The 57,671-nt window shown below is 72.6% G+C and carries 43 protein-coding genes and 7 tRNA genes (1 of these 50 running past the window's edge); 12 read left to right on the top strand and 38 right to left on the bottom strand.

The genetic code is table 11. From position 1 onward, the window contains the following. Positions 1–805: the 3' portion of a phosphoribosylaminoimidazolesuccinocarboxamide synthase gene (locus PJ985_RS00250; RefSeq protein WP_271681413.1), read on the top strand. Its footprint begins 110 nt before the window's first position; the window shows 805 of its 915 coding nt (coding positions 111–915); the start codon falls outside the window, past its left edge; its stop codon occupies positions 803–805. Positions 806–853: 48 nt separating this feature from the next. Here the strand turns inward: PJ985_RS00250 and PJ985_RS00245 are convergent. The 9 genes from PJ985_RS00245 to PJ985_RS00205 form a co-directional block, all read right to left on the bottom strand. Next, positions 854–929: transfer RNA gene (locus PJ985_RS00245), tRNA-Gly, on the bottom strand. A gap of 66 nt (positions 930–995) precedes the next feature. Beyond that, the gene (locus PJ985_RS00240) at positions 996–2,357 is read right to left on the bottom strand and encodes an FAD-dependent oxidoreductase (RefSeq protein WP_271681412.1); all 1,362 of its coding nucleotides are present in this window, start codon (positions 2,355–2,357) and stop codon (positions 996–998) included. A 220-nt stretch (positions 2,358–2,577) separates the two neighbouring features. Beyond that, positions 2,578–3,198 carry a response regulator transcription factor gene (locus tag PJ985_RS00235; RefSeq protein WP_271681411.1) on the bottom strand — a complete coding sequence of 207 codons (621 nt, stop codon included), beginning with the start codon at positions 3,196–3,198 and terminating at the stop codon, positions 2,578–2,580. After that, positions 3,195–4,493: a sensor histidine kinase gene (locus PJ985_RS00230; RefSeq protein WP_271681410.1), complete on the bottom strand. Its 1,299-nt coding sequence runs from the start codon at positions 4,491–4,493 to the stop codon at positions 3,195–3,197. The genes PJ985_RS00235 and PJ985_RS00230 overlap by 4 nt, the downstream gene beginning before the upstream one ends. 28 nt (positions 4,494–4,521) lie before the next feature. Further along, complete coding sequence (locus PJ985_RS00225) at positions 4,522–5,322, bottom strand: ABC transporter permease (RefSeq protein WP_271681409.1); 801 nt, start codon at positions 5,320–5,322, stop codon at positions 4,522–4,524. Then, the gene (locus PJ985_RS00220; protein WP_271681408.1) at positions 5,319–6,269 is read right to left on the bottom strand and encodes an ABC transporter ATP-binding protein; all 951 of its coding nucleotides are present in this window, start codon (positions 6,267–6,269) and stop codon (positions 5,319–5,321) included. The genes PJ985_RS00225 and PJ985_RS00220 overlap by 4 nt, the downstream gene beginning before the upstream one ends. 208 nt (positions 6,270–6,477) lie before the next feature. After that, positions 6,478–6,553 (bottom strand) — tRNA-Gly (locus tag PJ985_RS00215). Between the two features lie 64 nt (positions 6,554–6,617). Then, a tRNA-Gly gene (locus PJ985_RS00210) sits at positions 6,618–6,692 on the bottom strand. Between the two features lie 111 nt (positions 6,693–6,803). Beyond that, complete coding sequence (locus PJ985_RS00205; protein ID WP_271681407.1) at positions 6,804–7,121, bottom strand: histone-like nucleoid-structuring protein Lsr2; 318 nt, start codon at positions 7,119–7,121, stop codon at positions 6,804–6,806. Positions 7,122–7,449: 328 nt separating this feature from the next. Between PJ985_RS00205 and purS the strand changes: the two genes are divergently transcribed. From purS to purL, 3 genes are all read left to right on the top strand, one after another. Next, positions 7,450–7,746, top strand: coding sequence for a phosphoribosylformylglycinamidine synthase subunit PurS (purS, locus tag PJ985_RS00200; RefSeq protein WP_271681406.1), 297 nt, complete (start codon positions 7,450–7,452; stop codon positions 7,744–7,746). Further along, complete coding sequence (purQ, locus tag PJ985_RS00195; protein WP_271681405.1) at positions 7,743–8,420, top strand: phosphoribosylformylglycinamidine synthase subunit PurQ; 678 nt, start codon at positions 7,743–7,745, stop codon at positions 8,418–8,420. Before purS ends, purQ begins: the two co-directional genes overlap by 4 nt. Before the next feature lie 85 nt (positions 8,421–8,505). Next, positions 8,506–10,755 (top strand): phosphoribosylformylglycinamidine synthase subunit PurL, encoded by a 2,250-nt coding sequence (gene purL, locus PJ985_RS00190; RefSeq protein WP_271681404.1) that lies wholly within the window; start codon positions 8,506–8,508, stop codon positions 10,753–10,755. Positions 10,756–10,868: 113 nt separating this feature from the next. On the opposite strand, the gene PJ985_RS00185 is transcribed toward purL, so the two are convergent. After that, positions 10,869–11,387 (bottom strand): PH domain-containing protein, encoded by a 519-nt coding sequence (locus PJ985_RS00185; protein WP_271681403.1) that lies wholly within the window; start codon positions 11,385–11,387, stop codon positions 10,869–10,871. 134 nt (positions 11,388–11,521) lie between these two features. Between PJ985_RS00185 and PJ985_RS00180 the strand changes: the two genes are divergently transcribed. The 3 genes from PJ985_RS00180 (at position 11,522) to purM (ending at position 15,188) form a co-directional block, all read left to right on the top strand. After that, positions 11,522–12,328: a maleylpyruvate isomerase family mycothiol-dependent enzyme gene (locus PJ985_RS00180; RefSeq protein ID WP_271681402.1), complete on the top strand. Its 807-nt coding sequence runs from the start codon at positions 11,522–11,524 to the stop codon at positions 12,326–12,328. Between the two features lie 95 nt (positions 12,329–12,423). After that, entirely contained in the window at positions 12,424–13,995 is a 1,572-nt protein-coding gene (gene purF, locus PJ985_RS00175) for an amidophosphoribosyltransferase (RefSeq protein ID WP_271681401.1), read from the top strand. 104 nt (positions 13,996–14,099) lie between these two features. Next, positions 14,100–15,188: a phosphoribosylformylglycinamidine cyclo-ligase gene (gene purM / locus PJ985_RS00170; protein ID WP_271681400.1), complete on the top strand. Its 1,089-nt coding sequence runs from the start codon at positions 14,100–14,102 to the stop codon at positions 15,186–15,188. 168 nt (positions 15,189–15,356) lie between these two features. Here purM and PJ985_RS00165 read toward each other — a convergent pair whose 3' ends face one another. Together PJ985_RS00165 and PJ985_RS00160 are read right to left on the bottom strand one after the other, a co-directional pair. Then, positions 15,357–15,623 (bottom strand): DUF3073 domain-containing protein, encoded by a 267-nt coding sequence (locus PJ985_RS00165; RefSeq protein WP_271682037.1) that lies wholly within the window; start codon positions 15,621–15,623, stop codon positions 15,357–15,359. 307 nt (positions 15,624–15,930) lie between these two features. Then, entirely contained in the window at positions 15,931–17,049 is a 1,119-nt protein-coding gene (locus PJ985_RS00160) for a Leu/Phe/Val dehydrogenase (RefSeq protein ID WP_271681399.1), read from the bottom strand. 172 nt (positions 17,050–17,221) lie between these two features. Between PJ985_RS00160 and PJ985_RS00155 the strand changes: the two genes are divergently transcribed. Together PJ985_RS00155 and bldC are read left to right on the top strand one after the other, a co-directional pair. Beyond that, positions 17,222–18,058, top strand: coding sequence for a hypothetical protein (locus tag PJ985_RS00155; protein ID WP_271681398.1), 837 nt, complete (start codon positions 17,222–17,224; stop codon positions 18,056–18,058). Between the two features lie 485 nt (positions 18,059–18,543). Then, positions 18,544–18,750, top strand: coding sequence for a developmental transcriptional regulator BldC (gene bldC / locus PJ985_RS00150; protein ID WP_019431930.1), 207 nt, complete (start codon positions 18,544–18,546; stop codon positions 18,748–18,750). Positions 18,751–19,307: 557 nt separating this feature from the next. Here bldC and PJ985_RS00145 read toward each other — a convergent pair. The 7 genes from PJ985_RS00145 to PJ985_RS00115 all read right to left on the bottom strand — a co-directional run bounded on the left by PJ985_RS00145 (position 19,308) and on the right by PJ985_RS00115 (position 26,012). Continuing rightward, positions 19,308–19,382, bottom strand: a tRNA-Asp gene (locus PJ985_RS00145). Positions 19,383–19,450: 68 nt separating this feature from the next. Then, positions 19,451–23,515 carry an ATP-dependent RNA helicase HrpA gene (hrpA, locus tag PJ985_RS00140; protein WP_271681397.1) on the bottom strand — a complete coding sequence of 1,355 codons (4,065 nt, stop codon included), beginning with the start codon at positions 23,513–23,515 and terminating at the stop codon, positions 19,451–19,453. Positions 23,516–23,591: 76 nt separating this feature from the next. Beyond that, positions 23,592–24,356 (bottom strand): ABC transporter permease, encoded by a 765-nt coding sequence (locus tag PJ985_RS00135; RefSeq protein ID WP_271681396.1) that lies wholly within the window; start codon positions 24,354–24,356, stop codon positions 23,592–23,594. Beyond that, on the bottom strand, positions 24,353–25,366 hold the full coding sequence (locus PJ985_RS00130) for an ABC transporter ATP-binding protein (RefSeq protein ID WP_271681395.1): 1,014 nt from the start codon (positions 25,364–25,366) through the stop codon (positions 24,353–24,355). The genes PJ985_RS00135 and PJ985_RS00130 overlap by 4 nt, the downstream gene beginning before the upstream one ends. A 377-nt stretch (positions 25,367–25,743) precedes the next feature. Next, positions 25,744–25,817: transfer RNA gene (locus PJ985_RS00125), tRNA-Phe, on the bottom strand. Between the two features lie 4 nt (positions 25,818–25,821). Then, positions 25,822–25,896: transfer RNA gene (locus tag PJ985_RS00120), tRNA-Asp, on the bottom strand. Between the two features lie 43 nt (positions 25,897–25,939). Continuing rightward, a tRNA-Glu gene (locus PJ985_RS00115) sits at positions 25,940–26,012 on the bottom strand. Positions 26,013–26,139: 127 nt separating this feature from the next. On the opposite strand from PJ985_RS00115, the gene PJ985_RS00110 reads away from it, so the two are divergent. The 3 genes from PJ985_RS00110 (at position 26,140) to PJ985_RS00100 (ending at position 29,167) form a co-directional block, all read left to right on the top strand. After that, positions 26,140–26,502, top strand: coding sequence for a metallopeptidase family protein (locus PJ985_RS00110; protein WP_271681394.1), 363 nt, complete (start codon positions 26,140–26,142; stop codon positions 26,500–26,502). 109 nt (positions 26,503–26,611) lie between these two features. Further along, on the top strand, positions 26,612–27,217 hold the full coding sequence (locus tag PJ985_RS00105; RefSeq protein ID WP_271681393.1) for a hypothetical protein: 606 nt from the start codon (positions 26,612–26,614) through the stop codon (positions 27,215–27,217). A gap of 201 nt (positions 27,218–27,418) precedes the next feature. Then, positions 27,419–29,167, top strand: coding sequence for a DEAD/DEAH box helicase (locus PJ985_RS00100; protein WP_271681392.1), 1,749 nt, complete (start codon positions 27,419–27,421; stop codon positions 29,165–29,167). Between the two features lie 168 nt (positions 29,168–29,335). On the opposite strand, the gene PJ985_RS00095 is transcribed toward PJ985_RS00100, so the two are convergent. The 19 genes from PJ985_RS00095 to PJ985_RS00005 all read right to left on the bottom strand — a co-directional run bounded on the left by PJ985_RS00095 (position 29,336) and on the right by PJ985_RS00005 (position 57,484). Continuing rightward, on the bottom strand, positions 29,336–30,718 hold the full coding sequence (locus tag PJ985_RS00095) for an MFS transporter (RefSeq protein ID WP_271681391.1): 1,383 nt from the start codon (positions 30,716–30,718) through the stop codon (positions 29,336–29,338). 39 nt (positions 30,719–30,757) lie between these two features. Then, entirely contained in the window at positions 30,758–31,168 is a 411-nt protein-coding gene (locus PJ985_RS00090) for a hypothetical protein (protein WP_271681390.1), read from the bottom strand. Further along, a complete protein-coding gene (locus tag PJ985_RS00085; protein WP_271681389.1) occupies positions 31,165–31,956 on the bottom strand; it encodes a 4'-phosphopantetheinyl transferase family protein in 792 nt (263 codons plus the stop codon). Before PJ985_RS00085 ends, PJ985_RS00090 begins: the two co-directional genes overlap by 4 nt. A 1-nt stretch (position 31,957) precedes the next feature. After that, positions 31,958–33,115 (bottom strand): acyl-CoA dehydrogenase family protein, encoded by a 1,158-nt coding sequence (locus PJ985_RS00080; RefSeq protein WP_271681388.1) that lies wholly within the window; start codon positions 33,113–33,115, stop codon positions 31,958–31,960. After that, on the bottom strand, positions 33,112–33,870 hold the full coding sequence (locus tag PJ985_RS00075; protein ID WP_271681387.1) for a hypothetical protein: 759 nt from the start codon (positions 33,868–33,870) through the stop codon (positions 33,112–33,114). The genes PJ985_RS00080 and PJ985_RS00075 overlap by 4 nt, the downstream gene beginning before the upstream one ends. Then, on the bottom strand, positions 33,867–34,799 hold the full coding sequence (locus PJ985_RS00070) for a hypothetical protein (RefSeq protein WP_271681386.1): 933 nt from the start codon (positions 34,797–34,799) through the stop codon (positions 33,867–33,869). The genes PJ985_RS00075 and PJ985_RS00070 overlap by 4 nt, the downstream gene beginning before the upstream one ends. A 4-nt stretch (positions 34,800–34,803) precedes the next feature. Continuing rightward, positions 34,804–35,073, bottom strand: coding sequence for an acyl carrier protein (locus PJ985_RS00065; protein ID WP_271681385.1), 270 nt, complete (start codon positions 35,071–35,073; stop codon positions 34,804–34,806). A 149-nt stretch (positions 35,074–35,222) separates the two neighbouring features. Further along, on the bottom strand, positions 35,223–36,512 hold the full coding sequence (locus PJ985_RS00060; RefSeq protein WP_271681384.1) for an alanine racemase: 1,290 nt from the start codon (positions 36,510–36,512) through the stop codon (positions 35,223–35,225). After that, positions 36,505–37,914 carry an ATP-grasp domain-containing protein gene (locus PJ985_RS00055; RefSeq protein ID WP_271681383.1) on the bottom strand — a complete coding sequence of 470 codons (1,410 nt, stop codon included), beginning with the start codon at positions 37,912–37,914 and terminating at the stop codon, positions 36,505–36,507. The genes PJ985_RS00060 and PJ985_RS00055 overlap by 8 nt, the downstream gene beginning before the upstream one ends. A 59-nt stretch (positions 37,915–37,973) precedes the next feature. After that, on the bottom strand, positions 37,974–38,903 hold the full coding sequence (locus tag PJ985_RS00050; RefSeq protein WP_271681382.1) for a 3-oxoacyl-[acyl-carrier-protein] synthase III C-terminal domain-containing protein: 930 nt from the start codon (positions 38,901–38,903) through the stop codon (positions 37,974–37,976). After that, complete coding sequence (locus tag PJ985_RS00045) at positions 38,900–40,243, bottom strand: glutamate synthase-related protein (RefSeq protein ID WP_271681381.1); 1,344 nt, start codon at positions 40,241–40,243, stop codon at positions 38,900–38,902. Before PJ985_RS00045 ends, PJ985_RS00050 begins: the two co-directional genes overlap by 4 nt. After that, complete coding sequence (locus tag PJ985_RS00040) at positions 40,240–42,696, bottom strand: amino acid--tRNA ligase-related protein (RefSeq protein WP_271681380.1); 2,457 nt, start codon at positions 42,694–42,696, stop codon at positions 40,240–40,242. The genes PJ985_RS00045 and PJ985_RS00040 overlap by 4 nt, the downstream gene beginning before the upstream one ends. Further along, positions 42,693–43,151 carry a cobalamin B12-binding domain-containing protein gene (locus PJ985_RS00035; RefSeq protein WP_271681379.1) on the bottom strand — a complete coding sequence of 153 codons (459 nt, stop codon included), beginning with the start codon at positions 43,149–43,151 and terminating at the stop codon, positions 42,693–42,695. The genes PJ985_RS00040 and PJ985_RS00035 overlap by 4 nt, the downstream gene beginning before the upstream one ends. 230 nt (positions 43,152–43,381) lie before the next feature. Beyond that, positions 43,382–43,588 (bottom strand): MbtH family protein, encoded by a 207-nt coding sequence (locus PJ985_RS00030; RefSeq protein WP_271681378.1) that lies wholly within the window; start codon positions 43,586–43,588, stop codon positions 43,382–43,384. A gap of 1 nt (position 43,589) precedes the next feature. After that, positions 43,590–49,376 (bottom strand): non-ribosomal peptide synthetase, encoded by a 5,787-nt coding sequence (locus PJ985_RS00025; protein ID WP_271681377.1) that lies wholly within the window; start codon positions 49,374–49,376, stop codon positions 43,590–43,592. Positions 49,377–49,671: 295 nt separating this feature from the next. Then, on the bottom strand, positions 49,672–53,664 hold the full coding sequence (locus PJ985_RS00020) for a condensation domain-containing protein (protein WP_271681376.1): 3,993 nt from the start codon (positions 53,662–53,664) through the stop codon (positions 49,672–49,674). A 92-nt stretch (positions 53,665–53,756) separates the two neighbouring features. Further along, positions 53,757–55,601: a non-ribosomal peptide synthetase gene (locus PJ985_RS00015; RefSeq protein ID WP_271681375.1), complete on the bottom strand. Its 1,845-nt coding sequence runs from the start codon at positions 55,599–55,601 to the stop codon at positions 53,757–53,759. 6 nt (positions 55,602–55,607) lie between these two features. Then, positions 55,608–56,651: a TauD/TfdA family dioxygenase gene (locus PJ985_RS00010; RefSeq protein ID WP_271681374.1), complete on the bottom strand. Its 1,044-nt coding sequence runs from the start codon at positions 56,649–56,651 to the stop codon at positions 55,608–55,610. A 41-nt stretch (positions 56,652–56,692) separates the two neighbouring features. Beyond that, the gene (locus PJ985_RS00005; protein ID WP_271681373.1) at positions 56,693–57,484 is read right to left on the bottom strand and encodes a thioesterase II family protein; all 792 of its coding nucleotides are present in this window, start codon (positions 57,482–57,484) and stop codon (positions 56,693–56,695) included. Positions 57,485–57,671: the final 187 nt, after the last annotated feature.

Genomic DNA, 57,671 nt, shown 5'->3' with positions numbered 1-57,671 from the left:
GGTCGCCAGCGACCGGGTCTCCGCCTACGACTGGGTGCTGCCCACCGGGATCCCGGACAAGGGCCGCATCCTCACCCGGTTGTCGCTGTGGTGGTTCGACCTGCTCTCCGACCTGATCCCCCATCATGTCCTCTCCTCCGACGTCCCGCCCGGCGCCCCCGCCGACTGGAAGGGCCGGGTGACGGTCTGCCGTTCCCTGCGGATGATTCCGGTGGAGTGCGTGGCCCGCGGCTACCTCACCGGCTCGGGCCTGGAGGAGTACCGCCGGGACCGCACGGTGTGCGGACTGGCACTTCCCGAAGGGCTCTCCGACGGGTCCGAGCTTCCCGCCGCGATCTTTACCCCGGCGACGAAGGCGGAGGTCGGCGAGCACGACGAGAACGTCGCTTACGAGGAGATCGCCCGCCGGGTCGGCGCCGAGACGGCGGCCCGCCTGCGGCAGGCCACCCTGGCCGTCTACAGCCGGGCCCGGGACGTCGCCAAGGAGCGGGGCCTCATCCTGGCGGACACCAAGTTCGAGTTCGGCCGGTCCGGTGGCGGCGGTGACGAGGATGCCCTGGTCCTGGCGGACGAGGTGCTGACCCCGGACTCGTCACGCTTCTGGCGCCGCGACGAGTGGGAGCCCGGCCGTCCGCAGAAGCCCTACGACAAGCAGCACATCCGCGACTGGCTGGCCTCCCCCGAGTCCGGCTGGGACCGCCACGGCAACACCCCGCCGCCCGAGCTGCCGGAGCACGTCGTGGAGCAGACCCGTGCCCGCTACATCGAGGCGTACGAGAGGCTCACCGGCACCTCCTGGTCCTGATCAGCCCAGAAACAAGGCCCCGGTCGGATGACCGGGGCCTTGTTTTTCTGGAGCGGACGACCGGGTTCGAACCGGCGACCTCAACCTTGGCAAGGTTGCGCTCTACCAGCTGAGCTACGTCCGCGTGCCGCGCGACCGAGTATAACCACCCCGGCGGGTTCCCGGGACCCACCGGGGTGCCGGGCCGGTGTCAGCAGCCCCCGGCCCGGACCGGGGTTCCGGCCGGAGCCGAGCAGCAGCCGTCCTCCTCGGCGGCGGCGGAACTGTCCTGGCCGCCGGCGGACTCAGCTGTGAGGCCGCCTCCGCTGCACACGCCCGTCTCGGGCAGTGTCAGCTCCACCCGGGCGGCGTCCTCGTGGTCGCCGGCCAGCGCGGCGGCGACGGACCGGACCTGCTCGTACCCGGTCAGGGCCAGGAACGTGGTGGCGCGCCCGTAGCTCTTCATGCCGACGATGTAGACGTTCTGCTCCGGGTGGGCCAGCTCCTTCGCGCCGTGCGGGTACACGGTGCCGCAGGAGTGGATGTTCGGGTCGATGAGCGGGGCGAGCGCGACGGGGGCCTGGAGGCGCTCGTCGAGGCCGAGGCGGAGCTCGGACAGCACGGAGAGCTCGGGGCGCAGCCCGGTGAGGGCGACGACCTCGTCCACCGGCTCGAGCCGGCGCCCGTCCTCGGCCACCAGCGTGAGCTGCCCGTCCGCGGTTTCCACGGCGGCCGTCCGGAATCCGGTGACGGCCTCGGCGTGGCCGTCGGTGACCGCCTGCCGGGCCCGCAGTCCCAGGGCGCCGCGGGCAGGCAGCTGGTCGGCCTCGCCGCCGCCGAAGGTGTCCGCGCCGAGGCCGCGCCGCAGGATCCACACGGCCTTGGTACCGGGCACCTCCCGGGCCAGTTCGGCGAGCAGCGCCAAAGTGGTGAACGCCGAGGCCCCGGATCCGGCCACCGCGGTCCGCCGGCCGGCGTACCGCTTCCGGACCGCGGGGTCGCGCAGATCGGGGATCCGGTAGGAGATGCGGGCGGCTGCCGACGGCTCGCCCACGGCCGGCAGGCCGTCCCCGCCCAGCGGTCCGGGGGTGGACCAGGTGCCGGAGGCGTCGATGACCGCACGGGCGGTGATCCGGCCCTCGGCGCCGTCCGCCGTCCGGGTGTGCACGGTGAACGGCTGATCCGTGCGGTCGGCGTCGACGAGCCGGTCACGTCCGGCGCGGGCCACGCCGGTCACTTCGGTCCGCAGGCGGACGCGGTCGCCGAGTACCTCGGCAAGCGGCTGCAGGTAGTCGGTGGCCCACTCCTCGCCGGTCGGGTAGCGGGTGCCCTCCGGTTGCTGCCAGCCGGTGGGGGCGAGGAGCTTGGCCGCTGCCGGGTCGACGACCTCCGACCAGGCGGAGAACAGCCGTACGTGCCCCCACGCGCGCACTGCCGTCCCGGCGGCCGGACCGGCCTCCAGTACCAGTGGCTTCAGCCCGCGCTCCAGCAGCCGGGCGGCTGCGGCCAGTCCGACCGGTCCTGCCCCCACGACGACGACGGGCAGGGCAGCGGCGCTCTTGGAACTCACCATGACTCCCTCTGATTCGATGGATGCCTAAGTAGTGACGTGAGTCAGCTTGGCCGCTGAATCGACTCCCGTCAACATAGACATCCATTAAATTAGTCCGCCCGGGCAGGCCGTGTGCGGAGGGACGCGCAAGCCGGGGACCCGCCCGCCGAAATCCCCCGCAGTGGCCCGGACCGGGCCCGGTCCCCCCATCGGCCCGGCCCGCACCCGCTTCACCGGCCGGTCAGATCCAGCCGCGGTCGCGGGCGAGGCGGACGGCGGCGTGCCGGTTCTCGGCGTGCAGCTTCGCCGCCGCCGCCGAGAGGTAGTTGCGTACGGTGCCCGGTGCGAGGGCGGCGCGCTCGGCGATCTCGGCGATCGGGGCGCCGTCCGAGGCCAGCTCCAGCAACTCCGCCTCCCGGGCCGTCAGCGGGGAATCACCGGAGCTGATGGCGTCGGCCGCAAGGTCGGGATCGACGTAGCGGTTCCCGTCCCGCACGGTGCGGATGATTTCGGCGAGCCGCTGTGCCGACACCGTCTTGGGGACGAACCCCCGCACCCCGGCGGCCAGCGCCCGCTTCAGGTGCCCCGGCCTTCCGTGCCCTGTCACGATCATGGTCCGGCAGGCGGGCAGCTCGGCCCGCAGCCGGGTGGCCACCGTCACGCCGTCCGCCCCCGGCATCTGCAGATCCAGCACCGCGACATCCGGCCGGTGGGCCCGCGCCATGGCCACGGCCTCCGGGCCGCTCGCCGCCTCGGCGACGACGGTCAGGTCGTCCTCCAGCCCGAGGAGTGCCGCGAGCGCTCCCCTGATGAGGTGCTCGTCGTCGGCCAGCAGTACCCGGATCCTCGCCCCGTCGGTCATTCCCCACCTCGCACTGGTACCTCGGCCGTCAGCCGGAAGCTGCCGTTCCCGGGCCGGGCGGAGGTCAGCGTTCCGCCGACCTCCGCCAGCCGCTCCCGCAGCCCGTCGAGCCCGGAGCCGTCCCCGGCCCCGGGGCGGGTGTCCCGGGCGCCGTCGTTCTCCATCAGCAGCACGACCCGGTCGCCGCCGGGCGCGTGCAGGCGGATGGTGCAGTGCGCGGCGTCGGCGTGGCGCAGCACGTTCGTCGTGCCCTCGCGGACCACCCAGCCGAGTGCCGAGCGCACCGGCTCCGACAGCTCCGGCGCAGCGCCGCCCGCGCCCGTCCCGGCCGTGTTCACGCCCGGCCCGGCACCGTCGGCGGCGTCGATCCGGCAGTCGATGCCCGCCGCGGTCAGTACCCCGCGGGCGCCGGCCAGCTCGGCCTGCAGATCCGCCTCCCGGTAGCCGCGGACCACCGCCCGCATCTCCTGCTGCGAGGACCGCGCTATCCGCTGCACCTCCGTCATCTGGTCCACCGCGGCGGGGGAGCCGCGCTGGGCGAGTTGCACCGCCAGCTCGCTCTTCAGCGCGATCACCGACAGGTTGCGGCCGAGGACATCGTGCAGGTCCCGGCCGAAGCGCAGACGTTCCTCCGCCACGGCGAGCCGTGCCTGCGTCTCCCGGGTGGCGTCCAGCTCGTCCACCACGCGCAGTGTCCAACCGGAACAGCGGAAGGTGAAGCCGAAGAAGCCCGCACCGGCCACCACGGCCAGCAGGAACGGGAGCAGAGGCTGCCCGACCGCCACGGTGCCCGCCACCGCCGCCGCGGCCGGTACCGCCGCCAGCGCGGTGGCCTGCCGGACGGTGAGTGCCAGGGCGACCGGGCCGGCGAAGAAGATCGGGAAGTAGACCATCACGAGCGTGCCTTCCTCGGGCAGCGCGCCGGTTCCCACCAGGCCGCCCACCACCGCGAGGGCACCGAGCGTGCCGACGGTGAACACGCAGAGCAGCAGGTCCGGCCGTCCGGACGTGCCGGTGTAGTGCGCCAGCGCGGCCCGGGACAGCAGGCCGTTCAGCACCGTGTGCGACCCGCCGGCCACCAGGACCGTGACCTGAGCCCAGAGTCCGGCCGTCTCCCGGGTGCTCAGCAGCCAGATGACGAGCAGCACCGCTTCCAGCGCGGTGAAGCTGTAGATCATGTACCGGGTGTACTGGTGGAACCGGACCCGGCCGCTCGCAGCCAGGAATCGGTCCAGCGGGGCCAGCGCGCGCTTCAGGCCGGCGCTCCGCTCCGCAGCCGTCGCGTATGCCCTCACCGCACCCCGCCGTTCCGTTCCCGTCCGGTCACTGCCGCGGCTCCCAGCGGAACCACCGGCGTACAGCAAACACCGCCAGCGCTGTCCAGGCCACCGCCAGCCCCAGGGCCCGCAGCGTCTCCGTGCCGTCCAGGCCGCCCAGCCACCCGTAGCGGACCAGCTCCATCACCGGCGAGAGCGGCAGCAGCCGGAGGACGGCGGCCGTCTGATCGGGCAGCAGCTCGAACGGTACGAAGAGCCCGGATCCGACAGCGGAGACCATCAGCAGCGGCAGCGCGGTGATCTGTGCGGCTTCCACGGTCCGGGTGAACGCCGTGGTCGCGACCGCAAGCAGCACCATCATCACCACGCCGAGGACCACACCCGCGAGCAGCAGACCTGGCCGTTGCGGTGCGGTCAGGTCCAGCAGCACAGCCCCGGCCAGCACCAGCAGGACACACTGGGTCAGGGCGAGCGCCACCGAGGGCAGTGCGGTGCCGGCCAGGATCTCGCGGTCCGGCACCTCACCGGTGCGCAGCCGCTTGAGCACCCGCTCTTCCCGCCGGGCCACGAAGGCGGCGACCAGGTTGGCGTACACCACCAGGAGCAGCACCATGCCGATGCCGCCGGTCATCACCATCCCGCCGGCGGTCAGGCCGGTGTCCGCCAGGTTCACCCGGTCCATCGAGGACCAGATCGCCGCCACCATGAACGGCGGCATGGCCAGCGCCATGAACAGCGTGGTGCGATTGCGCATCAGCAGGGTCAGCTCCGCGCGGGCCAGGGACCGCAGCCGGCCCGCCGGCGTGGAGGCCGTCCGTGCCCGGGCGGCGGTTGTGGTGCTGCTCATCGGGTGCTCACCTCCGTGACTCGCCTCTCGGCGTCGGCGTCCTCGCGGGCGATGTCCAGGAACGCCTCCTCCAGGGAGGCGGAACGGGCGTCGAGCCCGGTCAGCGGAACCGCTTCCGCGCGTGCCCAGAGCAGGAGGTCGGTGAGGTCCTCCTTGAGCTGCTCGGTCCGCACTTCGACCCGCGGGCCGTCCGCCGAGACATGCAGGGACGGTGGCAAGCTGTCCGCCGTCATGCCGTCCGGGAGCGTGAAACGGATCCGGGAGGGCCGGGAGGCGGTGACCTCCGCGGGGGTTCCGGAGAGGACGATCCGGCCCTCCCGCATGATGGCCAGCCGGTCGGCCAGGCTCTCCGCCTCCTCCAGGTAGTGCGTGGTCAGCACCACGGTGGTGCCCTGGTCCCGGAGCTCGCGGACCAGCTGCCAGGTCCGGTGCCGGGCCTCCGCGTCCAGCCCGGTCGTCGGCTCGTCCAGGAAGAGCACCTCGGGCCGGCCGAGCAGCGCGAGCGCCAGGTCGAGCCGGCGCCGCTCACCGCCGGACAGCTGCTTGACGCGGACGTTCGCCCGCTCGCCGAGCCCGACCAGGTCCAGTGCCTCCGGAACCGGCCGGGCCCCGCTGGTGCAGCCCGCCCACATGCGGGCGGTCTCGACTGCTGTCAGGTCGGACGGGAAGCCGCCCTCCTGCAGCATGATGCCGATCCGCGGCCGGACCGCGGCCCGCTCCCGGAAGGGGTCGTGGCCGAGTACCCGGACCCGGCCCCCGGTCGGCGGGGCCAGCCCTTCCAGCACCTCCAGGGTGGAGGTCTTCCCCGCCCCGTTCGTCCCCAGCAGCGCGAAAACTTCTCCCCGGAGCACCGAGAAGTCGAGTCCGCGCACCGCCTCGAACCCCGCGTCGCCGGACGGTCCGTACCGTCGGCGCAGCCCGGCCACTTCGATCACTTGCTCAGTCATGCCTTCAGCTTCGCGTCCCGGTGCGTCCCGGTGCAGTGCCCGCTGTCATCGGACGGCATGACAAATGTCAGAGCGGTGCGGGGGCGGCGCTCCGTCCCCGTCGCCGCCGTGGTGGGGGCGGGAGCCACGGCCGGCCCCGGGACCGGCGGAGGAAGGCGGCAGCGGCAAGCCAAGAGGGCCCCGGTCGTGATGACCGGGGCCCTCTGTGTGGAGCGGACGACCGGGTTCGAACCGGCGACCTCAACCTTGGCAAGGTTGCGCTCTACCAGCTGAGCTACGTCCGCAGCGCATCCGGCTGACGAGCCGGAGCAACGCTCGCTGTACCGGCCCGAGGACCGGTACAGCAGCTGGAGCGGGTGACAGGAATTGCACACTGCGCCTCCCCCTTGGAAAGGGGGTGTTCTACTACTGAACTACACCCGCGCGACTCCGGGAACTTGGCCTTTCGGCCCGGCCCCTCGGCGCGCTCCAGACTCTAGCGGATCACCCGGGGTGCTGTGCAAGTCGGCGGCGCACCCCGTTCGGTGCGGAGGTTCAGTGGGCTCCGTTGAACGCTTCGTAGACCTTCTTCGGGATGCGTCCGCGGGCCGGCACCTCGAAGCCGTTGGACTCCGCCCAGGCGCGCACCGCCCGCGGGTCGGGGGCCACGGCGGTGCGGTGGTAGGCCTTGCCGGACCTGGACTGCTTCCGCGCGGATCCGACGAACGGAGCAAGCGCGTTGCGCAGCTTCTCCGCGTTGTCCTCATTGAGGTCGATCTCGTACGACTTCCCGTCGAGTCCGAAGGTGACTGTCTCCGAGGCTTCTCCGCCGTCGAGGTCGTCGGAGAGCGTGACCACTACTTGCTGAGCCACGAATATCGGTCCTTTCGGGATGATCGCCGTTGTCGAAGGCGTCGGGTGTGCGGAGGGGCTTGCCGCATGACCCGGGGCGCCGGCGATCCGTTGGATTGGGGGCAGTGAATCTTCATTTGTACTCGAGTGAGTATTGCATTGTGCGGGGGTTCAATTATCCCGCGGTGCAGCATCACACAATGGGAGCCTACGTTTTTCCCGCCCGGCCTCGAAGAGGTTTCCTGCTCCGATACCTTAACGTGACCGTATGATGTTCGTCTACTCGCGTAGAATTTTGTGCCGGGTACGCTTGCGGGTGCAGCGTCAAGCACCAACACCGGGAGTACCTGTGGCTCGCGTCGTAGTCGACGTCATGCTCAAGCCGGAGATCCTCGACCCCCAGGGGCAAGCGGTGCAGCGTGCACTGCCGCGCCTGGGATACGAGGGCATCACCGATGTCCGTCAGGGCAAGCGGTTCGAACTGGAGGTTGAGGGCCCGGTCGACGAGGCCGCGCTCGCCCGCATCCACGAGCTGGCGGAAACGTTCCTCGCCAACACCGTGATCGAGGACTTCCGAGTCCGCGTCGAAGAAGTCACCGCCCCCGTGGAAAGCACGGAATCCGTGACCGCCGAGGGGGCGCGGTGACCACCCGTATCGGCGTCGTCACCTTTCCCGGCTCGCTCGACGACCGCGACGCACAGCGCGCGGTGCGGCTGGCCGGCGGAGAGCCCGTGGCGCTGTGGCACCGCGACAAGAACCTGCATCAGGTGGACGCGGTCGTCCTGCCCGGCGGATTCTCCTACGGCGACTATCTGCGCTGTGGCGCGATCGCCCGTTTCTCCCCCGTGATGGAGACCGTCATCGAGCAGGCCCGGGCCGGAATGCCGGTGCTCGGCATCTGCAACGGCTTCCAGGTGCTGTGCGAATCGCACCTGCTGCCCGGCGCCCTCACCCGCAACGACCATCTGCACTTCGTGTGCCGGGACCAGAAGCTCCGCGTCGACAACGCGGACACGGCCTGGACCTCCGACTACTCCCCCGGCCAGGAGATCACCGTTCCGCTCAAGAACGGCGAGGGCGGCTACGTCGCCGCGGAGCGCACCCTGGACGCGCTCGAGGCCGAGGGCCGCGTCGTCTTCCGCTACCTGGACGGCAACCCGAACGGCTCGCGCCGCGACATCGCCGGCATCACCAACGAGGCCGGAAACGTGGTCGGCCTCATGCCGCACCCCGAACACGCCGTGGAGACCCTGACCGGTCCGACCACCGACGGGCTCGGCTTCTTCACCTCGGTGCTCAAGAAGCTGGTCGCCGCATGACTTTCGACACCGGGACGGCCGGAGGAGCGACCGACCGCTCCGGGGCGGCCGGTAGGGACGACTCTGCACGAAGGAGCGAGCGAGCGTGACACTGGACACCGTCAAGCACGCCGGTGAAACCCCCGAGGCCGGGCTGCCCTGGGCCGAACTGGGGCTCAAGGAGGACGAGTACGCGCGCATCCGCGAGATTCTCGGCCGCCGGCCCACCGGGGCCGAACTCGCCATGTACTCGGTCATGTGGTCCGAGCACTGCTCCTACAAGTCCAGCAAGGTGCACCTCAAGCAGTTCGGCGAGAAGGCCCCCGCGTCCGACGCCCTGCTGGTCGGCATCGGGGAGAACGCCGGCGTCGTCGACGTCGGCCAGGGGTACGCCGTCACCTTCAAGGTGGAGTCGCACAACCACCCGTCCTACATCGAGCCCTACCAGGGTGCCGCCACCGGCATCGGCGGGATCGTCCGCGACATCCTGGCCATGGGCGCCCGTCCGGTCGCCGTGATGGACCCGCTGCGCTTCGGCGCCGCCGACCATCCCGACACCCGGCGGGTGCTTCCCGGAGCGGTGGCCGGTATCGGCGGCTACGGCAACTGCCTGGGCCTGCCCAACATCGGCGGCGAGGTCGTCTTCGATCCCTGCTACCAAGGAAACCCCCTGGTCAACGCCCTGTGCGTCGGGGTGATGAAGCACGAGGACATCCACCTCGCCAAGGCGTCCGGCACCGGGAACAAGGTCATCCTCTACGGAGCCCGCACCGGCGGTGACGGCATCGGCGGCGTCTCTGTGCTGGCCTCCGAGACCTTCGACTCGACCGGGCCGGCCAAACGGCCGGCCGTCCAGGTCGGCGACCCGTTCCAGGAGAAGCTGCTCATCGAGTGCACCCTGGAGCTCTTCGCCGAGGACCTCGTCACCGGCATCCAGGACCTCGGCGGCGCCGGACTCTCCTGCGCCACCTCGGAGCTCGCCTCGGCCGGCTCCGGCGGCATGCGGGTCGAGCTCGACACCGTGCCGCTGCGCGACTCCTCCCTCTCGCCCGAGGAAATCCTCATGAGCGAGTCGCAGGAGCGGATGTGCGCCATCGTCGAGCCGGCCAAGGCCGCCCGCTTCCTCGAGATCTGCGAGAAGTGGGACGTCATCGCCACCGTCATCGGCGAGGTCACCGAAGGCGACCGGCTGGAGATCTACTGGCAGGGCGAGCAGATCGTCGACGTCCCGCCGCGCTCGGTGGCACACGAGGGGCCGACGTACCACCGCCCCTACGCACGCCCCGGCTGGCTCGACGCGCTGCAGGCCGACGATGCCGGCGCGCTGCCCCGCCCCGCGGACTCCGCCGAGCTGCGCGACCAGGTCCTGCGCCTGGTGGGCTCCCCGAACCAGGCCGCCAAGTCCTGGGTCACCGATCAGTACGACAAGTACGTGATCGGCAATACCGTCCTGGCCCAGCCGGAGGACTCCGGCATGATCCGCATCGACGAGGAGACCAACCTCGGCGTCGCGCTCGCCACCGACGGCAACGGCCGGTACGCCAAGCTCGACCCGTACGCCGGCGCGCAGCTGGCGCTCGCCGAGGCCTACCGCAACGTCGCCGCCACCGGTGCCAGGCCGCTCGCGGTCACCGACTGCCTCAACTTCGGCTCACCCGAGGACCCGGGCGTCATGTGGCAGTTCGCCGAGGCGTGCCGCGGGCTCGCCGACGCCTGCCGGACCCTGGGCACCCCGGTCACCGGCGGCAACGTCTCGCTGTACAACCAGACCGGGGAGACGGCGATCCACCCCACCCCGGTGGTCGGCGTGCTCGGCGTCATCGACGACGTCACCCGGCGCACACCGATGGCGTTCCGGGAGGAGGGCCAGCTGATTCACCTGCTGGGGGACACCCGGGAGGAGTTCGGTGGCTCCGCCTGGTCCCAGGTCGTCCACGACCACCTCGGCGGGCTGCCGCCGGCGGTCGACCTGGAGCGGGAACGGCTGCTGGCCGAGATCCTGATCGCCGCCTCCCGGGACGGCATGGTCGACGCGGCGCACGACCTGTCCGACGGCGGCCTCATCCAGGCCGTCGTGGAGTCCTGCCTGAAGGGCGGCACCGGTGCCCGGCTGATCGTTCCCGACGGGCTGACGCCGTTCACCTTCCTCTTCTCCGAGTCCGCGGGCCGCGCCGTCGTCGCCGTTCCGCGCAGCGAGGAGGTCCGGTTCAACGACATGTGCGCCGCCCGCGGGATGCCCGTCGCCCGGATCGGGGTCCTCGACGGGGACGCCATCGAGGTGCAGGGCGAGTTCACCCTGCCGCTGAACGAGCTGCGGGAGATCCACGAGCGGACCTTGCCGGCGCTCTTCGGCTGAGCCGGCGGGACTATCCCGCACCTCCCGGCCGAACGAGGTGACGGCCCGCACCCCCCAGCGCGAGGGTGCGGGCCGTCAGTTTCGGGGGCCGTCCCGAGAGGGACTCGTCGGGGTCAGGGGAGCGGCTCGCTGTACGGGTCCGCGGAGATCCGGTCGATCTGCTGGTAGACCTTGGTCTTCAGCAGCTCCGGGTCCGGTACGTGCTTCAGCGTCATCTTCCCCTGCTCGGACGCGGACTGGATGTGCAGCGTGCCGTAGCGCATGATCCGCTCCCACAGGTTCACGCTGTACGACACGTCGTTCACCCGCGTCAGCGGGATGCTCCGGCCCGACTTGGTGAGGAAGCCCATGCGCTTGTGCAGCCGCTTGGTGGTCAGCACGTAGACCGTGGAGCGCCACTGGAGCATGGGGATCAGCCAGAACCACAGCGCGGCGAGCAGCGTGGCGCCCAGCACCGCCCAGAGCGCCGGCCCGCCCCACTCCTCCTCGGTGGGCACGACCCACGCGAGCGCACCGCCGACCGCGATGATCACCAGCAGGATGAGGAACTCGCTCACCAAGGTGGTCCAGTGCTGGCGCGTGTAGTACACCAGGTCTTCGTCGTCGGCGAGGTAGCGGTCCGCGATAGGCATGGGCGCATCCTGGCACACGCGCGAGAGGCCGGGGACCCGGCCGACGCACTTGATACCGGGCCGTGAAGTCACCCGGGACCGGGCCGGGCAGCGATGCGCCGGGCCCGGGGCACCACAGGTCGTAAGCTCCAGGCATGGCTGAAGTCCGGCGCAAGCCTCGCTCTTACCACCCCGACCGGGTCCGGGACGCGTTGCTGGCCCAGGTCGAGTTCGTACGACTGGCCGCGCACGCGCTCACCCGGCCGCAGCTGTCCAAGCCCTCGGGGCTGCCCGGCTGGGACGTGCACACCCTGCTCGCCCACATCGCCGGACAGATCGACGCTCTCCCCCGGCTGCTCGCCGAACCGGTACCGGCCGCGACCCGGCCGGGGGCGGACCTGAACCGCTGGGTGCTGTCCCACGCCGATGCCGCCGGCGAGCCGGCCGCGCGCACCCGGCAGGACGCCGCGGCGGGCGCCGACCAGGCCGCTGCCATCGACCTCGCTGCCGAGGAGCTGGAGTCGGTACTGGAGACGGGAGTCCGGGAGGACCTGCTGCTGCCCGGCCGGTTCGGGGCGATGCGGGCGCTGGACTTCGCGGTGACCCGGGTCGTCGAGCTCGTCGTGCACAGCGACGATCTGACCCGCGCCACCGGAAAGCCGGTGCGGCTGGACCGGGTCGCGCTGGCCACCACGGTCCGGGTGCTGGCGGACGCCCTCGCGGCGAAGGCCCCCGGCAGCTCGACCGAGCTCCGGATTCCGCCGTTCGCCGCCGTCCAGTGCCTGGCCGGTACCCGGCACACCCGCGGCACCCCGCCCAACGTGGTGGAGACCGATCCGGTCACCTGGATCCGGCTGGCCACCGGGCGCACCGACTGGCGCATGGCCACCGCTACGGGGCGGCTGCGGGCGAGCGGGGAGCGCGCGGGGGACCTGGCCGGGACGCTGCCGGTGCTGAGGTGACGTGCGGGGCGCGCCCCCGGCCGGCCCGGTGAGCCTTCTCTCATAAGGAAGGGCCCGGTCTCCGCAAGCGGTCTTTCTGGCCTAGACTCGACAGCGTGCTACGTGGTGACGGTCTACTCAGCCACGACCTCAACCCCGGTGAAAAGGGTCCGAGGGACGCTTGCGGCGTCTTCGGAGTCTGGGCCCCGGGCGAGGAGGTCGCCAAGCTCGCCTATTTCGGGTTGTACGCACTGCAGCACCGGGGGCAGGAATCCGCCGGTATCGCAGTGAGCAACGGTTCCAAGATCCTGGTCTTCAAGGATATGGGCCTGGTCTCCCAGGTCTTCGACGAAGCTTCCCTCGGCTCGCTGCGGGGCCACATCGCGGTGGGTCACGCCCGCTACTCCACCACCGGTGCCTCGGTGTGGGAGAACGCCCAGCCGACCTTCCGGGCCACCGGCCACGGCTCGGTCGCGCTCGGCCACAACGGAAACCTGGTCAACACCGCGGAGCTCGCCGGCCTGGTCGCCGAACTGCCCGGTGACCGGGGGGCCCGTCAGCGGGTCGCGGCGACCAACGACACCGACCTGGTGACCGCGCTGCTCGCCGGGCAGCGCGGCGAGGACGGCGGGCTGCTGACCGTGGAGCAAGCCGCCCCGAAGGTGCTGCCACGGGTGCAGGGCGCCTTCAGCTTCGTCTTCATGGACGAGACCACCCTGTATGCCGCCCGTGACCCGCAGGGGGTCCGGCCGCTGGTCCTGGGCCGTCTGGAGCGCGGCTGGGTGGTGGCCTCCGAGTCCGCCGCCCTGGACATCGTCGGTGCCTCGTTCATCCGCGAGATCGAGCCCGGCGAGCTGATCGCCATCGACGAGAACGGACTGCGCTCTTCACGCTTCGCCGATGCGAAGCCGAAGGGCTGCGTCTTCGAGTACGTCTACCTGGCCCGGCCGGACACGGACATCGCGGGCCGTAACGTCTACCTCACCCGGGTGGAGATGGGCCGCAAGCTGGCGGCTGAGGCCCCGGCGGAGGCCGACCTGGTGATACCGACGCCGGAGTCCGGTACCCCGGCGGCCATCGGCTACGCCGAGGCCAGCGGGATCCCGTACGGCATGGGCCTGGTGAAGAACTCCTACGTCGGCCGGACCTTCATCCAGCCGAGCCAGACCATCCGCCAGCTCGGTATCCGGCTCAAGCTGAACCCCCTCAAGGAAGTCATCCAGGGCAAGCGGCTGGTCGTCGTGGACGACTCCATCGTCCGCGGCAACACCCAGCGTGCCCTGGTCCGGATGCTCCGTGAGGCGGGCGCCGCCGAGGTGCACGTCCGGATCAGCTCGCCGCCGATCAAATGGCCGTGCTTCTTCGGCATCGACTTCGCGACCCGGGCCGAGCTGATCGCCAACGGGCTCTCGGTCGAGGAGATCAGCAAGTCGCTGGGTGCGGACTCCCTCGCCTACATCTCGCTGGACGGGATGGTCGAGGCCACCACCATCGCCAAGCCGAACCTCTGCCGGGCGTGCTTCGACGGTCAGTACCCGATGGCGCTGCCAGATTCCGGGCTGCTGGGCAAGGATCTGCTGGAGGCCGGGGCCGCGGCGGCCGTCAGCGGCGGCAGCCCCGGCGACTCCGACGGGGTGGCGACCCTGCTGACCGGTCCGGGCGCTGCCGACGCGCTGCGCCGGCCCTGAGCGCCGGGCCTGCCCGGCCTCGCGCCGTCGCCTCCGCCGTCCGGAAGCCGCTCCGCTCCCGCGCCCCGTTCCCGTCCCCTGCGAGAGAAACCTCCGAGACCCTGATGCCTGAGAATCCCCAGACGCGTGACGACAGCGCCGGCGCCTCCTACGCCGCCGCAGGCGTGGACATCGAGGCCGGTGAGACGGCCGTTGAGCTGATGAAGGAGTGGGTCGCCAAGGCGCAGCGGCCCGAGAGCGTGGGGTCGCTCGGCGGATTCGCCGGGCTGTTCGACGCCTCCGCGCTCAAGCGGTACGAGCGCCCGCTGCTGGCCTCCGCGACCGACGGCGTGGGCACCAAGGTGGCCGTCGCCCAGCGCATGGACATCCACGACACCATCGGGCACGACCTGGTCGCCATGGTGGTGGACGACCTGGTGGTGTGCGGGGCCGAACCGCTGTTCATGACCGACTACATCTGCGTCGGCAAGCTTCACCCCGAGCGGGTCTCGGCGATCGTCCGGGGCATCGCCGAGGGCTGCGTGCTGGCCGGCTGCGCGCTGGTCGGTGGCGAGACCGCCGAGCACCCCGGTCTCCTGGGGCCGGACGACTACGACGTCGCGGGAGCCGGTACCGGAGTGGTGGAGGCCGACCGGGTGCTGGGCGCGGAGCGCATCCGGGCCGGGGACGTGGTCATCGGCATGGCCTCCTCCGGCCTGCACTCCAACGGGTACTCCCTGGTGCGGCACGTGGTGTTCGACCGGGCCGGATGGGCGCTGGACCGGGAGGTCCCGGAGTTCGGCCGGACACTCGGTGAGGAACTGCTGGAACCGACCAGGATCTACTCGCTGGACTGCCTGGAGCTGACCCGGGCGAGTGAGGTGCACGCCTTCTCACACATCACCGGCGGCGGGCTGGCCAGCAACCTGGCGCGGGTCGTCCCGCAAGGGCTGCGGGCCACCGTCGACCGCGGCACCTGGGCACCGGCCCCGGTGTTCCGGGTGGTCGGGGAAGCCGGCCGGGTCGAGCGGGCAGAGCTGGAGAAGACGCTGAACATGGGCGTCGGCATGGTCGCGGTGGTGCCGCAGGAGTCGGTCGGGGCCGTCCTGAGCACACTGGGGGACCGTGAGGTGGGCGCCTGGGTGATGGGGGAGATCACCGACCGCGGCGATCACGCCGAGGCCGTCTCCCTCCAGGGGGACTATGCGAGCTGACCCGGCCCCGGGCCGTGTCAGCCGCCGGTGGGGCCGCGCCCCGGCTCCGGCCGGGGAAGGGCTTCCCGGTGGGGTTCCGCCGGGGTCTCCCGGCAGCACAGAACCCGGTCCGGCGCTGCGCCGGACCGGGTCACGTGGATCAGCCGACGATTCTGTCGGACGAACGGGTCAGCCGCCGGGGCGCCTGGCGGACGAGCCCGAGCGTGGACCGTCCTCGTCGTCGACTTCGTCGTTGTACCTCTCCGCGTACTGTGCGTACGGGTCGTCCTCCAGCTCAAGCTCGTCGTCCTCGATCCGCTCACCACCAGCAGGCTGCGGATTCGACGGCGATGCGCCCAGCTCTTCGGCCAGTCGTGACAGGTCCGTCCCGCCGCTGTTGTACTTCAGCTGGCGGGCGACCTTTGTCTGCTTGGCCTTGGCCCGGCCGCGCCCCATTGGCTCGACCCCCTCAACGTCGGGGCACAACAGCCCCAGAGTGTTGACATGCGTTCATGAATCGGAGCGGGCTCCCTACGAGAGCCCGACCCATTCGTTTTCAACGGTACCTGCTTCCGGGACCCTACGGTACGCCGTCCGCAGGACCGGGGCTGTCCCAGTGCCGCCTCATGACCTCTTCTTCGCAGGTCAGAGGGGATTTTGCCTTCTTTCGGGCCACGACCCGCCCAAGGGGCGTGACATGTCTCTCGCAAACTCGGGGGACGGGTGGGGCCGGCCGCCGGAGCGGCCGGGACCCGCCCGGCGGTCAGCGGCCCGCGGCCATCCGCTGTTCCGCCACCCGGTCGGCGGCGACGGCCGGCGGCACACCCTCGCGGTCGGCCCGCTCCAGGATCTCCAGCGTGGTGTCGTGGATGCCCGTCGCTTTGCTCTTCGCCCGCGCGAAGTCGAAGCCGTGGAGCTCGTCAGCGACCTGGATCACCCCGCCGGAGTTCACCACGTAGTCGGGCGCGTAGAGGATGCCGCGTTCGGCGAGGTCCTTCTCCACCCCGGGGTGGCCCAGCTGGTTGTTCGCCGCTCCGCAGACCACCGAGGCGGTCAGCAGCGGGACCGTGTGGTCGTTGAGGGCGCCGCCCAGGGCGCAGGGGGCGTAGACGTCGAGGCCTTCGGTGGTGATCAGCGCCTCGGTGTCCGCCGCGACGGTGACCTGCGGGTGCTTGGCCCGTACCCGGGCGACCGACTCCGGACGGACGTCGGTGATCACGACCTCCGCCCCTGCCTCGATGAGATGGTCGACCAGGAGGTGGCCGACCTTGCCGACCCCGGCCACCGCGACCTTGCGGCCGGCCAGCTCGGGCGACCCCCACCGGTGCCGCGCCGCGGCCAGCATGCCCTGGAAGACGCCGTAGGCGGTGAGGACGGAGGAGTCGCCGGCGCCGCCCTGCTCGGGCGAGCGGCCCGTGACCCAGCGGCACTCCCGGGCGATGACGTCCATGTCCTGGACGTAGGTGCCGACGTCGCAGGCGGTGACGTAGCGGCCGCCCAGCGAGTCGACGAACCGGCCGTAGGCGAGCAGCAGCTCCTCGGTCTTCACCAGGTCCGGGTCGCCGATGATCACGGCCTTGCCGCCGCCGTGCTTCAGCCCGGCGAGCGCGTTCTTGTAGCTCATGCCGCGGGAGAGGTTCAGCGCGTCCCGGAGTGCGGCCTCCGCCGGTCGTGGCACGCCGGGGTAGGCGTGGAAGCGGGTGCCTCCGAGGGCCGGGCCGAGAGCGGTGGAATGCAGGGCGATCACTGCCTGGAGGCCGCTGGCGCGGTCCTGGCAGAGCACGACCTGCTCGTGCCCGCCCTGATCCGAACGGAAAAGGGTGTCCAGCACGTTGACCTCAGCCGTGCTGTCGACGCTGACAGCGGGACGTACGTCAGTCACGGTGGTGACTCCTGTAGGTCGGGACGACGCCCTCCGAGGTGGGGAGGGCCGATAGGGACGAGCTTAGAGCCGCCGGGGGATGCCGCGTGCTACAGGTTCGTCACACGGCCCGGGGCAGGCAGGCTGGGCGCGTGCTGTGTCAACCGGTCCGGGGGACCATGGGAGGGTGTGCGTGCAGAAGGTACCTTATGCGTCTTATCTGCGGGTCTACGAGCCGCTGGCTGCTTTCCCCGAGCCGGAGCGCTCGCACTGGGCCGGCTACGCCCGGCGTACGGACCTTCCCGACGAGCAGGACGAGCTCCGGCTCGCCCTCACCGAGTTGCTGGCCGTTCCGCCGCGCGCGGCTCCGGCCGGGGAGAGCGCTGACGCATTTGTCACGGAGGTGGACGGAGTGCTCTGCGTGTGCCCCTGGCGGACCCGCCTGCGGGCCTGGGAGGCGCTGAGCGAGGTGGGGCACTGGATGATGCCCGGGCCGGTGCTCGACGCCGCCCTGCCGCCGGCCGCCCGGGAGCGCGCTGCCGCGGACCACGCCCGATGGCGGGAGCGGAACCCGGACGCCCGCCCCTGGATCAGATCGGCTCTGTGGCATGTACCGATCCGATGGTTTGCCCTCTTCACCGACGAGGAGCGGGACTTCCGGGCAGCGGAGGCCGGAGCCTCCGGGGCCCCCGTGCTGCGGTACCGCACGCCCATGGTCCAGGCCCGGCGGCGGGTGGCCCGGGGCCTGAAAGCGGTGCGGGAGGCCACCCCCGAGGGGCCGCTGACCGAGGCGCTCACCGACGTGGGCCGTTGGCTGGAGGAGTTTCATCCACGTTCACTGGTCGAACTGGACTACGGAGGTCTGGTGCACACCCTCTCCGAGGAGCAGCTGGCGGCGGACCGCAGCGCCAGGGAGGTGGCCGAGGGTCTCGCTGCCCTTGCGCAGGGGGACCTGGAGCGGGCGGGAGAGATCTATGAGGAGGTGACCGACCGCTGGATGACGATTCGCGAGCGGCAGTTCGCCAGCTGACCCGCGCTGCCCGGGTGCGGAGGAAGCGTTCCTGCGCAAGAAGTTCGGCGGAGTTACCTCGCATGTCGGAAATAGGAGTGATCGACGGCACTCTCGGGAAGTCTTGCATGGAAGTGCGCTGCTCGTGGCAAAATAGGACAAGGAGCCCTCTCGGGTTCCTTCTGTCCGCCGAAGGGGGGACAGGTCAGCTTCGTACTCCTTGGTGGGTCTGATGAGGGTTTGGCGCCGCGTGACTGATGGTCACGGGCACGTGACTGTCCGCTATGGACCGGTCCATCGGCTTCCGCCGAGGTTGAACACCTCAGAGGGCAATTCCGTCGGTTTGGCCGACCAGGTCGGGCGGATGGTGTAGTTGTAGTGCCGAGGACAAGCCGTTCGTCCTATAACCGACTCGTCCCGCGTCCGCCATGTCGGGCAACGCGGGTCAAGATGCAGAATTTTAAGGAAAGAACCGTTTTGGTTCGGTTCTCCCGAGGAGGCCGCTCATGACCGCTCGCACCCCTGATGCCGAGCCGCTGCTGACCCCGGCTGAGGTTGCCACGATGTTCCGCGTAGACCCCAAGACGGTCACACGCTGGGCAAAGGCCGGCAAGCTCACGTCGATCCGCACGCTCGGAGGGCACCGCCGCTATCGCGAAGCGGAGGTGCGCGCACTGCTTGCGGGTATCCCGCAGCAGCGCGGCGAGGCCTGAGCAAGCAGCACCACCCAGACTCCGGACTCCGGGACCCCACCCCGGCTGAACGGTCACAGATCGCGTTGGACTCCGCCGGGTCCGACGCGATCTGTCGTTGTGCCCGGCCGCCACCACGCCCCGGCACTCCGTGTGCCCCCGGTCCGCTCCCCGTCGTTGCGAACCCGCCGGGGAACGAAGGCAGATGCGTGGAGGGCGAGCGGAAACCAGGGTATCCGCGGCACACGTCTGCGCAGGGTGCAATTGCACATATTAAATCGACGAGAGTCTCTGTGCAGAAGAACGAGCACACCCACAGGCCAAGTTCCGTGACTCCCGTCACACGGGCGATCTCTTGCCCTCTCCGACGATCTTGCTATATGGGCACCAAGGGCCATTCTGCCTCAGCCGGGCACGTGGTGTACGGAGATCCCCCACAGCGGGCGGACCGGACGGCGCGCCGCTGGATTCAGGGAGTACCCGCTCGCCCCGAACTCACACCGGCCGGTACCCGGGGGGCCGTGGCGAAACGCCGAAGGCCCGGACTCCACGGGGGAGTCCGGGCCTTCCGGGTGATGCGGTCCTGACGGGATTTGAACCCGCGGCCTCCACCTTGACAGGGTGGCGAGCACTCCAAGCTGCTCCACAGGACCTCGCTGCGAGACGAGACTCTACCCCAGGCGCGCCGATCAGGGCCAACTCACCCAGCGCGACCCCGGGATCACGGAACCAATGCGTCCACGGCCTTCATGATGCGCTTGTCCGAGACCGGGTACGCCGTCCCCAGGGCGTGCGCGAAGTAGCTGACCCGCAGCTCCTCGATCATCCAGCGGATGTCCTTCGCCGCCTGTGGCACCGGCCGGCCCGGGGCGAACTGCTCAAGCAGCCAGGCGTGCTCGTCCTGCATCTCGTGCACCTTCGCCATCCGGGTGCGGTCCCGCTCCGCCTGGTGCGGGAGCTGCTGCAGCCGGCGGTCGGCCGCCATCAGATAGCGCATCAGATCCGGCAGCCGCGGCACCCCGTGCGCGGTGACGAAACCGGGACACATCAGCGCGTCGAGCTGCTTCCTGACGTCCGCGAGCGAGTCCAGCAGCACCGGGCTCCGGATGCCCTTCAGCCGCCGCTCCACGGCCTGCCAGGCGGTCAGAACCCCCCGGACCTGCCGCACCAGCGTCATCGTCAGATCCACGATGTCGGCCCGCGCCGCGTCGAACAGCCGCTGGAAGCCCGGTTCGTCCCAGGCCGGGCCGCCGTGCACGGCGATCAGCCGGTCGGCCGCCGCGGTCACGCAGTCCTCGAACAGCGCCTGCACGTTGCCGTGCGGGGAGCTCGACAGCGCCAGCTTCGAGGCATTGTCCAACTGCTTGGCCGCGAACTTCGCCGGATCGGACGGCAGGTTGAGCAGCAGCAGCCGGCGGGTGCCGAGCCACATCGCGCGCTGCTGCTCCTCCTCGGTGTCGAACAGCCGCACCGCCACCGAGCTGCCCTCGTCGACCAGCGCCGGATACGCCTTCACCGGCTGCCCGGCGCGCCGGGTCTCGAAGACGCGGGGGAGGGCACCGATCGTCCATGAGGTCAGACCGCTGCGCCGGTCCGGGAAGACACTGCCGGCCGTGCCCCCGTGGCCCTCGCCGTCCGCCCGGCTCCGGTCACGACCCGCGCGGCCCTTCGGGGACGCCTCGAAGGCCCGGCTGAGCGCCGCCTGGGCCTTCGGCCGCAACCGCAGCCGCAAGGCCTCCAGATCCTTGTCCTCCGCCACCTGCCGGCCGCGCTCGTCCACCACCCGGAACGTGATCCGCAGATGGTCCGGGATCCGCTCCGGGCCGAAGTCCCCCGCCTCGAGCGCGACACCGGTCATCCGCCGCAACTCCCGGGCGAGTGCCGATGTCACCGGCTCCTGTGGCGGCCACTGCCCGTCGCCCTCCCGCTGCCGGTTCTCCAACTCCTTCAGGAAGCGCCCGGCGTAGTTCGGCGCGGGCACACAGTGCCGCCTGAGAGGCTTGGGCAGCGACCGGATCAGCTCGGTGACCAGCTGCTCCCGCAGCCCGGGGATCTGCCAGTCGAAGCCCTGGGCCGTGACCTGATTCAGCACGTGGAGCGGTACGTGCACCGTGACGCCGTCCGCGTCCGTGCCCGGCTCGAACTGGTACGTCACCCGGAACGTCAGCGGGCCCTGCCGCCAGCTGTCCGGATAGTCGGCCTCGGTGACCCCCTCCGCCCGCTCGTTGATGAGCATCGACTTCTCGAAGCTCAGCAGGTCCGGGTCCTCGCGGCGCTTCTTCTTCCACCAGGCGTCGAAGTGCGCCCCGGACACCACCTCGTCCGGGATCCGCTGGTCGTAGAAGGCGTACAGCGTCTCGTCGTCCACCAGGATGTCGCGACGCCGGGCGCGGTGCTCCAGCTCCTCGACCTCGTCGAGCAGGCGGCGGTTGTCCTTGAAGAACTGGTGGTGGGTCCGCCAGTCGCCCTCCACCAGCGCGTTGCGGAGGAAAAGGTCACGGCAGGTCTCCGGATCGATCCGGCCGTAGTTCACCTTGCGGTCGGCCACGATCGGAACGCCGTAGAGCGTCACCCGCTCGTGTGCCATCACCGCGGCCTGCTTCTGTTCCCAGTGCGGCTCGCTGTACGTGCGCTTCACCAGATGTCCGGCGAGCGGCTCGATCCACTCCGGCTCGATCTTCGCGTTGACCCGCGCCCAGAGCCGGGAGGTCTCCACCAGCTCGGCCGACATCACCCAGCGGGGCGGCTTCCGGAACAGTGCCGAGCCGGGGAACACCGCGAACCGCGCCGACCGGGCGCCCAGGTACTCGTTCTTCTCGGTGTCCTTCAGCCCCAGGTGGGACAGCAGCCCGGCCAGCAGCGACTGGTGAATGCGCTGCGGATCGGCGTCCTGGTCCGACAGCTGGATGCCCAGCTGCTTCGCCACCGTGCGCAGTTGCGTGTACAGGTCCTGCCATTCCCGTATGCGCAGGTAGTTGAGGAACTCCGACCGGCACATCCGGCGGAACGCCGAGGAGGACAGCGCCTTCTGCTGCTCCCGCACATACGTCCACAGGTGGAGGAAAGCGAGGAAGTCGGACTCCTCGGCCGGCCCTTCGCGGAAGCGGCGGTGCTTCTCGTCCGCCGCCTGCTGCTTGTCCGAGGGCCGTTCCCGGGGGTCCTGGATCGACAGCGCGGCCGCGATGACCATCACTTCGCGGACGCAGCCGTTCCGGTCGGCCTCCAGCACCATCCGGGCCAGCCGGGGGTCCACCGGAAGCTGGGCGAGCCGGCGCCCCGTCTCCGTCAGCCGCTTCTTCGGCCCTTTCTGCCCGATGTCGAGCGCGTGCAGCTCCTCGAGCAGCTGCACACCCGCCTTGATGCTCCGGTGGTCCGGTGGGTCGATGAACGGGAAGCGCTCGATGTCCCCCAGCCCCGCGGCGGTCATCTGCAGAATGACGGAGGCCAGGTTGGTGCGCAGGATCTCGGCGTCGGTGAACTCCGGACGCGCCGAGAAGTCGTCCTCGGAGTACAGCCGGATGCAGATGCCGTCGCTGGTCCGTCCGCAGCGGCCCTTGCGCTGGTTCGCGCTGGCCTGCGAGACGGGCTCGATGGGCAGCCGCTGCACCTTGGTGCGGTGGCTGTAGCGCGAGATCCGGGCCGTGCCCGGATCGATGACGTACTTGATGCCGGGCACCGTCAGCGAGGTCTCCGCGACGTTGGTGGCCAGCACGACCCGCCGGCCGCTGTGCTGCTGGAACACCCGCTGCTGTTCACCGTGGCTGAGCCGGGCGTACAGCGGCAGCACCTCGGTGGAGCGCAAGCGCTGCTTGTGCAACGCGTCCGCGGTGTCGCGGATCTCCCGCTCGCCGGAGAGGAACACCAGGATGTCCCCCGGCCCCTCCTTCACCAGCTCGTCCACGGCGTCGCAGATGGCGGTGATCTGGTCCCGGTCCCCGGCGTCCCCCTCCTCCTCCAGCAGCGGCCGGTACCGGACCTCCACCGGATACGTCCGGCCGGAGACCTCCACGATCGGGGCGGGACGGCCGTCCGGTGCACGGAAGTGCCGGGCGAAGCGTTCCGGATCGATCGTCGCCGAGGTGACGATCACCTTGAGATCGGGGCGCCGGGGGAGCAGCTGGGCGAGATAGCCGAGCAGGAAGTCGATGTTGAGGCTGCGCTCGTGGGCCTCGTCGATGATCAGCGTGTCGTACCGGAGCAGTTCGCGGTCGTGCTGGATCTCGGCCAGCAGGATGCCGTCCGTCATCAGCTTGACGAGCGTGCTGTCACCGACCTGGTCGGTGAACCGGACCTTCCACCCGATCGCCTCACCCAGGGGCGTGCCGAGCTCGTCGGCGATCCGCTGGGCCACCGTACGGGCGGCGATCCGGCGCGGCTGGGTGTGCCCGATCAGGCCCTGCACTCCGCGGCCGAGCTCCAGGCAGATCTTCGGGATCTGTGTGGTCTTGCCGGACCCCGTCTCACCGGCGACGATCACCACCTGGTGGTCGCGGATCGCCGCGGCGATGTCGTCCTTCCTGGCGCTGACCGGCAGCTGCGCCGGGTAGCTGATCCGGGGCACGGCGGCGCGGCGCAACTCCACGCGCAGCTCGGCCTCGTCCAGGGCACGGGCGATCTGCCGCAGGGCGTCCTGCCGGGCGGCGGATCCGGAGATGCGCCGGGTGCCGTCGAGCCGGCGGCCGAGCCGTCGCCGGTCCCGCAGGGTGAGTCCGGGCAGCCGCTCCTGCAGAGCGGTCAGCGAGGGGGCGGCCGGAGCCGGCGTGGCGGGGGAGGGATGAGTGGACATACGGGCTCCAGGGTCTCACCTCGGCCACGGATGCCGCGAACCGATATCCCCGACCGCGGCCCGGTGCTCCGGTCTCTCAGGTGCGCGGTTCCCACCGGAAGCAGCGGCGCACCACGAGGGCGGAGATCCCGATCCACACCGTCAGCACCAGCACCCGGGGCAGTGCGTCGCTCAGCCCCAGCTCCCCGGTCCAGCCGGAGCGCACCAGGTCGACCACGGGGGTGAGGGGCAGGAAGCGGGCGACGTCCTGGAGCACCTCCGGAAACATCTCCAGCGGGAAGAAGGCACCGGAGGTGGAAGGGAGGACGAACAGCACCGGCAGGATCGTCACCTGGGCGCTCTCGGCCGTGGGTGAGAGCGCGGCCGTCCCGGCGGCGAGGGCGATCATCAGCAGCGCGCCGAGCAGCATGCCGAGGAACGCCTGGTGGAGCGCGGGAGGGGCGTCCGCGCCGCCCAGCCAGGAGATGGCCGCCGAGACTGCCGCGAACTGGAGCAGGACGACGGTGGTCAGCACGAGCACGATGCCCACCAGGATGGTGACGTCCGAGACCTCCCCCGTGCGCAGCCGCTTCAGCAGCAGTTCCTCGCGCCGCAGGACGTACATCGTGGTGAGCGGCACGTACAGCCCCATCACCAGCAGAATGCCGGAGGCGGAGGCGACCATCGTGGGGGCCAGCTCCAGGCCCAGTTGCCGCAGGTCGAAGGAGTCCAAGACGGCCTTCATCGCGATGACCAGGAGGGTGGGCACCAGCAGCACGTTGACGAGGTTGGCCTTGCTGCGGAAGAAGAGCGTGAACTCGGTCCTGGCCAGGCCCTTGAGGTGCTGGACGTGGGTCTTCATGCGGAGGCGGCTTCCTGTGCGGGTGGCTGGGCAGCCTCGGAACCGTCCGGGTCCGCGCTCGGGGCGACACTGGCGTTTCCCCTGGCGATGTCGAGGAACACCTCCTCCAGGGAGGCGGAGCGCGCGTTGAAGCGGCCCAGCCGTAGCCGCGCGCCGCGCGCCCAGACCAGGAGGTCGGTGGCCGCTTCCTGGAGGTCGGACGTCCAGACCGTGACAATGCCGTTCTCCACGGCGACCCGGGAGGCGTGCGGAAGCGCCGGCAGGTGGCCCGCCGCGACGCCGTTCGGCAGGCGGAAGGTCAGGCTGCTGGGGTGGCGCGCCACGATCTCCTCGACTGCCCCGGCCGTGACGATCTCCCCCCTGTGCATGATCGCCAGATGGTCGGCGAGGTCCTGCGCCTCCTCGAGGTAGTGCGTGGTGAGCACGATGGTGGTGCCCTGGTCCTTCAGCCGGCGGATGAGCCGCCAGGTCTCATGGCGTCCTTCCGGGTCCATGCCGGTGGTGGGCTCATCCAGGAAAAGCACGTCCGGCCGGTTGAGCGTGGCCATCGCGAGGTCCAGCCGCCGCTTCTCGCCACCGGACAGATTTTTCACCTGCACGTCCGCGCGGTGGCCGAGCCCGACGATGTCCAGTGCCTCCGCCACGGGGCGGGGCCGGCTGCTCAGCCAGGCCCACATCTGCACCGTCTCACGGGTCGTCAGCTCCGAGGAGAAGCCGCCCTCCTGCAGCATCGCGCCGGTACGGGGACGGGTCGACCTGCGGTCGGTGAAGGGGTCGTAGCGGCCGAAGAGCCGCACCGTACCGGCGGACGGGCGGGCCAGCCCCTCCAGCAGTTCCATGGTGGAGGTCTTTCCCGCGCCGTTCGTGCCCAGCAGGGCGAACAATTCACCTTCCGCAACAGTGAAGGACACACCCCGCACGGCCTGAAAGGACTGGTCGCCTCTGCCGTAGGTACGGCAGAGGTCATGCACGTCGACAACGACTTCCGGGCCGGGCGCTGGGCTCTGCATGACGTTCATCCTCCGGCCCCCGGACGCGGCCTCACAAGAAGGATCCCGCACGAAGATCCGATGACATCTGTCATGTGCCACCGCACGGGAACTCATCCCGCACACGTGCTGCGCCGAGCTTGTCGTCCCACCCCGGACGGGTGAGCGGGTTCACCGGACCGGCCCGATTCCGGGTGGCCTGCTCCGGATGCTTGTCGGGCCGGAGGCTGTCCTGTTCGGCCGCGAGGCGGACGGGAGCGTGTCCCAGCGCTCTCGCCTCGTGGTGGGGAACCCGCAGCGGGTGGCGCACTCCCGTTGGCGTACGGACGGGGGCAGCGAACACGAGAGCGGGCCCGCCGACGATCGCCGACGGGCCCGCTCTTCCTGCTCAAACGCGGTGGCTGGGGCCGGGGTCGAACCGGCGACCTTCCGCTTTTCAGGCGGACGCTCGTACCAACTGAGCTACCCAGCCGGAGCGGTCCTGACGGGATTTGAACCCGCGGCCTCCACCTTGACAGGGTGGCGAGCACTCCAAGCTGCTCCACAGGACCTTGCTCCGTGTGCACTGCTGCCAGTGTCGCACGTGTTACTGCGTGCCCCCAACGGGATTCGAACCCGTGCTACCGCCTTGAAAGGGCGGCGTCCTAGGCCACTAGACGATGAGGGCTGGTGGCCCACCTGGGCACCGGTTGGTGCGTCGGGGACGTGAGAAGCATATGGGATCGAGGGACGGATCGCCAAAACGAATGCCGGGTCTGTTCCTGGCGTGGTGGGGGTGGCGCACAATTGACTCTGTGCTGGAGATGACGCGTGAGGAGTTCGAGGACCTGGTGAGCCAGGCGCTGGACCGGGTCCCGCCGGAGCTGACGCGGCTGATGGACAACGTTGCCGTGTTCGTGGAGGACGAACCGCCGCCGGGGGAGCCGGAGCTGCTCGGGCTCTACGAGGGCACCCCGCTCACCGAGCGGGGGGAGTGGTACGCCGGGGTGCTGCCCGACCGGATCTCCGTGTACATGGGGCCGACGCTGCGGTTCTGTGCCCGGGAGGGCGGGGACCGGGAGCTGATCGTCGAAGAGGTGGAGATCACGGTGGTGCACGAGATCGCGCACCACTTCGGGATCGACGACGAGCGGCTGCACGCCCTGGGCTACGCCTGAGACACCGTGCGCCTGCCTCCCCGGGCGGCGGCGTGCCGTGTCCTCCCTCCGGCTGCGGGAGTTGGTACAGGAGGTAGTCCGTCCTGTCCCCTGCCTGGAGGTGCCTGCCGTGCGCCGCCCCCGTCCCCTCCACCCGTCCCGCCCCCGCGGCCCTGCCCGTGCCCGCTCCGCCCTCCGTTCCGTCGCCGCCGCGGCCGTGCTGGCCACCGTGCTGGCCGGCTGCATGAGCGTCGAGCCGGACCGGGAACCCGGTCCCACCGAGGCGGGGCACGCCACCGGGGGCGGTGAGCCGGACGAGTCCGCGTCCGGCGAGCCGGGCGGCCAGGAGCGCGACGGCAAGCCCGGAGCGTCCGGCACTCCGGTCCCCCCGGCGGAGGAAAGCCCGGGCGGGGAGGCCGGGGAGCACGACCCGGACACGGCCGCCGACGCCGGCGCGGGCTCCGGGGCGGGCGGCAGCGGCCGGGACCAGGGCGGGGGCTCGGCGGAGCGCTCCCGCACCCTGGCCCCCAGCACCGCGCACCCCACCAGGACGCTCCCGCCCACGCCCAGCAGATCCCCCACCGGCTCGCCGAGCAGCAGCGCCCGGCCGTCGCCGCCGGCCACCCCCGGCCCTCCCGATCCGCCCTCCGAGGAACCCACCACGCAGCCCGAGGATCCCGGCCCGGGCGCCCCCGACCCGACGCCCTCGGAAAGCCCTGCGGGGACCGTCGGGTGAGTGACGCACGCGACTCCCGGTTGCGTCGTGGGGAACACGGTGCGTATCCTCGGAGATTGATCCCACTTGCCCGGCGCCCCAGTGATGCGCGCCGTGTGGCGCGTTCCTCGTCAAAGCCGTGGCTGACCGCATTCCAGGCGGTCGATGTGTGCCCTACGGAGCCAAGGCGCGTGCCGTTGACTCCGGAAGGTTTCTTTACGCATGTCCGTTACCACCCCTGACGTCGTCCTGCCGCTGGACGAGCCGACGACCACGTTCGCCGACCTCGGTCTGGCCGAGCCGCTCGTCCGCAAGCTCGCGCAGAACGGCGTCACCGTGCCGTTCCCGATCCAGACCGCGACGATTCCCGACGCGATGGCGGGGCACGACATCCTCGGCCGGGGCCGCACCGGCTCCGGCAAGACCCTGAGCTTCGGCCTGCCGCTGCTCACTCGCCTCGTCGGCGGCCGTACCGAGCGCCGGAAGCCGCGCGCCATCATCCTCACCCCGACCCGCGAGCTGGCCATGCAGGTCTCGGACGCGCTCCAGCCCTACGGCGACGTACTCGGACTGAAGCTCAAGGTGGTCTGCGGCGGCACCTCCATGAGCAACCAGATCTACGCCCTGGACCGCGGCGTGGACGTTCTCGTCGCCACTCCCGGCCGGCTGCGGGACCTCATCAACCGCGGCTCCTGCTCGCTGGACGACGTCTCCATCGCCGTGCTCGACGAGGCGGACCAGATGGCTGACCTCGGCTTCATGCCCGAGGTCACCGAGCTGCTCGACCTGATCCCGGCCGGTGGCCAGCGGATGCTGTTCTCCGCGACGCTGGAGAACGAGATCGACAGCCTGGTCAAGCGCTACCTGGTGAACCCGATCAGCCACGAGGTCGACGCCGCCCAGGGCGCCGTCACCACCATGAGCCACCACGTGATGGTCGTGAAGCCGCGTGACAAGGCTCCGGTGACCGCCGCCATCGCCGCCCGAAAGGGCCGCACCATCATCTTCGTCCGCACCCAGCTGGGCGCGGACCGGGTGTCGGAGCAGCTGAGGGAGTCCGGGGTGCGCGCCGACGCGCTGCACGGCGGCATGACCCAGGGTGCCCGTACCCGCACCATGGAGGACTTCAAGGGCGGCAAGGTCAACGTCCTGGTCGCCACCGACGTGGCCGCCCGCGGCATCCACGTCGACGGCATCGACCTGGTACTGAACGTGGACCCCGCCGGGGACCACAAGGACTACCTGCACCGTTCCGGCCGGACCGCTCGGGCGGGCCAGTCCGGCACCGTGGTCTCGCTGGCCCTGCCGCACCAGCGGCGCACCATCTTCCGGCTGATGGAGGACGCGGGCGTGGACGCCTCGCGGCACATCATCGGCCGCGGTGACCTCTTCGACGAGGAGGTGGCCGAGATCACCGGCGCCCGCTCGCTGACCGAGGTGCAGGCCGAGGCGGCGATGGGCGCGGCCCAGCAGGCCGAGCGGGACGCGGCCAAGCTCGCCAGGGAGCTGGAGCACGCCCAGGCGCGCGCCACCGAGCTGCGCGAGGAGGCCACCAAGCTGGTCGGCCGGGCCGCCCGCGAGCGCGGTGAGGACCCGGACGAGGCCATCGCCAAGGCCGTCGCCGACCAGGCCGCGGCCGAGGCGGAGTTCGAGGCCAAGCGCCGGATGCGGGCCGCCGCGAAGGCGTCCAAGGCCGAGTCGGCCCGCAACGAGCAGCGTTCGGACGACCGTCGCCCGTACCAGGGTGACCGGGACCGCCGTCCGCACGGCCGCCGTGACGACCGGGGCGGCAGCTCCTCGCGCGATGACCGCCGCCCGTACGGCCGCCGTGACGACCGCGGCGGTTTCCGCTCGGACGACCGGCGCGCCACCTCTGCGCGGGACGGCGACCGTGCCCCGCGCCGGGACGACAGCCGTGGCCGTCCCTTCACCGGCCGTACCGACAAGCCCCGCTGGAAGCGCGGCAACTGACGCGGCGGAGCCGTGCACGGCACCCCGGGTGGGCTCGTCCGACGGTGACCCGACCTGACCCGGTCCGATCCGACCGAGAAGCCCCGTTCCCCGCCGTGACCGGCGGGAGGACGGGGCTTCTCGGTGTGGACAGCCGGAGCGGGCGGCAGCAGAGGGTTTCCGCCACGCTCACACGGATGCCGGGGCGGGTGCGGGAACGTCTTTCCTGGCGTCCGTGGCGTCCGTGGCGACTGCGGCCTCCGCCGGGGCCTGCGGGTGGGGCCGACCGTCCGCGGTGCCGGTGCCGGGCCCTTCCTCGGGGCTGTCGGCGGCGTCATCGGCGTCCTTGCTCCGGACCGGGTGGCGCAGGGCCATGACCGCCGCCACCGGCGAGAGGAACGCCAGGAGGCCGCAGATCACCCAGGTGGGCGAGACGCCCAGCACGAGGGAGAGGGTGCTGAAGACGGTGATGGAGATCGGCGCGGTGCCGATACCGGCCAGAGCCAGCGTCGACATGGCCGCGCCCATGCGGGCGGGCGGAGCGGCCTGCTGATACATCGTGACGATGGCCGGGCCGTTGAACCCGGACAGCAGCCCGACGATGCCCGCCAGCACACAGAGCGCGGTGACCGACGGAAGCAGCGCCATGAGCAGGATGCCGGCCGCGATGCCCGTACCGGTCACCACCAGGCGTGCGAACAGCGGGATGCGGTGGGCGATCAGGGTGCCCAGCGCACTGGACACCAGGGCGCCGGCGCCGAAGGACGCGACCACGGCTCCGACCACACCGACGTTCCAGCCGCGCTCGGAGACCAGCAGTGGGAGCGCCACCTCCAGGGGCCAGCCGAAGGCCATGTCCAGGGTGAAGGAGGCGAGGAAGATCCAGCGCAGCCGCGGGTGGCGGGCCAGCAGCCGGAAGCCGTCGGCGGACCGCCGGACCATCGACTCGCCGGGTTCGCGGCGCGGCCGGGTCAGGCCGCTGGTGACGTAGAGCAGGCAGATCAGCCACGCGGTGCAGGTCAGGGAGGTCACCAGCAGCGCGTGCCACAGCTGGCCGACGGAGATCAGCCAGGCGCCGATCGGGGCGCCGGTGATGGGGGCGATCCGCAGCACCATCGCGTAGAGGGAGTTGGCCCGGGTCAGGTAGTCCCGCTTGGCGAATTGCGGCATGAGCGAGCCCGAGGACGGCCCGCCGAGACCGAGCAGGATGCCGTCGAGCAGGGCGATCACCACCAGCGGCCACAGGCTCTCCACGTGGTACACCACGGCCGTGCCGGCGATCAGCACGCCGATGCGGGCCGCGGTGGTGCGCAGCAGCACGAAGCGCGGGCCGAGCATGTCGGCGACCGCCCCGCCGAAGATGAGCATCAGGGCGCGGGGGAGGGACGCGGCGAGCAGCACCATGCTGACGCCGGTGGTGCCGCCGAGCTGTACCGCGGTCCAGCTCATGGCGATCAGCAGGATGAAGCTGCCGCACTGGGCCAGGGCCTGGCCGCCGACCAGCACCCCGACCTTGTCCCACTGGATCTCGGGTGGTGCGGAAGCCGGTGCTGAGTCACTTCTGGTACGCATGGGTGGCCTGTTCTGTGGAGGAGGGGCGGGAGGGGAGGGTCAGGAACGGGGCGGCAGCCGGAGCCGGACGGTGCCCGACCCGCCGGCGAGTGCGCTCGTCACGGCGCGGGCCGCTGCCCGGCGCCAGGCGGCGGGGCGGAGCGCGGAGCGGGACGCGGGCCCGTAGGAGGTGAGGCTCAGCCGCCCTCCCAGGTGGGAGCGGCCGGCCCCGGCCAGCGCCCGGACCGCGGCCTGCGCGGCCCCGTTCGCTCCGGCGGGGCGGACGGTGACCAGGGGCAGCTCGGACAGGGTGAAGCGGGCCCGGACGGTGCCGCCGCCGGAGCGGGCGGTGGGCGTGGCCGGCCGCCGGGTGCGGGCACTGCCGGGACGGCGGGGTGCCGTGCGGGAGGGCCGTGCGGGCGGTCGGGGGCGGCTGCCCCGGCGGCCGTGGCGCGGTGCGGTCCGGCTCATCGTGGTCCCTCGCTGTCGTGGGCGGGCTCGGTGGTGGGCAGTGCGCTGTCCCAGGTGCGCAGGCGCAGTGGCCGGCGGGCGGTGCCGACCGCGGCGACCGCGGCCACGTAGCCGGGCGGCGCCGGCAGGTCGGTGAGCGTCCAGAGGGTGCCGCGGTAGGTGCGGCTCCCCAGGACGGTGCCCGGCACGGGCACGGGGATCCCCAGCCCGGTCAGGAGCCGGCCGCCGGCTGCCTTGACGCAGGCCTCCTTGCGGGACAGCAGCCGGTGGTACGCGGCCCGGCGCGCTTGTGGTCCGGGTTGTGCGGCCACCTGGGCGGCCTCCTCGTCGGGCAGGAAGCGGGCGGCAAGGGCCAGGGCGGCCCCGGCCGGGACCCTGACCTGTTCGATGTCCACGCCCACCGGTGCGGTGAGCGAGACGGCGAGCAGCGCGTGGCCGCCGGACCGGCTCAGGTTCCACTGCCAGCGGCTCAGCCGGCCGTCGAACACCGGCTTGCCGTGCGGTTCGGTGCTCCACCGCAGTGCGCGTCCGTCACGGTCGAGGTAGCTCCCCAGGATGGTGCGGACCGTACTGTGCGCGCGGGTGTACCGGCGGGCCGCCACCGGGTCCGGGAAGGCTTCCGCGCGGCGTCGCTCCGCCGGGCCGAGGCAGCCGGTCCCCGGGTCGCTGCCGGTGTCGAGACCGATCAGCCACACGTCCGTTCCGGCGGGCGGCCCGGTCGGCAGCCCGCCGGCGCGGTAGCCGGGGGCGGCGGTCTGCGGACCGGCGGTCGCCGGTGGCGCCGGCATCTCAGATCCGCCCGTGCAGGTAGCCCTGGGCAAGAGTGAGGCGCTGGATGTTGCTGGTGCCCTCCATGAATTCGAAGGCCCTGGCGTCGCGGGCCCATTTGTCGAGCAGCGGGTGCTCCCAGCGCGCCCCGGGACCGAAGGCGCGGACGGCCGCCGTGGTGATGTCCTCCGCGAGCCGGGTGGCACGGATCTTGGCGGCCGAGGCCAGGGTGCCGTCGGCGGGGTCGTGGTCGGCGGACCGGGCGGCGGCCAGCACCATGGCCCGCACCCCGGCCAGCTGTGCGGCGAACTCCGCGAAGCGGGGGGCCGCCGCGGAGTGCGCGTCGCCGCGGTGGCCGGTCACGTAGTCGTGTGCGGCTTGAGCGACTCCCAGCGCCAGGCAGGAGACCACCGGCCGGTACCGGTTGAAGGTGCGCACCGCCGCCCACATGCCCTGCCGGGTCGCGCTGCGGTGCCGCCCCAGGACGTCCTCCTCGGCCACCGGTACGTCCCGCATCCGCAGCTCGCTGAGCTCCAGGCCGCGCAGCCCGATGGTGTCCAGGGGAACGCCGGTGAAGCCGGGCCGGTCGCTCTCCAGCAGCACCGCGACCACGCCGAGCGGTCCGCGGTGCCGGCGGGCGAAGAGCACGCCGGTCGCCGAGCGGGCGCCGTTGCCCACGAAGCGCTTGGTGCCGTTGAGCAGCAGGCCGCCACCGTCCGCGGGGGTCAGGGTGGTGGCCATCGCGGCGGGGTCCGAGCCGTGGGCCGGTTCGGTCATGCCGAAGAACGTCCAGACCGGCCCGTCGGCCAGCCGGCCGTAGTAGCGCTCCAGCTGCTGCGGGTCCCCGAGTTCGGCCATGACGTGCCCGGACATCGCCGGGCCGGGCAGTCCGAGGGCGATACCCGCGTCGGCGCGTGCCAGCTCCTCCCACACCACGACCTGTTCGGCGCACCACCGGAGGTGGACGGCACGTCCGTCCACCCGCAGCGGGTCGGGGTTGTACGCGGCGGGCAGCCCGGCGAACTGCCGCCACGGCAGTGCTCCGTCGAGCAGGCCGGGGAGCAGGGCGGGGTCGGCGTCCACCGCGCAGGACACCCGGCGCAGGGGGGCGGCCTGCTCGCGGGCGACGGCGCGGAGCCGGGCGAGGAAGGCGGAATCCGGTGGCGGGGCGGAGGTCATGTCGGCTCCTGGTCGGTGTCCGGGCGGTCGGTGTCCGGTGCGGTGGCGTCCGGCGGGGTGGTGTCCGGTGCGGTGGTGTCCGGCGGGGTGGGTCGGGCGGGAGCGGCGTACACGTCGCCGAGCAGCTCCGAGGCGCGGATCGCGCTCCCCGGTCCGTCGGTGAGGTAGCCGGACGCGCCGAACAGGTGCAGGCAGGTCCGTCCGGACGCGTCGAGCGCGCGGTGGGCCCGGTGCAGCTCGGCGCTGCCGGGGGTGTCCGCGGTGAGCGCCCGGGCCTCGGCGATACCGAGGGCCGCTTCCGCGACCAGCGAGCGGACCAGGGACAGTTTCAGCGTGCTGGAGCCCTGCACCCGGCGGTCCCGCAGGCGGTCCGTGGCCTGCCGCAGGAGCCGGTCGGCGGCCCCCAGCCGGGCGGCGAGCACTCCGGCCCGCCACCTGTCGCCGGGGTGCCCGGCACCCTCCACCCGGAGGGCGACCAGCCGGTCACCGGGGCGGTCGGCCCGTACGGATCCGAGTTCCTGCTCCGGTGCTTCGGGGCCGCGCGGGCGGGGTCCCGAGCCAGTGGTGAAGTGGCCGCAGGCGGCGGCGGTCTCCGGCGGCAGCAGCACGTAGCCGCCGTCGCCGGCCGGCAGGACGGCCTCGCCGGCCGTGCGGTGCAGCAGGACGAGCGCGGCGACCAGGCCCTGGTCGCGGGCGGTGTCCCGGACCGTGGCCACCAGGTCTTCGGTGCCGGGAGGGGTGAGGACGGAAGTCACGGGACCAGCTCCTTCGGTGCGTGGTCGGGGGATGAGGCGGAGACGGCGGATGCGGTGTTCCCGGCGTCCCGGTCCGGCCCCGCCCAGGTCAGCGGCAGGCCGCACAGGTACGGCAGCACGGGGTCGCGGTCGGCCACGAGCAGCCGGCCGGCCGGCTGCTCGCCGGAGGTCAGCCGGTGCGCGAGCGTCAGCCACAGCCCGGTGACGGGCAGACCCGGTTCGCCGCGCAGCAGGGTGATGCCGTCGGCGGGCGTCAGGTCGCCCAGCCCCGCACCGGCGAGGAGGGTGCCGGCCGGCGGTACGGCCGGAGGGGGCGCGCTGTGCCGCGGGGCGACGGCCGCCCGGTCGGTCACGGTGATCTCCACGCGTCCCAGCTCCGGTCCGGTCAGGGTGCCGAGCAGCAGGGCCACCGCGGCGTCCCGTTCCGGACGTGCGGCTGTCGCGCAGGGAGGCAGGGTGCTCTGCTCCATCAGCACCACCAGGGCGCGGCGCCGGGAGCCGGCCGCGAGGTGTCCGGCCGCGATCCGCAGCGCGGTGAACGGGCCGGCGACACCCTGCTCGGAAATGCCGACGATCAGGGGATCGCTGCCGGCCAGGTCGGCGAGTACCGGGCCGGGCAGGCTCTGGTGGCGCCAGTCGGACCCGGCCGCCACGGTGACGATCAGGTCGACTTCGGACAGCAGCTCGCTGCCCAGGCGGCGCGCGACCGCCCGCACCATGTCGTGGTGGCTGACCACCGGGCCCTCCCGCAGCCAGGTGTCGTCGGCCGCGGGGCCGTTGAGGCCGGCCCAGAGTTCCCGGCCGGCCGACAGGTCGTCGGGGGTGGCCGAGCCGTCAGCGGCGGAGAAGATGAACGGGTGGATGCTTTCCAGGCGGGGAACCGCGGCGGGACAGCCGCGGTCTCCCTCGTCGAATCGCCAGGCAGGCACCGGGTCACCGGGCCTCGGCGACGTAGCCGGCCAGCGACCCGACGCTCTCCAGGTGGTGGTGCTCCAGGCTCTCCGGGTCGACCTCCAGGCCGAGGCCGTCCTCCAGGGCCAGCAGGAGGCTGAGCACGCTGGTGGAGTCGAGTTGCAGGTCGTCGAAGAGGCGGGTGTCCTCGGTGACGTCGGTGAGCTCCTGGCCGAGTACCTCGGAGAGCGCGGTGACGATGGCGGGGATGAGCTGCGCGCGGGTGGTGGGCTGGGCGGGGGCAGTGGTCATGACGGGCTCCTTGGGTTCTGCGGGTGGATGAGGCGGTGCGGTGCGGGGTGGTGCGGTGCGGTGCGGGGTGGTGCGGTGCGGGGTGGTGCGGTGCGGGGTGGTGCGGTGCGGGGTGGTGCGTGCCGTGCCGGCGGTGGCCGGTACGGGTGTCAGGCGCGGAAGTCGTGCAGGATCTGCTGGCCGAGCAGGCTCTCGGCGTCGTCCCGGCTGCGGACCAGCCGGGCGTGTCCCTTGTGGACGAGCACCTCGGCCGGGTAGCCGTGGCTGAGGAAGTGGACGGGGGACGCGGTCGGCCCGTAGGCACCGGAACGTTCCACGCCGACCACATCGCCCGGCCGCAGGTCGGCGGGCAGGTCCACGGCCTTGCCGAGGGTGTCGTTGGGCGTGCACAGCGGGCCGGTGACGTTCCACCGGACGGTGTCCGGCCCGGCGGGCCGGTTGAGCATGCGCATCGGGAAGTTGCGCTTGACGAAGGAGCCGATGCCCACGGCGGCCATGTGGTGGTTGGTGCCGCCGTCGGCCACGGCGAACCGCTCGCCCATGGACTCCTTGACGTAGCGCACCCGTACCGCGTAGGTGCCGCTGTGGCCCACCAGGTACCGGCCGAGCTCCATGACCATCCGGGTGTCCGGGTGGTTCTGCGCGAAGCGGGCGAAGTGCGGGTTGACGCGTTCGGCGAGCACCGCGACGTCCAGGTCCCGTTCGTTGGTGAAGTAGGCGACGCCGAGGCCGCCGCCGACGTCCACCACGTCCAGCGGGACGCCGAGCCGCTCGGAGAGCCGTTCGACGAGGTCCAGGATCCGCTCGGTGTTCTCGGTGATGACGTCCTCGGACAGGATGCGGGTGCCCATGTACGCCTGGAAGCCGCAGAGCCGCACCGAGCTGTGCCGGGCGGCCAGGTCCGGGGCGTCCAGCAGGGCCTGCTCGTCGATGCCGAACTGGCGGGGCTTGCCGCCCATGGTCAGGCCGCCGCCCTTGACCGCGAAGCTCGGGTTGACCCGCAGCACCACGGCGGCGGTGGTGCCCAGGCCGGCCGCGATCTCGTCGATGAGGTCCAGCTCGCCGAACGACTCGCAGATGACGGTGATGCCGTCCTTGAGGCAGGCGGTGATCTCGGTGGCGCTCTTGCCCGGACCCAGGAACATGATCTGTCCGGCGGGGACCCCGGCGCGCTGCGCGGTGACCAGCTCGGTCAGCGAGGACACTTCGGCCCGGGCGCCCAGGCTGTTCAGCAGGGCGCAGACGCTGATGTTGGGGTTGGCCTTCAGCGAGTAGAACATCTCCACGCCGGGGTGCAGGACGTCCCGCAGCTGCTGGTACTGGCGGGTGATCACCTCGCCGTCGTAGACGTACAGCGGGGTGCCGAAGCGCTCGGTGAGCTCGGTGAAGTCGATGCCCTGCACGGCGTTCGGGTGGTCGGGTGCGGTCGGCTCAGACATGGGCGGGGCGGTCCTTCCGGAGGCGCTCGGCAATGGCGTGGTCGAGGTGGGCGAGGTCGGCTTCGCGTTCGCCGAGCAGCAGGCCGTACAGGCGGCCGCTGTGGGTGCGTCCGCTGTCCTCGTCGGGGGCGGCGGCGTTGACCGTGGCGAAGTTGTTGACGAGCAGCCCGCATCCGCTCGCGGCGTCGAACAGCAGCGGGCCGAGGAGCTCCCGCAGTTCGGCGAACGTGTGCCGGCCGGTCAGGGACAGGTCGTACTGGCGGGCGACCGCCACGGAGCCGGTCCGCATGAACCGTTCCTGCAGGGTGGTCTGGTAGGTCGACATGTTGTTGCGGGCGTTGATCTCCAGCACCGGCAGCAGTGCGCCGTCGGTGGTGATGATCGCGTCCACCCCGACCACGCCGTGGAAGCCGTCGGCGGCCAGCCGGGCGCCGAGGCGGGCGGCGCACCGCTCGATCGCGGCGGCGTGCTCCTCGCTGATCCGGGCCGGGAACCGGTGCCCCTTGTGGACGCCCTTGTCGGTGATCGCTTCCTTGACGAAGTCGAATCGGACCGTGCCGTCGCGGCCCACGGTGAAGTGGTAGTTGAGGTCGACGGCCTTGTCGGCCCACTCCTCGATGACCAGGCTCACCCGGTTGTCGCCGGACTTGGCCGCGGCGCGCGTCACCATGCGGACGAGTTGCCCCAGCCGGCGTGCGTCGTCGACGACCACGATGCCCTTGCCGGACACTCCGTACGCGTCCTTGATGCCGACCCGGCGCCCGGCGGCCAGCGGGCCGGCCGCCGCCTCGTCCGCGGCGGCGGCGAACTCCTCGACCGTCTCGCACGCCCAGCCCCGTGCCTGGTCGAGGCCCAGCTCGTCGGCGAGGCGCCGACTGTAGATCTTGCTGTTGACGGCTTTCACCAGGGCGGCCGGGGGCAGCGCGGCCCGCAGGCCGGTCAGCTCGCACAGCTGTTCCTCGGTGGCGGACATTCCGTGCGGCCACAGGTGGGCGCCGCCGGCCGCCAGCTCCCGCAGCGCCCGGAGCAGCCGGGGGGAGTCCAGCGCGTCGGCGCTGACGGAGCGGGCCGGATCGTTGACGTCGGTGACCAGGATGTGCGGCAGGTCGATGCCCAGGTCCTCCAGGTAGGCCAGGTAGCCGGGGTCCGGGGCCGACTTGAGGATGACGTGGTCGGCCTTGCCCGCGAGCAGCAGGGTGAACTCGTCCATCCGGTTGACGATCGCGGTGGACTCCCGGCCGCTGACGGTGGGCAGTCCGGCCTCGCCCCGGGCCCATTCGTCCTCGACCTCGAAGTTGCCGAGCAGCACGAACGGGGTGTCCGGGTCGGTGGTGCAGGCGTGCTTCACGCCCATGAGGAAGGCCGGGGCTGCCGGGGGTGCCTCAGATACGAGTGGGGGCATGGTCGGGGTCCTTCTCTGTGCTGGAGGGGGTGAGGAGGGAGCGGTGCGGGTGGGCGGGTTCAGTGGCGCAGGACGGCGGCGGAGAACGTGGAACCCAGTCCGACGGTGGCCATCAGGTAGAGGTCGCCGGGGTGCAGCAGGCCCCGTTCGCGGGCGTGGACGTGGTTGATGAAGGGGTCGGCGGCGAAGCAGTGGGCGGTCACCGGGATGTTGTCGAGGAAGATCTGGTCGCGGCTCAGCCCGAGGTCGGTGGCCAGGCGCCGCCAGACCGTCCGGTTGACGTTGTGCGGGAGGACCAGCGCCAGGTCGGTCAGCTCGATGCCGGCGGTCTGCACGGCCTCCCGGATGACGCCGGCCAGCAGCGTGTTGTGCTCCTTGAAGAACTCCGGGGCCACCGGGAGCGGCGGGGTGCCTTCGGCGTGCCGGCCGTCGGTGTGCGTGGCGTAGCTCAGCAGCCGGTCGCGTGCGCCGTCGGCGGTGACGAGTACGGCGGCGGTGGACTCGCCCATCACTGTGCTTCCGGGCACCTGCTGCAGGGACTCCAGGAACACTCGTTCACCCATCAGCACCAGGCCCAGCGCGTCCGGGTCGCCGTCGGCCGTGAGTAGCCGGCCGACGGCGTCCACCGCGAGCAGTCCGCTCGCGCAGGCGTGCTGGGTGACGGTGAAGGCCACCGCGTGCGGCAGTCCGAGTGCCGCGCACACCTCCTCGGGGGGCAGCCGGTCGGCGGGGGCGACGGTCGACACCGTGCGGGCGAGTGCGACATAGCGCACCCGGTGCTCCTGGCCCCGGAGCGAGGCCAGCGAGCGGGCCGCGGCGGCGTGCAGGGCGCACAGGTCCTGGCCGGGTGCGCGGTGCACCGCGTCCAGGCCGTAGAACCGGCGGAAGATCCGCATCTCGTGCCGGCCGGTGTCGGTCCGGGGAGCGGTGTCCTCGATCGGGACGGGCTGCCCGGGCAGGTGGCAGGCGACTTCCAGCAGCGCGGTCACAGTGTCTCCTCGGTCCGTGCCGGGTGACCGGCCGCGGCGCGGTCCCGGGAGGCGGGACGGGCGGGGTCGCCGGCCGTCGGGTGGGGGACGTCCTGAGCGGGGGGCCACCACAGGTCGTCGGGGTCCAGCGCGGCCGGGTGGTACTTGCCGAGCGCGCTGATCAGCAGGCGGCATTCCAGCGCGAGGGTTCCGGCGAGCCGTATCAGGCCCTCCTCGGGGTCCTCGTCGACCGCGATCAGCGCGGCCCGGCCCAGCCCTACGGCCCGGGCCCCCATCGCGAGCGCGCGGACCGCCCGGCCGCCCTCCGCCATCCGTCCCGCCACCAGCAGGCATCCCTCGGGGGGGCCGATGCGGCGCAGGCACTCGGCGAGCGGCAGCCCGACCTCGTCCAGGAAGACGCGCGGCGCCCAACCGGTGCCGCCCTCCGCCCCGTCGACGGTCACGGCATCCGCTCCGGCCCGCCAGGCGACGGCGGCGGCCCGGGCCACGTCCCGGCCCGGCGGCAGTTTCACCCAGACGCGGGCCCGCGGGAAGTTGTTCCGCATGAAGCGCAGCTGCTGGCGGACGATTTCCTCGGTGAAGGTGCCGGGGCTCGCGCAGCGCAGCCGGTGCTCCGAGTCGTCGCCGAGGACGTTCCGGACGGCGAACCGGCCGGCCAGCCGCGCCGAGTCGGCGGTCCCGGTGACGGTCATCCCGCCGAGCCCGGGTTTGGCTCCCTGACCGATCTTCAGCTCGAACGCCAGCCGTCCGGAATCCAGCAGCGGCCGGCTCACCGGGTCGCTGTAGACGAGGTTCCACACCTCGGAGTCGGCGTCCTCCGTGCTCTGCTGCACCACCACCGCGCCGAGTCCGTCCGGCAGGTGGTCGGTGTAGGCACCGATCCGGGACGGCAGCGCGGCGCGCTCCGGAGCTGCGGCGTCGTGCCGGTATCCGTGCACCGGCACCATGTTCTCGCCGATCACCATGGGGATGCCCAGCCGGGCCGCCTGCCGGCTCGCCGCGACCCCGAGGTCGCCGTTGCCGGCCCGGGTCGAACCGAACGCGGACAGGAACAGTGGCAGCGAGCTGGGGAACCCTCCGACCTCCGTACGCAGGTCCACGTCGTCGTGCAGCGGCTCCCGGCCCAGATCGATGAGCTTCTCCAGGCGCTGGGGCATGAACACCGGAGGGACGAGCCGGGCCCGGTCCAGGGCGTCGGGGACCGCGGCGGAGCCGTCGTCACCGGCGCCGAACAGCTCCCGGCCGTAGGCCGAGGCCGGCGGGAACGCCTCGGCCGTGCCGTTGCGGGCCCGGGCGCGCACCTCGCGCTCCGGGAAACCCGCTGCCCGCAGCCCGGTCACGGTGCCATCACCCCGGGGAGCTTCGGGTAGGCGCTGACCTGCCACAGGGCGTCCAGCCCGGTGAGGAAGCGGACCAGCCGCTGGAGCCCCATCCCGAAGCCGGCGCTGTTCTCGATGCCCTCCCGGGCCAGGTCCAGGTACCAGGCGTACTTGGCGGGGTTCTCCCCGCTCTCCCGCATCCGGGTGACGACGGTGGCGTAGTCGGCCTCCCGTTCACTGCCGCTGACCAGTTCACCGAACCCGCCGTGCGCGATCAGGTCGAAGTTGCGCAGCACACCGGGACGGTCGGGGTCCTCGCGGTCGTAGAAGCCGCGTGAGCCCTTCGGGTAGTCGTTGATGAAGAACGGCCGGTCCGCCTCCAGCGACAGCACCTTCTCGCCGTGCCAGTCGATCTCGGCGTCGGGGCTCTGCGGGTGGCCGAGGCCCCGCAGCCGTGCCACGGCCTCGGCGTGCGTGCACTCGCCGAACTTCCCCGACAGCAGCTCGGCGAAGTCCAGCCGGTCGCGGCCGAGGGCTTCCAGCGTGCCGGGCACCGTGCGCCAGACGTGGGCGACGACGTGGCCGAGCAGGCCGGCCGCGAGCTCCTGCGCGTCCTCGCGGCTCGCACCGGCCATCTCGACGTCGATCTGGTGGAACTCCACGAGGTGACGGCCGGTGCCGGCGGTCTCCGGCGGCTCCACGCGCACGTTCGGGGCGATGTAGAAGAGCTTCGGGAAGCCGCGCAGTGACGCCTGCTTGTACAGGATGGCGCTGGTCATGAGCTTGTACGGGCGCCCGTAGTAGTCGACGTCCAGGGCCTTGGCGCCGCGCCCGCCCGGGTCGGTGACCGGGCCGATCAGCGGGGGAAGCAGCTCGGTGAAGTCCTGGGCGCGCAGGAACTCCCGGGCCGCGTACAGCGCTTCCTGCTGTACCAGCATGGCGTTCCGCAGTGCGGGGGAGCGCAGGTGCTCACCGAGCTCCGGGGGCCGGCTGCCGTCCGCGGGTCCGTCCGTGCTGCCGTGCGTGGCCTGTTCGACGTCCATCTGCTGCATCTGGTCTCCCGGCTTTCTGGGTTGGTGAGGCGTCTGAGAGCTGGTGCGGTGTCGCGGGGCGGGCGGCTCCGGCCGGTCCCCGGTGAGGTCGGTGACAGGTGCGGGCGAGCAGGGGCCGGCCGGCTCCGCCCGGTCGAAAGTGCGGGCGACGCCGTGCAGCGCCGACAGGAGCCGGGCGGACGTCATGACGGTCCGCCGGCCGGGGGCGGACCCGGCCGGTACCGGCATCGAGGCCACGTCCGACCAGCGGAGCCGCCCGGAGGCGTCGAGGAAGCTCCTGGACCGTCCGGAGTTGTCCGGGTGCAGGCAGTACGGGATGTCGAGATAGCCCCGGGCGAAGGCGGCGCGCAGGGCGGCCCCGGTGTCCTCGCCGAGCCCGAGCACCGCTTCGACGAAGGCCCGGGCCTGCGTGTAGACCTCGCTGTCGCACAGCGGGCCGCCGGGCGCGGGGCGGGGCGTGAGCGCCGCTGTCGACGCGGCGGCCGCCAGGGCGCGGACGTTCTCGTCCACGGTGGGGATCCGGTGTGCCTCCGCTGCGGTCTTCACGATCAGTCGGCGGGCTCCGGACCGGACGGCGAGTTCCGCCGACTGCTCCAGCAGCCGGGTCGCCCCGCTCTCGGTCAGCGGGAAGACGCCCATGTAGGTGTAGAGCACCACATGCCAGTCGACGTCCGCCGGCAGGAACTCACCGGCCAGCCGCCGCAGCGCGTGCACCGCCTCTTCGTCCTGCGCCGCACTGGTCTGCTGGGCGTAGCTCAGCGAGACGCTCCGGATGCCGTGCTGGGCGAAGAACATCCCCTCCAGCAGACTGAGGGCGATCAGCAGGTCCGGCGGGCACAGCTGGCCCAGCATGCAGCCGCCGAAGCTCTCCACGTGCGGTGTCCGCGGGCCGGGCACCAGGGTCGCGAGCAGTTCGCAGCCGCGTGCCCAGTTGTCCACCGACTCCCGCAGCGGGGTCCGTCCGTAGGGCAGGCAGTAGGAGACGGGACCGCCCTCGGTGGCGTCCAGTCCCGCCGAGGTGAGGGCCCGGATGATGGCCTCGGGCCGGGACGATCCGTGCCGGACCTGGATGGGGAACGAGGCGTCCAGCATCCCGTCGAGCAGCTCCCGGGTGCGCTCCGGAGTGTGCGCGGTGATCGGGTAGCCGTTGAGCGGTACGCCCTCGGCGAGGCAGTCCTGGGCGGATGTCCGGTCGCCCACCCGGGTGTAGCTGTCGATGGTCAGGGTGCCCACGGTGGTCGCGGCGGCGAACTTCGTGCGTTCCAGGCCGGTGCGCATCCGGCGGGGATCGCTGTAGCCCATGCGGGGCTGGACGACGAGCCGGCCGGCGTCGGCGGCCTCGGCGACGAAGCGGCCGAAGGACGGGACGGGCGCGGGGCCGGCCGGGGCGGCTGCGGCGGGCGCGGTCATGGTGGCGGTCATGCGGTGCTCCGTCCGCGCATCGCGGGAAGCCGCCCGCCGGCTGCGAGTCCGGTCAGGAAGTCCCGCAGCGCGTCCAGGTCCCCGTCGTCGAAGACCGCGGTGCAGCCGGCCCGCAGCAGGCGGGCCGCGGCCTCCGCGTCACAGGCGCCGGCCACCCCGAGTTTGCCGCCGACGACGACCGGGACGGTGGCACCGGCCCGGTCGGCGCGCAGCCGGGTGACGGCGGTCAGGCCGTCGCGGTAGCCGTGGCCGTTGACACTGCTGATGAGCACCAGGTCCGGACGGTGCGCCGCGCATTCGGCGGCGAGCAGTTCGCCGTCCACACAGGGGCCGAGATTGACCACCCGGTGATTCAGCTCTTCGAGGAACAGCTGAAGAAACACCAGGTTCCAGGTGTGGGAATCCGATGCGGTACCGGTCACCAGAACCTTGAGTCCGTACTCGGGCAGCGCCATTGACTTCCTTCGAAGATCGGGTGGGGATTTCCCCGTCGCGTAACAACGAAGGTAGGTCCGGCGGCCGGCCGCGAGCGGTAGTTGCACCGGCAGAAAGCGGGCGGTGTACGGGCCCGGCACCGGCAGCTCCGCGGGCTCGGCGGCCGCCCGGCGCCCGGCGCGCGGAAGGGCCGCGGCAGGCAGTGCGCTGGGCACTGCCTGCCGCGGCCCTTCCGGGGGACGCCCTCGGGTCAGCCGTACTGCGCGAGCAGGCTCTTGGGACGGATGTCGGTCCAGTTCTCCTCGACGTAGGCCAGGGCATCGGCCCGGCTGCCCGCGTCCAGCGCGACCGTCCAGCCGTCGGGAACGGCGGCGAACGCCGGCCACAGCGCGTGCTGTCCCTCCTCGTTGACCAGTACGTAGAACGTGCCCTTGTCGTCGTCGAACGGATTCGTCATGTCAGCTCCTCGTTTCCAGGGTGTGCGCGGGGTTGCGGTCGTCGCTGTCGCGGAGTTCACGCATTTTCTCGGCCAGAACGCGCCCGATGCGGGCCAGCGGTTTCGGTTCGGCCATGCGCAGATGCGTGGAGTCGATGTCGTGTGTTTCCACGGAGCCTTCCGTGAAGGCCTCCCAATCACGTGGATTGTTGAGTTCGGTGTTCTGCAGTTTCGTGGCGACGAAGAACAGGATGTCAGCCTCGGGGCGCAGCGGGGCGTACGCCTTCATGAGTTCCGCGTGATTGATCGACGCGTCGAACAGCGTCGACATCTCCGCGTTGGTGAAGTCGGCGAGCACCGGGTCCCGCCGGCGCAGCAGTTCCGCCACGGCCACCCGGTCGAACCGCACGTCGGTCGCGTCGTCGGGCACGCCGACCAGCATCCGCATGATCTCCAGATCGGTGAGCGGCTGCGGGACCTTCTCGGCCGGGCGCGGATAGACGTCCATCAGGGCCAGCAGCTCGACCCGTTCGCCCAGCTCCTGCAGGCGCACGGCCATCGCGTGCGCGACCGAGCCTCCGAAGGACCAGCCCAGCAGCCGGTACGGGCCCCGGGGCTGGACGCTCCTGATCTGCTCCAGGTAGTCGTCGGCCATCGCCTCCACGCTCGGCGAGCGGAACGCGGGATCGCCCAGGGTGCGTGACTGCAGCGCGTACAGGGGCTGATCGCCGCCCAGGTGCTGGGCGAGGCCGGAATACGGCCAGCCCATGCCCGTCCCGGGGTGGATGCAGAACAGCGGCCGCTGGGTGCCCTCCGCGCGCAGCGGCAGCAGCACGCCCATCGAATCGCCGTCCGGACCGTCGCCGAGCAGCCCGGCCACGGTCGGTTTCCGGAACAGGTCGCGGACCGAACGCTCGACGCCCAGCACCGTCCGCATGCGGCTCACCAGCCGCACACCGAGCAGTGAATGCCCGCCCAGGTCGAAGAAGTTGTCGTCGATGCCGACGTTCTCCACATCGAGGATCTCGGCGAACAGGCCGGCCAGTACCTCCTCGCGGGCGTTGCGCGGCCCGCGTCCGGACCCCGCGGTCCGCCGGTGGGGCGCGGGCAGGGCCTTGCGGTCCGGCTTGCCGTTCGTGGTCAGCGGAATCGCGTCGATGATCAGGACCGCGGAAGGGATCATGTGCTCGGGCAGCTCACCGGCCGCCGCGGCCAGCAGCTCCGCGCCGGTGACGGTGGCGCCGGCGCGCGGCACCGCGTAGCCGACGAGCCGCTTGTCGCCGGGACGGTCCTCCCGGACCACCACCGCCACCTGGCCGACCGACGGGTGCCGGGCCAGCTGCGCCTCGATCTCGCCGGGCTCGATCCGGAACCCGCGGAGCTTGACCTGGCCGTCGGCCCGGCCGATGAACCGCAGCTCACCGTCGGTCGTCCAGCTCACCAGGTCACCGGTGCGGTACATCCGCCCGCCGTCGCCGCCGAACGGATCGGCGACGAAGCGCTCCGCGGTGAGTGCGGGCCGGCCGAGGTAGCCGCGCGCCACCTGCGCGCCGGCGATGTACATCTCACCGGGAACGCCCACCGGGGCCGGCCGCATCCTGCTGTCCAGGACGTAGATCCGGGTGTTGTCCAGCGGCTTTCCCAGATGCACCCGGTGCAGCACCCGCTCGGAGAGCTCGAACCGCTGGTGATGCGAGGCGAACGTCGCCTCGGTCGGGCCGTAGGAGTGCACCAGCACGGTGTCCGGGCAGTGCTCCAGCACCCGCTGGAGCGCGGCGGGTGAGGCCACGTCACCCCCGGTCCACACCTCGCGGAGCAGCCGCAGGGTCTCCAGCCCCTCGTCCGCCATGATGTGGAACAGCCCCATGGTGAAGTAGGCCGCGGTCACGTCGTACGCGCGGATGGTGCGGTCCAGCTCGGCGACGTCCGCGCCGTCCCCCGGAGCCACCACCAGCTGCCCGCCGTTCAGCAGCGTCACCCACAGCTCGTAGGTGGAGGCGTCGAACCCGATCGCGGAGTGCACCAGCATCCGCCGGTGGTTCTCCTTGTTCCAGCAGCGGTCCGACACCAGGTCGACGACGTTGCGGTGGGTGACCCCGACGCCCTTGGGCCGGCCGGTGGAGCCCGAGGTGAACATCACGTACATCACCGCCTGGTCGCCGACCGCGACCCCGGGATCGGTGCGCGGTGTGCCGTCCGGCGCCGGGGCGTCCGCGTCCAGCACCTCGGCCCCGGCGATCCGCTCGGCGCGCACGGTGGTGCTCTCCAGGTGCGCGTGCTGTGTCAGCAGGACCCCGGCCCGCACATCCTCCATGATCATCCGCACCCTGGCGTCGGGCAGCTTGGGGTCCAGCGGGACGTACGCCGCCCCGCACTTGAGGACCGCCAGGGCAGCCACCAGCAGCTGCGGCGCGCGGTCCATCAGCACGCCGACCGCGTCGTCGCGCCGCACCCCCGCACCGATCAGGCGGTGGGCCATGGCGTTGGCGCGGGCATCGAGCTCGGCGAAGGTGAGCGTCTCGTCCCCGAGGGACACCGCGACCCGGTCCGGGGTGCGGCGCGCCAGGTCGGCGACCCGCGCGTGCACCGTGCCGCTCGGCACCGGGTGAGCGGTGTCGTTGCAGGTGGTCAGCAGCCGGTGCTCCTCCTCGGGCGTCAGCAGGGAGATCTCCTCGATCCGCCGGCCGGGTTCCGCGGCGGCTGCCCGCAGAATGCGGGACAGGTGGGTGCTGAGCCGGCCCACGGTGGCCGCGTCGTACAGGTCGGTCGCGTACTCCACCACGCCGGTCAGGCCGCCCGGCGCGCCGTCGGCGTCCCGGGTCTCCCGCACCGACAGCGTGAGATCGAACTTGGTGGACGGGGTCGCGAACCTGACGGACGTCCCCGTCAGGGTCTCGTCCCGGTCCGTCTCGGCCGCCTCCACCTGGACCATCACCTGCACCAGCGGGTGGTGCGCGGTGGAACGGTGCGGATTGAGGTGCTCCACCAGCCGGTCGAAGGGCAGCTCCTGCCGGCTGTAGGCCGCCAGGTCGGTGTCCCGCACCCGGTCCAGCAGCTCAGCGAACGTCGGGTTCCCCGAGGTGTCGGTGCGCAGCACCAGCGTGTTGACGAAGAAGCCGACCAACGACTCCAGGGTGTCGTGGTCGCGCCCCGCCACCACTGTGCCCAGGGGCAGATCCGTACCCGCTCCGTGCCGGCTCAGCGTCGCGGCGAACGCCGCCTGCACGACCATGAACAGGGTGACGCCGTGGTCCGCGGCGATCCGCGTCAGCTCCCGGTGGGCGCCGGCGTCGAGCGTGAAGGGCACCACCGCGCCGCGGTGCGAGGGCTCCGCGGGCCGGGGGCGGCCGGTGGGGAGCTCCAGCACCGGCGGCGCGCCGGCCAGCTGCTCCTCCCAGTGGGCGAGCTGCCGGCTCAGCATGCTGTCGGCGTCGTCGGCCGAGCCCAGCGAGCGGTGCTGCCACAGGGTGTAGTCGGCGTACTGCACCGGCAGCGGCGTCCACTCCGGCGCGTGCCCGGCCAGCCGGGCCCGGTAGGCGACGTGCAGGTCCCGCAGCAGCAGGCCGGTGGACCAGCCGTCGGTGGCGATGTGGTGGACGACCAGAATGAGTATCTGGCCGTCGTCGGTGCTGTCGGCGGTGGCCCCCGGGGCGTCCGCGGTGCTCAGCAGCCAGGCGCGGAACGGAATCTCCCCCGCGAGGTCGAAGACGCTGCCGGTCGCCGCGTCGATCGCCGCCGTCAGATCGTCCGGACCGGTGCGCACCAGCCGCAGCTCGGGCCGGGCGCTCTCCAGCACCTGCTGGCAGGGCTCACCGTCCACCGAGGTGTACACGGTGCGCAGGACCTCGTGCCGCCCGGCCACGTCCGCGAGCGCGTCGGCCAGGACCGCCGGGTCGAGCGGCTCGTCGAGCCGCAGCACGACGGGAATGGTGTAGGAAGCGCCGGGCCCCTCCAGCTCGTTGAGGAACCACAGCCGCCGCTGCGCGTAGGACAGCGGGAGCAGCTCGGGCCGTTCCCCGGCCGCCGGAGCCTCCCGGGAGTCGGCGGTCGTCCCCTCCTCGGCGAGGCGCCGGGCCAGCCCGGCCGGCGTCGGCTCCAGGAAGAGGTCGCGGAGGCCGACCCGCACCCCGAGGACCGACCGCAGCCGGTTCACCAGCCGCACGCCCAGCAGCGAGTGGCCGCCGCTGACGAAGAAGTTGTCGTCCGGCGCGACCCGGTCGTGACCGAGCAGGTCGGCGAAGACGCCGCAGAGAATCTCCTCCTGCGGGGTGCGGGGCCCGCGGCGGACCGCGGCGGGGGCGGCGTCCGGCACGGTGGCGGCGGCCAGCCGTTCCCGGCGGGCCGCCAGGGCGGCCCGTTCGCCGCCGGTCAGCCCGGTGGCTGCGCCGGCCCGGGTACCGGGGTCGGCGGCGAAGGCGGTCAGTGTGCGGACGAAGAGGTCCAGCAGCAGGCCGGCGGTGCCGGCGTCGAAGAGATCGGCCGCGTACTGCAGCCAGATCTCCACACCCGCGGCCTCGTCACCGTCCGCGCGCAGGTCCACACAGGACACGCTCAGGTCGAACTTGGCGACCTCCAGCCCGGCCGGCTCGACGTCCCCGCGCAGGGGGCCCAGCGGCACCCGGTCGTCAGCTCCCCCGATGACGTTCAGCATCACCTGGAAGAAGGGGTGCGTGGCAAGGGAGCGCTGCGGGCTGAGATGCTCCACCAGCAGGTCGAACGGCAGGTCGTCGTGCGCGTACGCGGCCAGGTTGGCGTCCCGCACCCGCTCCAGAAGTTCCGCGTACGTCGGATCCCCCGACACGTCGGTGCGCAGGATCAGGGTGTTGACGAAGAAGCCGACCAGGTCGTGCAGTGACTCGTCGGACCGGCCGGCCACCGGGGTGCCGATCGCCACGTCCGGTCCGGCGCCGGCCGCGCCCAGCGTCACCGCGAGACCGCCCTGCAGCGCCATCAGCAGGCTGGCTCCCTGCTCCGCGCAGACCTCCAGCAGCTGCCGGTGAATCCCGGCGTCGAGGCGGGCGGTGACGGTGGCTCCGCGGTGGGTGGGCTCGGCCGGGCGCGGCCGGTCGATCGGCAGGGCGGTGACCGGAGGCAGTCCGGCCAGGGCGGTGCGCCAGTGTGCCAGCTGCCGGTGGGCGAGGCTGTGCGGGTCCGCGGGGTCCCCGAGCATGTCGTGCTGCCACAGCGCGTAGTCGGCGTACTGCACCGGCAGCGGCGCCCAGTCCGGTGCCTGCCCGGCGGCGTGCGCCCGGTAGGCGTGGTTCAGGTCGCGCAGCAGCGGACGCAGGGACCAGCCGTCGGTGGCCACGTGGTGCAGCAGCAGCACGAGGGTGGACGTGCCGTCGCCGGGGACGAACAGGCCGGCCCGGAACGGGATCCGGCAGGTGATGTCGAAGGGCTGCCCGGCGAAGGACGCGACGTCCCCGGCTAGCGAGTCCGGCCGGCTGGTCCGCACGTCCAGGATCTCCCCGGGTGTGTCGAGGACGTGCTGGTACGGTTCGGCGTCGGTGGCGGGGAAGAGGGTGCGCAGCGCCTCGTGGCGCTCGGTCACCTCCCGCAGGGCGGCATCGAGAACCTGCGGTTCCGGCACCCCGTCCAGCCGGATCACCACCGGGACGCTGTAGGTCGCCGACGGTCCTTCCAGCCGGTTCATGAACCACAGCCGGCGCTGCGCGAAGGACAGCGGTACCTGGTCCTCCAGGGGGAGCAGCGCTTCGCCGAACGCGTCCGGGGCGGCCGGCGGAGGCCGGTCCCCGGCGGGCTCGGACACGGGCTCGATCGTGGTCACCGGACTGCCGGTCAGGGGCATGGCACGTTCTCCAGACGAGGGTGGGAAGCAGGATCCGGCGCCGGGCGACAGCACCGTCGAGCGCGGTGCCGACGTGGTAGGACGGCGGGGAGTGCGGGAGCCGGCGGAGGCGCTCCTCCCGCCTTGCGTGCTCAGGTTAGGCAGCGCCGGGCCGCGTGAACGGCAGTGCGAGCGGCAGGACGAGCGGCACCAACGCCCGGCGCGCCACCGGCGGAACACAGCGACGGACCCGGCCGTGGTGATCACGGCCGGGTCCGTCCCGGAGGGTGTGCGGCCGGGCCTGCGCCGGGCCGGGTCAGGGCTGCCGGACGGTGTCCCGGGTCCGGGAGCCGCCCTTGGTGCGCCGGCGCAGCGTCGGACGGGACGCGGGCACCCCCGGTCCCGGGGAGCCGGGCGTGCCGGGTGTGCCGGGTGTGGCCGGGGCACCGGCGACGATCAGCAGTGCCGCCAGCGCGGCCACCGTCGGGGCCTTGAAGACGTCCCGGAGGGTGATCTCCGCGCCGAGCTCTGCCCGCACCCGGTTCACCAGGCGCACGGCGAGCAGCGAATGACCGCCCACCCGGAAGAAGTTGTCGTCCACACCGACCTTCCGGCCCTCCAGCACCTCGGCGAACAGGCCGATCAGCGACTCCTCGTACGGGGTGCGCGCACCGGCGTCGCCGGCCGTCCGTGCTTTCCGGGTCCCGGGCGCCGGCAGGGCCCGCCGGTCGACCCTGCCGTCCGCCCCCGTCGGCAGCGTGGCCAGGGTCACCACGGCGGACGGGACCGTGTACTCCGGCAGTTCCCCGGCGGCCCAGGCCATCAGCTCCGGCTCCGCCCCCGTGGCCGGTCCGCCCGGCATCACGTAGGCGACGAGGCGCCGCTCGCCGGGGCGGTCCTCGCGGAGGACGGCCACGGCCCGCGCCACCGAGGGGTGGCGTTCCAGCACACGGGCGACGGCGGGAAGGTCCACGGGGTAGCCGCCGAGCTCGGCCCGTTCCCCGGACCTGCCCAGCACCCGCAGCTCTCCGGCCGCGGTGCGCACCGCCCGGTCGCCGGTCGGGCGCAGCCGGCTCCCGGGCGGTCCGGACGGGTCGGGGACGGACTTCGCCGGGGGCTCCTCGCGCACCCCGGGCCGCGGTGGCCGGACCTCCTCCCGCGCAGTGCCGGAGACGTACAGCTCACCGGGCACCCCGGCGGGCACCGGCCGCCGCCGGTCGTCCAGCACCACGTGCCGTCGGCCGGCCGGCGCCGGGGCGAGCACCTCCCGCTGTTCCTCCGCCGAGAGCAGGTCGATGTCGGCGACCCGCCCGTCCGGGTCCGCCGCCACGGCGTCCAGGACCCGGGTGAGGCGGGCCGCCAGCAGGGCGGCGGTGCGGGCGTCGTAGAGGTCGGTGGCGTACTCCAGCACCCCGTCCATACCGGCCGGAGCTCCGGAGGCGTCCCGGCGTTCGGTGAGCGCGAAGGTCAGATCCACCTTGGCGCCGCGGGTGCGTACCGGCAGCGGGGTGCCCGCGAGGGCGGTGTCCTGCGGCTCGGAGTCGCCGGCGGGGTGCACCTGCAGCATGATCTGCGTGAAGGGATGGTGCGCGGGGGAGCGGTGCGGGCTGAGGTCCTCCACGAGGCGGTCGAAGGGCACGTCCTGGCGTGCGTACGCGGCCAGGTCGGTGTCGCGCACCCGTTCGACCAGGTCGGCGAAGCGGGGATCGCCCGAGGTGTCGGTGCGCAGCACCAGGGTGTTGACGAAGAAGCCGACGAGGTCGTCGAGCGCGTCGTCGTCGCGTCCGGCCACCACCGTGCCCAGCGGGAGATCCGTGCCCGCGCCGTGCCGGGTCAGGGTGACCGCGAGCGCGGCCTGCACCACCATGAACAGCGTCGCGCCGTGTGCGTGGGCGAGGCGGGTGAGCAGCCGGTGCGTCCCGGCGTCCAGCCCGAAGGTGGTCACCTCACCGCGGTGGCTGGGGACGGCCGGCCGCGGGCGGTCGCCGGGCAGCTCCAGGAGGGGCGGGGAGCCGGCGAGCTGCTCCCGCCAGTAGCCGAGCCGCCCGGCCGCGGGACTTCCGGGGTCCTTCGGGTCGCCCAGCGCGTGCTCCTGCCAGAGCGTGTAGTCGGCGTACTGGACGGGCAGCGGCGCCCACCCCGGCGCGTGGCCGGCGAGCCGGGCACGGTAGGCCACGTCGAGGTCCCGCAGCAGCGGCCCGGTGGACCAGCCGTCCGCGGCGATGTGGTGGAGCAGCAGCACCAGAACCTGCCCGTCCCCGGAGTCCGCCAGCCAGGCGCGGAACGGTATCTCCCCCGCGAGGTCGAAGACATGACCGGTGGCCTCGTCGACCGCCGCCGCGAGCCCGTCCCCCGGGACCCGCAGCAGATCCAGCCGGGGGCGCACGCCGGACAGGATCCGCTGGTAGGGCTTGCCGTCCTCGGAGGCGCAGACGGTGCGCAGCACCTCGTGGCGCTCGGTCACGTCGGCGAGCGCCTCGGCGAGGACGGCCGGGTCGAGCGGTGTGTCGAGCCGCAGCACGATCGGGACGGTGTAGGCCGCGCCGGGGCCCTCGAGCTCGTTGATGAACCACAGCCGGCGCTGCGCGGAGGACAGCGGGAGCCGCTCGGGCCGTTCGGCCTCCGGGACCGCCCGCAGCGGCGGCCGGGCCCCGGCGCTCACGCTCTGTTCGTCGATCCGCCGGTCGAAGCCGCGCACGGTGGGGGCCAGGAACAGGTCGCGGATGCCGACCTCGACGCCCAGCACCGCCCGCACCCGGTTGATCAGTTTGGTGGCCAGCAGCGAGTGCCCGCCGACCCGGAAGAAGCTGTCGTCGGGGCCGATGTCCTCCCGGCCGAGCACCTGGGCGAACAGGCCGCACAGGATCTCGGCGCGCGGGGTGAGACCGCCGGCCCGGGCGGGGGCGTCCTCGGGTGCGGCGGCCGCGGCGTTGACGGCCGCCAGCCGGTCGTGGCGGGCGGTGAGGGCGTGGTGCTCGGCCTCGGACAGCAGGTCGAGCGTGCCGAGCCGGGCGCCGGGACCGGCGGCGAAGGCCCGCAGGGCCCGCTCGTACAGGTCCACCAGCAGACGGGCGGTGCCGGTGTCGAAGAGGTCGGTGGCGTACTGCAGCCCGATGTCCATGCCGGCCGGGCGGCCGGCCGGATCCTGGGTCTCGGTGCAGTACCAGGTGAGGTCGAACTTGGCCGCGGCCAGGTCCGCCATCGCCAGGGCCCCGGAGATACCGCCCAGGGAGACCGGTGCGTCCGCACCGGTCTGCACCGTCAGCATGACCTGGAAGAAGGGGTGGTGGGCGAGCGAGCGGTCGGGGTTGAGGTGTTCCACCAGCAGGTCGAACGGCAGGTCCTCGTACGCGAAAGCGGTCAGGTCCGCCTCCCGTACCCGGTCGACGAGGTCGCCGACGGTGGGGTCCCCCGACAGGTCGGTGCGCAGCACCAGAGTGTTGACGAAGAAGCCGACCAGCTCGTGCAGGTCCTCCTCCGGGCGGCCCGCGACGGCCGTACCGATCGCGAGGTCCTGGCCCGCCCCGGCGGCCGACAGCGCGACCGCCAGCGCCGAGCGCGCCACCATGAACAGGCTCGCCCCCCGGGCGCGGGACAGGGCCAGCAGACCGCGGTGGGTCTCCGCGTCGATCCGGCCCCCCAGCGAGGCACCCCGGTGGGTGGGCTCTGCCGGACGCGGCCGGTCGGCGGGCAGGTCAAGGACGGCCGGCAGCCCGTCCAGCGCGTCCCGCCAGTGCGCCAGCTGCTCGGCGAGCAGGCTGTCGGGGTCCTCCGCGTCGCCGAGCATGTCGTGCTGCCAGAGCGTGTAGTCGGCGTACTGGACGGGCAGCGGCGCCCACCCGGGTGCGCGGCCGGCGAGCCGGGCCCGGTAGGCCGTGTCCAGGTCGCGGAGCAGGGGGCGCAGGGACCAGCCGTCGGTGGCGATGTGGTGCAGCAGCAGCACGAGCACCGCACTGCCGTCACCGGGCACGAACAGCTCCGCCCGGAACGGCCGTTCACCGGATATGTCGAAAGGCTGACGGGCGAGTTCCCGGACGCGGCGGTCCACGGTGCGCGGACTGCACCGCCGTACCGTCAGGCCGCGGGCGGCGGCGGGCAGGATCTGCTGGCCGGGCTCGCCGTCGGTGGCCGGGAACACGGTCCGCAGCACTTCGTGCCGCCGGGCCACGTCGGTGACGGCGGCGTTCAGCGCCTTCCGGTCGGGCACCCCGTCCAGCCGCAGGACGACCGGCACGTTGTAGGTCGCCGACGGACCCTCCAGCCGGTTCAGGAACCACAGCCGGCGCTGTGCGTAGGACAAGGGGATCACGGTCATTCCTCACAGGTGGCGGAGGCGGAAGGCGGGACGGGTCGGGCGTGTGGCGGGGTGCCGGGGGAGGCCGGCGCCGCCGGCCACCCCCCTCAGGTGCCCTGCTCCTCGAGCAGGGACTCGATGTGCCCGGCCAGGTCGCGCAGGCGCGGATGGGCGTACACGGCCTTCACCGGGAGGGCGATGCCGAACTCGGCACGCACCCGGGACACCAGCTTGATCGCCAGCAGGGAATGCCCGCCGAGCTTGAAGAAGTTGTCGTCCGGTCCGACCCGGGCAGCGCCCAGGACCGTCGTCCACACCCGGGTGATGAGTTCCTCGACGCGGCCGGCGGGCTCGTCCCCCGGCTGCGGCGGCGCGTCGTCGGCGGGCGGTGCGGGCTCGGCGGGGGCGGGCAGCGCCGCCCGGTCGAGCTTGCCGTTCGTGGTGCGGGGGAAGCGCTCCAGCACGACGAACGCGGCCGGCACCATGTAGGCGGGCAGCCGTTCGGTCAGTTGTTCCGTCAGTTGTTCCGTCAGCCGGGCGCGCAGTTCCGGCGCGCCCTCCGGCCCGGCGGTACGGACGTAGCCGACCAGGCCCGGCGCGCCGTGCACGTCCGCGCGCAGCACCACGGCAGCCTCGGCGACGCCCGGGCAGGAGGTCAGCGCGGCCTCGATCTCGGGGAGCTCGATGCGGTGCCCCCGCAGTTTGACCTGGCCGTCGGCGCGTCCCACGTAGGCCAGCCGGCCGTTCGGCAGCAGCCGGCACAGGTCACCCGTCCGGTACATCCGCCCGCCCCCGCCCCCGGCGGGGTCCGCGGTGAACCGGTCCGCGGTCAGCGCCGGGCGGCGCCGGTAGCCGCGCGCCAGCCGCGGACCCGCGAGGTACAGCTCACCGGTCCGGCCGGGCTGCACGGGGGCGAGACGGTCGTCCAGCAGCCGCATCCGCAGTCCCGGCAGCACGGTGCCGATGTGCGGCTCCTCACCGGCACCGATCCACCCGGCGGTGGCGTCCACCGTGCACTCGGTCGGCCCGTACAGGTTCACCGCGCGCAGCACGCCGCGCCCGGCCTGGGCGGCGATCCGCTCCCACAGGGCGGGGCTGACGGCCTCGCCGCCGACGAGCAGGGTGAGCGGCCGGTGCCCACCGCCGGCGGAGAGCAGGTCCAGCAGCGCTTCGGCGTGCGAGGGGGTGATGTCCAGGTCGGTCAGCCTCTGGGCGTCCACCAGCCCGGCCAGCAGCGCCGGGTCGGCGCGGGTCTCCTCGTCGATCATGACGAGGGTGTCGCCGCGGCACAGCCGTACCCACTGCTGCACGGAGGCGTCGAAGGAGGGGGAGGCGTTCCAGCCGACCCGGCCGCCGTCGGTGCGGGCGATGCCGGCCTCCTCCAGTTCGGTGAGCAGCGCCGACACCGCTGCCCGGCTGATTTCGACGCCCTTGGGCCGGCCCGTCGACCCGGAGGTGTAGATGACGTAGGCCAGCGTGTCCGGCCCCACCGGCACCGGCCGGTACGCCTGCGGGCCGGGCGGGCCCGAGGGGGCCGTCAGTTCGGCCACCGGGCAGTGCGGGACTTCGGGGGACAGGGTGGCGTCACCGGCCTGCTCCACCACGACCAGGTCGGCGGCGGCGTCCTCCACCAGGTAGCGGCGGCGCTCGGCGGGCAGCCGGGGGTCCACGGGGAGGTAGCCGGCGCCCGCGGTCAGCGTGCCGATCAGAGCCGTCACCAGGTCGGTGCCGCGCGGCAGGGCGAGCGCCACCACACTTTCCGGGCCGGCGCCCCGGGCGGCCAGCCGCTGTGCGAACCGTCCGGCGGCTGCGCGCAGTTCACCGAAGGTCAGGGTCCGGTCACCGGCGACCACGGCGGGACGGGAGGCGGGGACCCGGGCCAGCCGGTCCAGCAGGTCGGCGGGGGCGGTCACCGGAGGGGACGCGACGCGTTCAGCGAGTACAGCGGTCATCGTCTCTCACTTCCCGAACGCGGTCGTCGACGGAGCGGTGACGGGCCGGCAGTCGGCCAGCGGCACCGGGTCGCCCATGGCGACGAGGATCTTGCGGTCGCCGCGGAACGCCTCCCGGCCGTGCGCGCACAGGATGTTGTCGACCAGCATCAGGTCGCCCTGCTGCCAGGTCTCCCGCACCGTGACCCGGTCGTAGACGGCGTTGATCGCGTCGACCTCGTCGTCGGTCAGCGCGCTGCCGTCGCCCAGGTAGGTGTTGAAGGGCAGGCCGTCCGTGCCGTACGTCTCCACCAGGACTTCCCGGACGTCCTCGTCCAGGGTGCGGTTGTTCCAGAACGCGAAGTGGTTGAACCACGACTCCTCGCCGGTCACCGGGTGCGTGACGATGGCCGAGCGCCGCTGGGAGGTGCGCAGCGTGTCGTCGTCCAGCCACTCGTACCCCACGACGTTGTCCCGGCAGTACGCCTCGGCGACGGCCTTGTCCCGCGTCGCGAAGGTCTGGTACCAGGGCAGCCCGGCCAGCTCGGAGTAGTTGCGCACCAGCAGCCAGCCGGCCTCGGCGAAGCGCTCCCGCAGCCGCGGGGGCATCAGTCGCAGCGCCTCGCGCATGTCGCCGACGGTTGTCGCGCCGCCCTCCTCGGGGGCGGTCACACAGCCGAAGAGCAGGACGCCGGGGAAGTCCAGCGTGTAGCTGTTCTCGTTGTGCAGCCTGATCGGCTGGATGGCGGGCAGATCGGTGGAGGAGAACACGCCCTCCCCGAAGTCGGTCCGCGGCGTCGCCTTCTCCTTGTACCCGGCCTGCCGTTCGATGATCGCGTCCCGGGCCCGGGCGAAGCCGGCGGCGTCCTCGACGGGCAGTCCGCGCAGCAGTACGGCACCGGACCGGTGCAGCTCCTGGCGGATCGCCGCACGGTGCGCGGTGAGCCAGCCGACGGCTTCCTCGAGGGTGTCGTGGCGCGGTGCGTGGACCACGACGGGCTTGCCGGGCTCGCGGACCGGATCCAGGCCGGTGACGGCGGCGGCGGGGGGTGCGGGGGCGGGTGCGGACATGGCGGTTCCTCCGGGGGCGGGATGGGTGAGGGGGTGGAGCATCAGACGCTCTGCTGCCGGGCTCGTTGTCCGTCGATCACCGTGCGGACGTGGCCGAAGAAGGTGTCCAGTTGCTGCTGGAAGTAGAAGTGGCCGCCGGGCAGGATCTGCTGGGAGAAGGCGCCGCTGGTGATCTCCGACCAGCGGGACAGCGCGGCGGCGGGCACCACCTGGTCCGCGTCACCGCCGAGCGCGGTCACCGGGCAGCTCAGCGTCGGCTGGTCACCCGGGAAGCGGTAGACGTCGTCGATCGCGAAGTCGGCGCGGATCGACGGCAGGATGATCTCCCGCAGTTCCGGTTCGTCCAGGATGCCGTCGTCGGTGCCGCCCCGCTCCTTGATGGCGGCGACCAGCGCGTCGTCGTCCAGCCGCTCGGGGTGCACGGCGCTGGGGTTCGGCAGGAAGGGAGCGCGGCAGGCCGAGGCGATCAGGGCCCGGGGAGCGCGGCCCGCGCCCGTCAGGGTCCGCGCGACCTCGAAGGCGACCAGCGAGCCCATGCTGTGGCCGAGGACGACCAGGTCGCCGGTGTCGGGCGGCAGGGAGGCGACGATCGGGCGCACCAGGTCCTCGATGCCGCCGGGCAGCGGCTCGGAGAAGCGGGCACCGCGCCCCGGGTACTGGCCGAGGAGCAGCCGCACGTCGTCCGGCAGGTACTGCCGCCACTCGGCGTAGGCGTGGGCGTTGCCTCCGGCGTGCGGCAGCACGAGCAGCGAGGTGCGGGGCAGGGCATCGGCACCCGGAAGCTTCCAGACGACATCGTCGGGTGCCGGTACCGGCAGCGGGTCATGACTCACAACGGACTCCGTTCTCAGGGATGTGCGCGGGGTGGGGCCGGCCGGCCGGGCTCGGTGGACACGGCGCGGCCGGCAGCCGGGAAGGCGGGGACGGCAAGCTCAGGGGGTGAGCAGTGCGCCGCTGTCGGTGCGGCGGCGCAGGGCGGGCCGGCGGCGCTTGGCGCCCGGCGCGGGGCCGGCGGACGTG

The sequence above is a fragment of the Streptomyces sp. ACA25 genome, assembly GCF_028200735.1.
GTDB lineage: Bacteria > Actinomycetota > Actinomycetes > Streptomycetales > Streptomycetaceae > Streptomyces.
The sequence above is the reverse complement of the archived record's forward strand: the minus strand, read 5'-3'. Positions and strand labels throughout refer to the sequence as shown.

Bases quoted from the DNA above. Each gene is read 5' to 3' on its own strand.
- PJ985_RS00240 (WP_271681412.1), bottom strand. From the start codon at position 2,357: ATGGTGAGTTCCAAGAGCGCCGCTGCCCTGCCCGTCGTCGTCGTGGGG.
- PJ985_RS00235 (WP_271681411.1), bottom strand. From the start codon at position 3,198: ATGACCGACGGGGCGAGGATCCGGGTACTGCTGGCCGACGACGAGCAC.
- PJ985_RS00225 (WP_271681409.1), bottom strand. From the start codon at position 5,322: ATGAGCAGCACCACAACCGCCGCCCGGGCACGGACGGCCTCCACGCCG.
- PJ985_RS00220 (WP_271681408.1), bottom strand. From the start codon at position 6,269: ATGACTGAGCAAGTGATCGAAGTGGCCGGGCTGCGCCGACGGTACGGA.
- PJ985_RS00185 (WP_271681403.1), bottom strand. From the start codon at position 11,387: ATGCCTATCGCGGACCGCTACCTCGCCGACGACGAAGACCTGGTGTAC.
- PJ985_RS00180 (WP_271681402.1), top strand. From the start codon at position 11,522: ATGGCTGAAGTCCGGCGCAAGCCTCGCTCTTACCACCCCGACCGGGTC.
- purM (WP_271681400.1), top strand. From the start codon at position 14,100: ATGCCTGAGAATCCCCAGACGCGTGACGACAGCGCCGGCGCCTCCTAC.
- PJ985_RS00165 (WP_271682037.1), bottom strand. From the start codon at position 15,623: ATGGGGCGCGGCCGGGCCAAGGCCAAGCAGACAAAGGTCGCCCGCCAG.
- bldC (WP_019431930.1), top strand. From the start codon at position 18,544: ATGACCGCTCGCACCCCTGATGCCGAGCCGCTGCTGACCCCGGCTGAG.
- hrpA (WP_271681397.1), bottom strand. From the start codon at position 23,515: ATGTCCACTCATCCCTCCCCCGCCACGCCGGCTCCGGCCGCCCCCTCG.
- PJ985_RS00135 (WP_271681396.1), bottom strand. From the start codon at position 24,356: ATGAAGACCCACGTCCAGCACCTCAAGGGCCTGGCCAGGACCGAGTTC.
- PJ985_RS00130 (WP_271681395.1), bottom strand. From the start codon at position 25,366: ATGCAGAGCCCAGCGCCCGGCCCGGAAGTCGTTGTCGACGTGCATGAC.
- PJ985_RS00100 (WP_271681392.1), top strand. From the start codon at position 27,419: ATGTCCGTTACCACCCCTGACGTCGTCCTGCCGCTGGACGAGCCGACG.
- PJ985_RS00095 (WP_271681391.1), bottom strand. From the start codon at position 30,718: ATGCGTACCAGAAGTGACTCAGCACCGGCTTCCGCACCACCCGAGATC.
- PJ985_RS00090 (WP_271681390.1), bottom strand. From the start codon at position 31,168: ATGAGCCGGACCGCACCGCGCCACGGCCGCCGGGGCAGCCGCCCCCGA.
- PJ985_RS00085 (WP_271681389.1), bottom strand. From the start codon at position 31,956: ATGCCGGCGCCACCGGCGACCGCCGGTCCGCAGACCGCCGCCCCCGGC.
- PJ985_RS00080 (WP_271681388.1), bottom strand. From the start codon at position 33,115: ATGACCTCCGCCCCGCCACCGGATTCCGCCTTCCTCGCCCGGCTCCGC.
- PJ985_RS00065 (WP_271681385.1), bottom strand. From the start codon at position 35,073: ATGACCACTGCCCCCGCCCAGCCCACCACCCGCGCGCAGCTCATCCCC.
- PJ985_RS00060 (WP_271681384.1), bottom strand. From the start codon at position 36,512: ATGTCTGAGCCGACCGCACCCGACCACCCGAACGCCGTGCAGGGCATC.
- PJ985_RS00055 (WP_271681383.1), bottom strand. From the start codon at position 37,914: ATGCCCCCACTCGTATCTGAGGCACCCCCGGCAGCCCCGGCCTTCCTC.
- PJ985_RS00040 (WP_271681380.1), bottom strand. From the start codon at position 42,696: ATGACCGCCACCATGACCGCGCCCGCCGCAGCCGCCCCGGCCGGCCCC.
- PJ985_RS00035 (WP_271681379.1), bottom strand. From the start codon at position 43,151: ATGGCGCTGCCCGAGTACGGACTCAAGGTTCTGGTGACCGGTACCGCA.
- PJ985_RS00030 (WP_271681378.1), bottom strand. From the start codon at position 43,588: ATGACGAATCCGTTCGACGACGACAAGGGCACGTTCTACGTACTGGTC.
- PJ985_RS00025 (WP_271681377.1), bottom strand. From the start codon at position 49,376: ATGCCCCTGACCGGCAGTCCGGTGACCACGATCGAGCCCGTGTCCGAG.
- PJ985_RS00015 (WP_271681375.1), bottom strand. From the start codon at position 55,601: ATGACCGCTGTACTCGCTGAACGCGTCGCGTCCCCTCCGGTGACCGCC.
- PJ985_RS00010 (WP_271681374.1), bottom strand. From the start codon at position 56,651: ATGTCCGCACCCGCCCCCGCACCCCCCGCCGCCGCCGTCACCGGCCTG.